At 64.5% G+C, this 55386-nt stretch carries 58 protein-coding genes and 1 pseudogene (1 of these 59 only partly in view); 24 read left to right on the top strand and 35 right to left on the bottom strand.

The genetic code is table 11. From position 1 onward, the window contains the following. The 5 genes from AC1D14_RS09485 to AC1D14_RS09465 form a co-directional block, all read right to left on the bottom strand. A protein-coding gene (locus AC1D14_RS09485) for a hypothetical protein (RefSeq protein ID WP_476968347.1) crosses the window boundary here: on the bottom strand, positions 1-173 show its 5' end (the start). The gene continues 301 nt to the left of window position 1, outside the view; only the first 173 of its 474 coding nucleotides appear in the window; the start codon lies at positions 171-173; the stop codon falls past the left edge of the window. After that, positions 145-789 carry a hypothetical protein gene (locus AC1D14_RS09480; protein WP_476968346.1) on the bottom strand — a complete coding sequence of 215 codons (645 nt, stop codon included), beginning with the start codon at positions 787-789 and terminating at the stop codon, positions 145-147. The genes AC1D14_RS09485 and AC1D14_RS09480 overlap by 29 nt, the downstream gene beginning before the upstream one ends. 679 nt (positions 790-1468) lie before the next feature. Further along, complete coding sequence (locus tag AC1D14_RS09475) at positions 1469-1948, bottom strand: tyrosine-type recombinase/integrase (protein ID WP_476968431.1); 480 nt, start codon at positions 1946-1948, stop codon at positions 1469-1471. Positions 1949-2061: 113 nt separating this feature from the next. After that, entirely contained in the window at positions 2062-2322 is a 261-nt protein-coding gene (locus tag AC1D14_RS09470; RefSeq protein ID WP_476968345.1) for an IclR family transcriptional regulator domain-containing protein, read from the bottom strand. Continuing rightward, positions 2243-3289, bottom strand: coding sequence for an NAD(P)-dependent alcohol dehydrogenase (locus AC1D14_RS09465; RefSeq protein ID WP_476968344.1), 1047 nt, complete (start codon positions 3287-3289; stop codon positions 2243-2245). Before AC1D14_RS09465 ends, AC1D14_RS09470 begins: the two co-directional genes overlap by 80 nt. Positions 3290-3385: 96 nt before the next feature. On the opposite strand from AC1D14_RS09465, the gene AC1D14_RS09460 reads away from it, so the two are divergent. After that, the gene (locus tag AC1D14_RS09460; protein WP_230118859.1) at positions 3386-4069 is read left to right on the top strand and encodes a TetR/AcrR family transcriptional regulator; all 684 of its coding nucleotides are present in this window, start codon (positions 3386-3388) and stop codon (positions 4067-4069) included. Positions 4070-4181: 112 nt separating this feature from the next. On the opposite strand, the gene AC1D14_RS09455 is transcribed toward AC1D14_RS09460, so the two are convergent. Next, positions 4182-5258, bottom strand: a complete 1077-nt coding sequence (locus AC1D14_RS09455) for a hypothetical protein (RefSeq protein WP_476968343.1) — start codon at positions 5256-5258, stop codon at positions 4182-4184. 209 nt (positions 5259-5467) lie between these two features. Between AC1D14_RS09455 and AC1D14_RS09450 the strand changes: the two genes are divergently transcribed. Further along, complete coding sequence (locus AC1D14_RS09450; RefSeq protein ID WP_476968342.1) at positions 5468-5911, top strand: YdeI/OmpD-associated family protein; 444 nt, start codon at positions 5468-5470, stop codon at positions 5909-5911. A 69-nt stretch (positions 5912-5980) separates the two neighbouring features. Here AC1D14_RS09450 and AC1D14_RS09445 read toward each other — a convergent pair whose 3' ends face one another. Together AC1D14_RS09445 and AC1D14_RS09440 are read right to left on the bottom strand one after the other, a co-directional pair. Continuing rightward, entirely contained in the window at positions 5981-6586 is a 606-nt protein-coding gene (locus AC1D14_RS09445; protein ID WP_476968341.1) for a dihydrofolate reductase family protein, read from the bottom strand. Positions 6587-6844: 258 nt separating this feature from the next. Beyond that, positions 6845-7198, bottom strand: coding sequence for a VOC family protein (locus AC1D14_RS09440; protein ID WP_230118862.1), 354 nt, complete (start codon positions 7196-7198; stop codon positions 6845-6847). Positions 7199-7447: 249 nt separating this feature from the next. On the opposite strand from AC1D14_RS09440, the gene AC1D14_RS09435 reads away from it, so the two are divergent. Both AC1D14_RS09435 and AC1D14_RS09430 read left to right on the top strand, forming a co-directional pair. After that, positions 7448-7867 (top strand): VOC family protein, encoded by a 420-nt coding sequence (locus tag AC1D14_RS09435; RefSeq protein WP_230118863.1) that lies wholly within the window; start codon positions 7448-7450, stop codon positions 7865-7867. A 310-nt stretch (positions 7868-8177) separates the two neighbouring features. Further along, positions 8178-8615, top strand: a complete 438-nt coding sequence (locus AC1D14_RS09430; protein WP_230118864.1) for a VOC family protein — start codon at positions 8178-8180, stop codon at positions 8613-8615. A gap of 154 nt (positions 8616-8769) precedes the next feature. Here AC1D14_RS09430 and AC1D14_RS09425 read toward each other — a convergent pair whose 3' ends face one another. Continuing rightward, positions 8770-9207 (bottom strand): hypothetical protein, encoded by a 438-nt coding sequence (locus AC1D14_RS09425; protein WP_476881235.1) that lies wholly within the window; start codon positions 9205-9207, stop codon positions 8770-8772. Positions 9208-9327: 120 nt separating this feature from the next. Between AC1D14_RS09425 and AC1D14_RS09420 the strand changes: the two genes are divergently transcribed. Further along, a complete protein-coding gene (locus AC1D14_RS09420) occupies positions 9328-9885 on the top strand; it encodes a putative immunity protein (protein WP_230118866.1) in 558 nt (185 codons plus the stop codon). 57 nt (positions 9886-9942) lie between these two features. Here AC1D14_RS09420 and AC1D14_RS09415 read toward each other — a convergent pair whose 3' ends face one another. From AC1D14_RS09415 to AC1D14_RS09365, 11 genes are all read right to left on the bottom strand, one after another. Further along, positions 9943-10176: a hypothetical protein gene (locus AC1D14_RS09415; protein WP_476968340.1), complete on the bottom strand. Its 234-nt coding sequence runs from the start codon at positions 10174-10176 to the stop codon at positions 9943-9945. Positions 10177-10231: 55 nt separating this feature from the next. Then, complete coding sequence (locus AC1D14_RS09410; RefSeq protein WP_476968339.1) at positions 10232-11374, bottom strand: EAL domain-containing protein; 1143 nt, start codon at positions 11372-11374, stop codon at positions 10232-10234. Positions 11375-11890: 516 nt separating this feature from the next. Further along, complete coding sequence (locus tag AC1D14_RS09405; RefSeq protein WP_230118869.1) at positions 11891-12355, bottom strand: DUF1579 family protein; 465 nt, start codon at positions 12353-12355, stop codon at positions 11891-11893. A 107-nt stretch (positions 12356-12462) separates the two neighbouring features. Further along, on the bottom strand, positions 12463-13161 hold the full coding sequence (locus AC1D14_RS09400; RefSeq protein ID WP_476968338.1) for a response regulator: 699 nt from the start codon (positions 13159-13161) through the stop codon (positions 12463-12465). Beyond that, positions 13149-14408 (bottom strand): sensor histidine kinase, encoded by a 1260-nt coding sequence (locus AC1D14_RS09395; RefSeq protein ID WP_476968337.1) that lies wholly within the window; start codon positions 14406-14408, stop codon positions 13149-13151. The genes AC1D14_RS09400 and AC1D14_RS09395 overlap by 13 nt, the downstream gene beginning before the upstream one ends. Positions 14409-14525: 117 nt before the next feature. Continuing rightward, positions 14526-14912 (bottom strand): hypothetical protein, encoded by a 387-nt coding sequence (locus tag AC1D14_RS09390; RefSeq protein WP_230118872.1) that lies wholly within the window; start codon positions 14910-14912, stop codon positions 14526-14528. A 211-nt stretch (positions 14913-15123) separates the two neighbouring features. Beyond that, positions 15124-16488, bottom strand: a complete 1365-nt coding sequence (locus AC1D14_RS09385; protein ID WP_476968336.1) for a DJ-1/PfpI family protein — start codon at positions 16486-16488, stop codon at positions 15124-15126. Between the two features lie 215 nt (positions 16489-16703). After that, on the bottom strand, positions 16704-17507 hold the full coding sequence (locus tag AC1D14_RS09380; protein WP_476968335.1) for an amino acid ABC transporter ATP-binding protein: 804 nt from the start codon (positions 17505-17507) through the stop codon (positions 16704-16706). After that, the gene (locus tag AC1D14_RS09375) at positions 17504-18430 is read right to left on the bottom strand and encodes an amino acid ABC transporter permease (RefSeq protein WP_230118874.1); all 927 of its coding nucleotides are present in this window, start codon (positions 18428-18430) and stop codon (positions 17504-17506) included. Before AC1D14_RS09375 ends, AC1D14_RS09380 begins: the two co-directional genes overlap by 4 nt. 8 nt (positions 18431-18438) lie before the next feature. Then, entirely contained in the window at positions 18439-19383 is a 945-nt protein-coding gene (locus AC1D14_RS09370; RefSeq protein ID WP_230118875.1) for an ABC transporter substrate-binding protein, read from the bottom strand. After that, entirely contained in the window at positions 19370-20416 is a 1047-nt protein-coding gene (locus AC1D14_RS09365; RefSeq protein ID WP_476881228.1) for a succinylglutamate desuccinylase, read from the bottom strand. Before AC1D14_RS09365 ends, AC1D14_RS09370 begins: the two co-directional genes overlap by 14 nt. 112 nt (positions 20417-20528) lie before the next feature. Here AC1D14_RS09365 and AC1D14_RS09360 point away from each other — a divergent pair, with 112 nt between their 5' ends. Further along, entirely contained in the window at positions 20529-21155 is a 627-nt protein-coding gene (locus AC1D14_RS09360; RefSeq protein ID WP_476881227.1) for a GntR family transcriptional regulator, read from the top strand. Positions 21156-21222: 67 nt separating this feature from the next. Here AC1D14_RS09360 and AC1D14_RS09355 read toward each other — a convergent pair whose 3' ends face one another. The 4 genes from AC1D14_RS09355 to AC1D14_RS09340 all read right to left on the bottom strand — a co-directional run bounded on the left by AC1D14_RS09355 (position 21223) and on the right by AC1D14_RS09340 (position 24654). Next, a complete protein-coding gene (locus AC1D14_RS09355; RefSeq protein ID WP_230118878.1) occupies positions 21223-21657 on the bottom strand; it encodes an arsenate-mycothiol transferase ArsC in 435 nt (144 codons plus the stop codon). A 55-nt stretch (positions 21658-21712) separates the two neighbouring features. Then, entirely contained in the window at positions 21713-23098 is a 1386-nt protein-coding gene (locus AC1D14_RS09350; protein WP_476968334.1) for an FAD-dependent oxidoreductase, read from the bottom strand. Between the two features lie 247 nt (positions 23099-23345). Then, complete coding sequence (locus tag AC1D14_RS09345; RefSeq protein ID WP_230118880.1) at positions 23346-23768, bottom strand: arsenate reductase ArsC; 423 nt, start codon at positions 23766-23768, stop codon at positions 23346-23348. A gap of 211 nt (positions 23769-23979) precedes the next feature. After that, on the bottom strand, positions 23980-24654 hold the full coding sequence (locus tag AC1D14_RS09340) for an arsenate reductase/protein-tyrosine-phosphatase family protein (RefSeq protein WP_230118881.1): 675 nt from the start codon (positions 24652-24654) through the stop codon (positions 23980-23982). A 46-nt stretch (positions 24655-24700) separates the two neighbouring features. On the opposite strand from AC1D14_RS09340, the gene AC1D14_RS09335 reads away from it, so the two are divergent. Beyond that, positions 24701-25441 carry an aquaporin gene (locus tag AC1D14_RS09335; RefSeq protein WP_230118882.1) on the top strand — a complete coding sequence of 247 codons (741 nt, stop codon included), beginning with the start codon at positions 24701-24703 and terminating at the stop codon, positions 25439-25441. A 78-nt stretch (positions 25442-25519) separates the two neighbouring features. Beyond that, positions 25520-25867 (top strand): ArsR/SmtB family transcription factor, encoded by a 348-nt coding sequence (locus tag AC1D14_RS09330; protein WP_476881224.1) that lies wholly within the window; start codon positions 25520-25522, stop codon positions 25865-25867. A gap of 123 nt (positions 25868-25990) precedes the next feature. Here AC1D14_RS09330 and AC1D14_RS09325 read toward each other — a convergent pair whose 3' ends face one another. From AC1D14_RS09325 to AC1D14_RS09315, 3 genes are all read right to left on the bottom strand, one after another. Continuing rightward, entirely contained in the window at positions 25991-26251 is a 261-nt protein-coding gene (locus AC1D14_RS09325) for a YciI family protein (RefSeq protein WP_230118884.1), read from the bottom strand. A 5-nt stretch (positions 26252-26256) separates the two neighbouring features. After that, positions 26257-27540 (bottom strand): RNA polymerase sigma factor, encoded by a 1284-nt coding sequence (locus tag AC1D14_RS09320; protein ID WP_476881223.1) that lies wholly within the window; start codon positions 27538-27540, stop codon positions 26257-26259. A 65-nt stretch (positions 27541-27605) separates the two neighbouring features. After that, positions 27606-27932: a YciI family protein gene (locus tag AC1D14_RS09315; RefSeq protein ID WP_354962143.1), complete on the bottom strand. Its 327-nt coding sequence runs from the start codon at positions 27930-27932 to the stop codon at positions 27606-27608. Positions 27933-27986: 54 nt separating this feature from the next. Here AC1D14_RS09315 and AC1D14_RS09310 point away from each other — a divergent pair, with 54 nt between their 5' ends. Further along, positions 27987-28232, top strand: a complete 246-nt coding sequence (locus AC1D14_RS09310) for a class I SAM-dependent methyltransferase (RefSeq protein WP_476881222.1) — start codon at positions 27987-27989, stop codon at positions 28230-28232. A gap of 403 nt (positions 28233-28635) precedes the next feature. On the opposite strand, the gene AC1D14_RS09305 is transcribed toward AC1D14_RS09310, so the two are convergent. Further along, positions 28636-29448: an alpha/beta fold hydrolase gene (locus tag AC1D14_RS09305; protein ID WP_230118887.1), complete on the bottom strand. Its 813-nt coding sequence runs from the start codon at positions 29446-29448 to the stop codon at positions 28636-28638. 130 nt (positions 29449-29578) lie between these two features. Between AC1D14_RS09305 and AC1D14_RS09300 the strand changes: the two genes are divergently transcribed. The 11 genes from AC1D14_RS09300 (at position 29579) to AC1D14_RS09250 (ending at position 41684) form a co-directional block, all read left to right on the top strand. After that, the gene (locus AC1D14_RS09300) at positions 29579-30499 is read left to right on the top strand and encodes an NmrA family NAD(P)-binding protein (RefSeq protein ID WP_476968333.1); all 921 of its coding nucleotides are present in this window, start codon (positions 29579-29581) and stop codon (positions 30497-30499) included. Positions 30500-30669: 170 nt separating this feature from the next. Continuing rightward, on the top strand, positions 30670-31089 hold the full coding sequence (locus AC1D14_RS09295) for a response regulator transcription factor (protein ID WP_476968332.1): 420 nt from the start codon (positions 30670-30672) through the stop codon (positions 31087-31089). Between the two features lie 21 nt (positions 31090-31110). After that, a complete protein-coding gene (locus tag AC1D14_RS09290) occupies positions 31111-31770 on the top strand; it encodes a cyclodeaminase/cyclohydrolase family protein (protein WP_230118890.1) in 660 nt (219 codons plus the stop codon). 567 nt (positions 31771-32337) lie between these two features. Then, complete coding sequence (locus AC1D14_RS09285) at positions 32338-33618, top strand: ABC transporter substrate-binding protein (protein WP_230118891.1); 1281 nt, start codon at positions 32338-32340, stop codon at positions 33616-33618. 64 nt (positions 33619-33682) lie between these two features. Then, positions 33683-34570: a carbohydrate ABC transporter permease gene (locus AC1D14_RS09280; protein WP_230118892.1), complete on the top strand. Its 888-nt coding sequence runs from the start codon at positions 33683-33685 to the stop codon at positions 34568-34570. A gap of 164 nt (positions 34571-34734) precedes the next feature. Then, positions 34735-35628, top strand: a complete 894-nt coding sequence (locus tag AC1D14_RS09275) for a carbohydrate ABC transporter permease (protein WP_230118911.1) — start codon at positions 34735-34737, stop codon at positions 35626-35628. Between the two features lie 166 nt (positions 35629-35794). Continuing rightward, the gene (locus tag AC1D14_RS09270) at positions 35795-36889 is read left to right on the top strand and encodes a LacI family DNA-binding transcriptional regulator (protein WP_230118893.1); all 1095 of its coding nucleotides are present in this window, start codon (positions 35795-35797) and stop codon (positions 36887-36889) included. A gap of 49 nt (positions 36890-36938) precedes the next feature. Next, the gene (locus AC1D14_RS09265) at positions 36939-37892 is read left to right on the top strand and encodes a carbohydrate kinase family protein (protein ID WP_476881221.1); all 954 of its coding nucleotides are present in this window, start codon (positions 36939-36941) and stop codon (positions 37890-37892) included. Then, the gene (locus tag AC1D14_RS09260) at positions 37885-39420 is read left to right on the top strand and encodes a glycoside hydrolase family 32 protein (protein ID WP_230118895.1); all 1536 of its coding nucleotides are present in this window, start codon (positions 37885-37887) and stop codon (positions 39418-39420) included. Before AC1D14_RS09265 ends, AC1D14_RS09260 begins: the two co-directional genes overlap by 8 nt. 28 nt (positions 39421-39448) lie before the next feature. Beyond that, positions 39449-40789 (top strand): NosD domain-containing protein, encoded by a 1341-nt coding sequence (locus tag AC1D14_RS09255; RefSeq protein WP_230118896.1) that lies wholly within the window; start codon positions 39449-39451, stop codon positions 40787-40789. A gap of 202 nt (positions 40790-40991) precedes the next feature. Then, positions 40992-41684: a hypothetical protein gene (locus AC1D14_RS09250; protein WP_230118897.1), complete on the top strand. Its 693-nt coding sequence runs from the start codon at positions 40992-40994 to the stop codon at positions 41682-41684. Between the two features lie 37 nt (positions 41685-41721). Here AC1D14_RS09250 and AC1D14_RS09245 read toward each other — a convergent pair whose 3' ends face one another. The 6 genes from AC1D14_RS09245 to AC1D14_RS09220 all read right to left on the bottom strand — a co-directional run bounded on the left by AC1D14_RS09245 (position 41722) and on the right by AC1D14_RS09220 (position 48839). Next, positions 41722-42627: an SGNH/GDSL hydrolase family protein gene (locus AC1D14_RS09245; RefSeq protein WP_230118898.1), complete on the bottom strand. Its 906-nt coding sequence runs from the start codon at positions 42625-42627 to the stop codon at positions 41722-41724. Positions 42628-42750: 123 nt separating this feature from the next. Next, the gene (locus tag AC1D14_RS09240; RefSeq protein ID WP_230118899.1) at positions 42751-43596 is read right to left on the bottom strand and encodes an alpha/beta fold hydrolase; all 846 of its coding nucleotides are present in this window, start codon (positions 43594-43596) and stop codon (positions 42751-42753) included. A gap of 46 nt (positions 43597-43642) precedes the next feature. Beyond that, on the bottom strand, positions 43643-44512 hold the full coding sequence (locus AC1D14_RS09235) for an SGNH/GDSL hydrolase family protein (protein ID WP_230118912.1): 870 nt from the start codon (positions 44510-44512) through the stop codon (positions 43643-43645). Between the two features lie 135 nt (positions 44513-44647). After that, entirely contained in the window at positions 44648-46375 is a 1728-nt protein-coding gene (locus tag AC1D14_RS09230) for a multicopper oxidase family protein (protein ID WP_230118900.1), read from the bottom strand. Between the two features lie 158 nt (positions 46376-46533). Then, the gene (locus AC1D14_RS09225; RefSeq protein ID WP_230118901.1) at positions 46534-46743 is read right to left on the bottom strand and encodes a hypothetical protein; all 210 of its coding nucleotides are present in this window, start codon (positions 46741-46743) and stop codon (positions 46534-46536) included. Positions 46744-47135: 392 nt separating this feature from the next. Beyond that, positions 47136-48839, bottom strand: coding sequence for a hypothetical protein (locus AC1D14_RS09220; protein WP_230118902.1), 1704 nt, complete (start codon positions 48837-48839; stop codon positions 47136-47138). A 351-nt stretch (positions 48840-49190) separates the two neighbouring features. Between AC1D14_RS09220 and AC1D14_RS09215 the strand changes: the two genes are divergently transcribed. Beyond that, positions 49191-50450: a multicopper oxidase domain-containing protein gene (locus AC1D14_RS09215; protein WP_230118903.1), complete on the top strand. Its 1260-nt coding sequence runs from the start codon at positions 49191-49193 to the stop codon at positions 50448-50450. 61 nt (positions 50451-50511) lie between these two features. On the opposite strand, the gene AC1D14_RS09210 is transcribed toward AC1D14_RS09215, so the two are convergent. Continuing rightward, a complete protein-coding gene (locus tag AC1D14_RS09210; protein WP_230118904.1) occupies positions 50512-51015 on the bottom strand; it encodes a winged helix-turn-helix transcriptional regulator in 504 nt (167 codons plus the stop codon). 169 nt (positions 51016-51184) lie between these two features. On the opposite strand from AC1D14_RS09210, the gene AC1D14_RS09205 reads away from it, so the two are divergent. From AC1D14_RS09205 to AC1D14_RS09195, 3 genes and pseudogenes are all read left to right on the top strand, one after another. Continuing rightward, on the top strand, positions 51185-52246 hold the full coding sequence (locus AC1D14_RS09205) for an SLAC1 family transporter (protein WP_230118905.1): 1062 nt from the start codon (positions 51185-51187) through the stop codon (positions 52244-52246). A 162-nt stretch (positions 52247-52408) separates the two neighbouring features. Beyond that, positions 52409-54985 carry a bifunctional lysylphosphatidylglycerol flippase/synthetase MprF gene (locus tag AC1D14_RS09200; RefSeq protein WP_476968331.1) on the top strand — a complete coding sequence of 859 codons (2577 nt, stop codon included), beginning with the start codon at positions 52409-52411 and terminating at the stop codon, positions 54983-54985. Between the two features lie 188 nt (positions 54986-55173). Then, a pseudogene (locus AC1D14_RS09195) lies at positions 55174-55386 on the top strand (hypothetical protein); the annotation flags it as partial.

The raw sequence follows: 55386 nt of genomic DNA, 5'->3' as shown, positions 1-55386 counted from the left end.
TCATCGAGCACCCGCACCCGAATGTTGGCATGGCCGGGACGCTGTGCATGCCGGGCGTCACCGACGGTGAACAGCCTTCGATAGTTCTTCGCTCCGATCGTCAGTGCCTGGTAGGGTTCGGCATCGGTCGCTGCGTTCAGGAGGTCATGCAGGTGGTCCCGGCGGGCGGTCACAGCGGCCACGAAAGCAGGAAGGAGCGGTTGAAGCAGGCGTATTCGGCCATCCATGCGTTCCTTGCCTCGGCGTTTCGTTTTCGCCTGTGACCTGGTTTCCCTCCTGCCAATGGGGCAGGGAAACCCATCGGGCCCAGCGTTCGGGTTCCTGGGCTGCCCAGCCCTGGATATCGACGTAGAAGGCCCGGATTGTCGTCAGAACTGCGTCCGCGCTCAGACGCGGCTGCCCGTCGCCGCGGATCTCCAGGACGGCCCTCCAGCTCTCATAATCTTCCGGCGCGAGGGCGAGATCCGCCTGTGCGGGGTTGACCTTCCGGACCCCGGTCCAGAACTTTCCGCACAGGTCCGCTGCGATATCCCGCAGAGTCGAATAGTCGATGTCATGGCTGCGGCGCGTCAGGTAAGCCACGAACAGTGCGTGAATGTCCGGGTCGGTGACGTTGTGCCGGTCAACAAGCTCTGCAGGCGTCATCGCCGGGGCACGCTTCGCTCCGCGCAACGTGGCAGGAACGTGCGCGGGGAAGTGACCGGACTCGGCCATCACCTGCCAGGCGAGGTGACCGACGTAGGACTCGTAGCCGGCGCCCCCAGCCGCCCTCGCGGGTGGCAATCGCATAATGAAGCAGCGCTTCCGCGCTCAGATCGGCGAAAGCGATGCCCTGGGTCGTCAGCGCGGCGGCAACATCGAAGCGGGCGAACCGCTTGAAATGCCCCGAGGCTTCGTGCCCGTCGACCAACGCCAGAAACCGCTCCAGATCCGGATCGTTCTGCGCAACCTCGAAAAGTTCGTGATAGCGCACGAAGCTGTTGACCCGGAACGCCGCCAAAGGCGGCCGGATCACTCGCAGGCCGCACGGCAGCACGGCAGCAGGAGCGAATGGCCCAGCTCCCCGTCCAGACGAAGATCCCCTGTAGTCAGTTCCCGGATCCGGCGGTCCCCGTCGTTCAGACCCGATGCCACCCATCGTTGCTGCCATGACCGGCCCGGGTGCCCCTCGAGGTAGCCAAGCAGCCACCTCAAACCCGCGCGGCGCAGCGAGCACCTCGGTTGGGACCGCGGCCAGATCTTATCGACCAGACCGCTGATCGTCTCGAGAGTCGCTGTATCCAGGTCTCCTTGCGGGCGCGGCCGGACCGCTGGCAGGGTTGCCGGGGCAGGGTTGCCGGGGCAGGCGTGATGACGCTGCGGATCTGCGTTCTCCGGCCGATGCCGGCTCGAGGCGCCGCTGTTCCGGATGCGTGAGTCCTTTAACCACCGGACACGACCGTGAAGTCGTCCGCGTCATAGCCGGGCGTCAGCGTCGGCTCCGGCCGCTGTGCGGCAAAGTGCTCCTGTACCTTTTGCAAGACCTCGTCAATCCGCGGCCGCAGATACGGTGCAATGTCAGATTCGGGTCGGTCACCACCCGGTCGATTGTTGTGTGCCGCAGATCATGCAGCGACCAGTCCGTTCCCAGCGCCGTGTTCGCGGGCTGAAGGACCCTGCGCGCCGCGTGGTCATTCAACGGTCGCGGCTTCCCATGCAGGGCCCGCCAGATCGGCTCGCCCGGTCCAGGGGTGCTGTGCTCATGGAAATATGCCGCCAAATGTTGCAAGGACTCCGGAGAGGCGGGCACCGGTTCCAGGGTCCGGGACCCTTTTGAAACCACCCAGACGCGCTGCCTGGCCCAGTCCACCTGGTCACGCCGGACACCGAGAAGCTCGCTCGCCCGGGCACCCGTGGACAGGTACAGGCTCACGAGCGCCCGGTCCCGGCTTGTCCGTAATGCACCGATCAGCTCGTCAACCAGATCATCCGGCGATCTGACCCCTCGAGCAGCTTCAGCCGCATTTCGTCCACGATGACCACCTCTCCGGAAAGCCTGGGTTCAGTCTCCCCGAAGTTCAGTCAACAGGCCCGAGCACATGTTCGGCGCCAATGCGTGTCGCTGATCTTCGACGCCGACGCGCGCAGTGACTCGATGCTTAGTTCGCGCTCTTCCGCATCGATTCTGTGCTCCAGCGTCACGATGCTCAGGCCGGCCACGACTTCGCCGCGCCGGTTGAAGACGGGTGCCGGGTTCGCGTGCTCATGATTTTCCTTCTTCGGTGAGAATGGTGATGGCGATTTTGCCGCGCACGTCTCCGGCTTCGAGATGGCGCATGGCATCCGGAACCTCATCGAGCGTGTACGTCCTGTCGATGCTCGGCGTCATCTGGCGGGTCTCGATGAGAGGGGTGAGCCGTTCGAGGTCGCTGGCGCGTTCCTTGGAAGCGAGCATGGTCAGGCGTTGATGTACGAACAGGGACACCAATGGTGCCCGCAGGCTCCGGCCGAAGCCGCCCGTCCACCTGCCGCCTTCCTCACCTCCGACGATGACGGCCGTTCCGGTGGGCGTGAGGGCGCGCCGCAGCCGTGAAAGCGGCGGGTTCCCTCCGATGTCCAGGATCAGGTCGTAATGACGCGTTCCGTCGGCGAAGTCATCCTGCGTGTAGTCCAAGACATGGTCGGCGCCGAGGGAACGCACCAGATCGGTCTTCGCGGTGCTGCTTACGCCGGTGACCTCCGCTCCGAGGGCCTTGGCCAGCTGCACGGCGTAGGAACCGACGCCGCCCGAGGCGCCCAGGATCAGCACCTTCTGCCCACGCTCCGCCCGCCCGGCGTCATGCAGGGCCTGGAGGGCGGTACCGGCCGAGATCGGAACCACCGCCGCCTGCTCGAATGACAGGTTCGCCGGCTTGTGGCCGAGCTTGTCCTCCCGCGCCGCGGCGTACTCGGCGAACGAGCCCCGGGCCATCCCGTACACCTCATCCCCCACGGCGAACCGGGACACCGCGGATCCGACGGCGGCGACCGTGCCGGCGACGTCGAACCCGGGCACCGGATTCTTCGGCGCACGGAATCCGAACCCCATGACGCGCATGAGGTAGGGGCGGCCCGTCATCATGTGCCACGTCCCGCGGTCCATGCCTGCAGCGTGCACGCGGACCAGCACTTCGTTCTCAGCGATCTCGGGCCGCGCGATCCTGCCGCGTCGGAGGACGTCGACGGGGCCGTATCCGTCCTGAACGATGGCCTGCATCGTGTCGGCGGTTGCCGTGTTGTCCGCGGACTTCGCGCTTCTGGGATTCGTCATGTCGGTACCTTCCAGTCAGTTTGCCGTACTAAGTACGTTTAATGTATCGTACTTAGTACGAACGGTCTATGGCCCGAACGAAACTCTGGAGTCTGGATGCCTGCACGAACGAACGAGAGCCGCCCCCGGCTCAGCCGGGCGCTGGTGCTGCGCGCCGCCGTCGCGATCGCCGATGCCGGCGGCATTGGATCCTTGACGATGCGCTCGCTGGCCAACGCGCTCGAGGCCAAGCCAATGTCGATCTACCACCACGTTGCCAACAAGGACGAGGTCCTCGACGGCATCGTGGACATCGTCTTCAGCGAGATCGAACTGCCCACAGTCGGCGGCGATTGGCAATCCGAGATGCGACGGCGGGCCGCCTCCGCCCGTGAAGCGATGCGGCGTCACCCCTGGGCGATCGGTCTCGTGGAGACGCGAACAAGCCCCGGCCCGGCGACGCTGAAGCACCACGACGCCGTCATCGGCACCCTGCGTGAGGCGGGCTTCTCGGTGGAGATGACCGCACACGCCTTTGCCTTGATGGACGCTTACGTGTATGGGTTCGCCCTCTCCGAAGCCACACTGCCCATCAACGGCCCCGAGACCGTCACCGAAGTCGCCGAGCAGATGATGGATCGGTATTCCGCCGAGGACTACCCGCACCTCGCCGAGTTCTCGATTGAGCACATCATGAAACCCGGCTACGACTACGGTGCGGAGTTTAACTTCGGGCTTGACCTGGTTCTCGAAGGCCTGGCGAGGTCGCTTCAGCACGCCGGTGGAGCCCGCCACACCTGACCGCTCGCGAACGTGATCCTCGACTACCGATCACCAAAACCATCATCGACCACGGCGGGGATACCTTCTCCAGTCCCTCGTGGCAGTGGCCGCTCAACCACTCACGGACCCGCTACGAAGCCGGGTGCGTGAACGGGATCCGGTCGAACGACATGACGCTCTCTGAACCCTCCGGATTGACGGTGACTTTGAGCCAGTCCTTTGCATTGTTGGAGCCATCCACAGTGACTCGCGTCAGGTTCTTCGCCGCTGTGGCCTGACCGTAGAAGGATAGCCACGCAGAGCCAGCCGCGAGGGGGTGGTCCTGGTTGTAAACGTGGCTGTCGCCGTTGATCAGATAGACGGGACCGCTGAACGAGTTCGATTCCTCGATCAAGGTCTGCACCAGGGTCCTGTAAGCACCGAAATCAGCCTGGGACGGAGCCGCGATTGTCGGGTCGAACATGTCGGCCTGAGTCATCACGACGACGGCCCGGTCACCGCGGTTCTGCGCCTTCCGGAACGTGGCCTTCAACTCCTCGATATCCGCTCGGGTCCGCTGCTGGACCTCATTCAGTTGGGCGGCAGTGGGCTGAGTTTGGCCGAGTCCGGTCCAAGGCAGCATCGAGTTGTTGCTGCCCGGAATGTTGACGGCCGTGAAGGCGACCTCATGCTTGCGGAAGCTGACGTTCTCCGGGAAGCCTTCCTTGGCCTGCGACTTCACCTTCATGGGTGCACCGAGTGTGAACCCGGCCTTGGGGAAGAAGAGTTCCCGAACCTTGGCTAGTCTTTCCAAGGGGTTGTAGGCTCCGTTGTTCGAGCGGTGGCAGTCTGCCCACTCGTTGTCGCCCGGGGTGTAGACGAGCGGTGCGGTGAAGCTGTCAAAGTTCTTCCTGATGGCTTCGAAGTACTGGTCAGAGCACTGGGAAGATCCATTCTTGATGTCGCCGGCGTGTGCGACAAAGCTCAGTTCCTTGTGCGCGTTGAGGTCCTCAATGTAGGACGGGAACGCCTGGATTTCAGCGTCACCGTAGGGCACGTCGCCGATCACTCCGAAGCTGAAGCCATTGGTGTTGCCCTGGTGCCCGTCGCCGCTAAACTGACCTGCGTCGTTGCCGTTGTTGGCCGCCAGCGCGGGCGGAGCCAGCAACGTGGTCGACAGCAGGACGGCCCCGGCCGTTGCGATCGCGAATCTTGTCATTGAACGCATGAAAACTCTCCTCGTCGTTGGTCTCTGAATCCCCGGACGAGGCTATTGGCACGAACTGAACTCCAAGAGTCGGCGACATGAATCTTCGCTGCCAGAATCCCGCCCGGCTTCGGTCGGTGCTGTCAGAATCACCCCTTCCCAGACGCGTCGTGCCCTCCACCGAGGCGGGCCACGGATGCATGGATTTTGAGGGAAGGCATACTGTGAACATGAAATTCACCACCACCATTCAAGGCAGCGGCAACAAAGCGGGCATTAAGATTCCTGAGGACATCGTCAACGCACTCAATGCCGGCAGGCGGCCGCCGGTAGTCGTGACCATCAACGGCCAAAGCTACCGCAGCAGCATCGCGGTGATGGGCGGCCACAACATGGTGGGGGTCAGCGCGGCCAACCGGGAACTGACCGGCACGTCGGCCGGAGACACTGTTGAGGTCGACGTCGAATTGGACACACAGCCGCGGGTCATCAATGTTCCCGAAGACCTCGCCGCCGCCCTGGATGCCGAACCCGAGGCGAAAGCGTTCTACGCGACGCTCAACTACAGCAGCCAGCGGCGATACGTGGAGCCGATCGCGGATGCAAAAACGGAAGACACGCGCTCACGCCGGATCACCAAGGTGGTGGCCGACCTCAAGACAGGCAAGAAGTAGGCCGGCCGAAGCGGCCGGAGTTCTGTCCTGCGCCAAGGGCTCCGATCCAACCGGCGCATGCCACTTCCCTCAGGCTGGGCGCGCAGGGTGGTAGTGCGGGCGCCCGGCCGGTCGGTAGACCTGAATCGTCACGCCCTTCGTGTCGGCTCGCGAATCAACCAGGTCGAGCGCGACGTCCAAGCCCGTTTCGGGGAACAGCCGTGTGCCCTGACCCAAGACCACCGGGACAATCAGCAGCGTGAGCTCGTCGACTAACTCGTGCTCGAGCAACCACCGGACCAGGGCTCCGCTGCCGTGCACCTGCAGCTCACCTCCTGGCTGGGCCTTCAATTCGCCGACGGCCGCCGCAAGGTCGCCCGAGAGGACGGTCGTGCCCGCCCAGTGCGGATCGGTTATCGTGTTCGATGCAACGTACTTGGGTGCCTTGTTCAACGCCACACCGATCGGGTGTGCGCGCATCTGCTCGTTCGAGCCCCACGTGTCCGCGAAGATCTCATAGGTTCGCCGGCCAAACAAGAAAGCATCGGCGCGCCGGAACGTCTGGGTGATAAACGCCCCGGTCTCGTCATCGAAGACCCCCATGGCCCACCCGTCGCGCTCGAACCCGTCTCTGCGCTCATCATCGGTCGCGTGGCCGTTTCCTTGCACCACTCCGTCAACGGTGATCTGCGTCATTGTCGTCAGTTTCATTGCCGCCGCTCTGTTCCCTCGGAGACGCTTCATCGGCGATCCCGGACCTTGCTCCGAAACTCTGCCCGAAACCGAGCCATACCGCTAGCCTTGGGCACCTCCCGCGGAGGTCGCGGTCAAGGGCGGGCTACCGAATAACGCACATGGACTGCTCCCTAGCCTTAGATGACCACCTCCGGGTCAAGCAGCATCAGTGGGCGGTTAAGCCTTCCCCAGCTCAAAGCGATTCGCACCAGACGCTCGTCACTGGCGCCGTCGGCCGAGGACACAGAACTCGTTCCCTTCGGGGTCGGCCAACACGACCCAAGATTGCTCACCCTGGCCGATATCGACACGCTTTGCGCCATGAGCCACGAGACGAGCCACCTCGGCGTCCTGGTCATCCGGCCTGAAGTCCAGATGCAGTCGGCTCTTGCCCTTCTTGGGCTCATCGAGCCGGACGAAGTCCAACCCCGGCAGGCGATCCGGCTCGGCGCGGATCTCGAATTCGTCATTGGAGGAGTGGACCACCATCCAGCCGAGCGCCTCGGCCCACCATTGCCCCAAGGTCATCGGATCGAGCGAGTGGACGATCACCTGTTCCCATTCCAAGGTCATCAGCCCAGCCTATTGGTCAGGAGCCGGGCCGGGGACAATGACACGAGCAGCACACCAACTGTCCCGGCCGAGGAATACGAGCTGGGAGCTAGGTGTGGGACACACGGAACACTCACCTGCATGTTGAGGACCCGCGCGGACCTATCGACGGAACCTCTTAGTTTCTTGTCTAATAGTTGCGAAACATCACTCGATAGAGTCCAGCCGCGGCCTCGCCAACCCAGCCTTATCTCATGGAGGATTCAACCGTTGAAAACGCTGTTTCCCGCCTACCGGGTCTCCGATCGGGAGGCTTCCCTGACCTTCTACTCCATCCTCGGCTACCAGGTCCTGAGCACCGTCGAACTCGATGGTGAGTCGACTCTCTCCCTGCTCAAGCTTCCCGAGGAGCCGGCTGTCTCTTTGGAACTGGTCCATCGCCCGGCTGCCGGACCGGTGGACCCCGGCGGCTTCGAGCACCTTGCGGTGCAGGTGGACAATCTAGGGGCAACCTTGGACCGGTTGACCATCGCGGGCCTGAAACCGGGGCCGGTGGTTCGACACGGTGACGCCGACGGGCCGCCGTTTACGGCGATTCTCACTGACCCCGACGGATACGAAATCGAGCTGGTCGAGTGGCCTCCCGGACACGCGGACGGCATCACGGAGGCAGACGTCGTCACTGGCTGACATGGAAGCGTCCCACTTCGTTGAACCCGCGACACTTCACTTAGGCACTTCCCAAGCACGGTTTCAGTCCGTTTGTGGTCGGTGATGAGTGCTGCTGCAAGGCTGCGCGCGGCCCACTTACCGCCCACCATGGGCTGATTTTGGTCAAACCGCCACGGTTCGACCGCCAAAAACAGGAATGACCGACAGCGGTCATGTGAATCGCAGCGACAAATGTCACCCCCGGCCGCCCGTTAGCCGATCGGCCAACGGACAGACAGTGGCGTCTCGCCACTGGAGCTAATAGCTCCGCTTTGGTAGCTTTCAACGCATGGCCATCAAATTTGAGAATGTGGGTATCGCTGTTCGCGACATCGAAGCAGCAATCGCCTTTTTCACCGATCTCGGTCTTACACTCGTCGGCCGTGACACGGTCAAGGGCGAGTGGACCGATACTGCCGTTGGACTTGATGGAAACCATGCCAACATCGCGATGCTCCAGACCCCAGATGGTCATGGTCGACTCGAGCTCTTCGAATACATCCATCCCGAGGCGATCGAGTCGAACCCGACTCGGCCCAACGACATTGGCATGCACCGCGTGGCCTTCTCGGTAGACGACATCGATAAGGCCCTCGAGGTAGCTGCAAAGCACGGATGCCATCCGCTACGCGGTGTGGCGACCTATAAGGACGTCTATAAACTCACGTACCTCCGCGGCCCCAGCGGAATCCTCGTGATGCTCGCCCAGGAACTGAAGAAAGACTGACACCCGAATCGGCCCAATTGGCCTGTATTGCCAGGCCTCAGGGTCCAGAGACTGTCCGGTGAAGGACGGGCTTGCGGACACTCACTCGGTCTCCTCGTTGCCGGGCAGGCACCCCACGTGAGACGGCCCCAACCCGGTATCAGGGCGATGTGAATCAGAGCTGGCCAGTGGCCTTCCGTACCAGCTCCGCGATGACCTTCTCGTCGGCCGATGAGAGCTCGGTGATGGCGTATGACGTGGGCCACATTGTGCCATCGTCGAGCTGTGCCGGCCCGAAGAACGTGAGGTTGCCGTAGCGAGCCTTGAACCTCGCGCGCTCCTGGTAGAACAGCACGGGCTTGCCGTCCGCGTTGGCATAGGCGGGGCTGCCGTAGAGCAGCTTCGGGGCCAGCGACGGGGCGACCCCCATGACGATCGAGTGAATGCGCTCAGCGTTTTTCTTGTCCGGCTCGTCAAGTGAGGCGATCTTGTCGAGAACCGACTGTAAGGCCTCGGCGGCGCTCTGCCGCTCCTTTAGCTCCTTGGCGCGCTGCTTCATTGCGGCCCGCTCCTCGGGGGTGAACTTGGACCCAGAACCTTTCGACTCAGCCATGCGCCCATTCTTGCAGGCGAGGGTGAGCCCAGCGCTCCGTAGCGTCGTTCCGCAGGGCTGCGTGTCACGCTTGGCGTCGCCTAGGGGGATGGGTCTGCGAGCGGTGTGTACGGTACTGATATGGCTTCTCCGCAGACGCTAAGCGAGGCCGAGCGCCGCGTCGTCGCGATTTGGGCCGCAGACTGCGCTGAGCGAGTCCTGGCTTTATTTGAGGCAGAGGCACCGGCAGATGGTCGCCCCCGCGACGCCATCGCCCGAGCCCGGGCCTTCGCTCGCGGTGAGCGCAGTGCCGCCGAAGAGATCCGCCGGCGGTTTGTTGCGGGCCGTGCCGCACGCGAGGTGAATAGCCCTGCTGCGGTGGCTGCCGCCCGGTCTGCCACGCAAGCCGCATCCGTCGCCCACATGGGCGCGCACGCCTTGGGGGCAGCAGCGTATGCCGCGAAAGCGGCCGGACTGGCAGCGCCCGATCGGCCCCAGACGGTCGACGACGAGGTCCACTGGCAACTCGAGCACATGACTGCCGAAGCCCGGTCCGCGCTTCGGCGCTTGCCACCGCTGGGTGGGAATTCCGCCGGCCCGCTGGGGTCAGGACTTCTCGCGTCCGGAATCCTCGCCTCGATTATCCGCGCGATCCAGGCCGATTTGGCTCGCCCTGACCAGTCTGCCTCCTCCAGCTGAATCCGCCGCCCGTAAGCCGGTCGATCACCGTACTGTTGGTGCCCGGTGGCCGAACCTTTAGCGGGCAGCGGCAGCGGCAGCGGCACCACCGTCACAGCAGAACCTGGCGATGACAAGGGCGGTGCCAGCAAGGCGTCCCAACCAGATGACGACAAGGGCGGTGCCAGCAAGGCGTCCCAACCAGATGACGACAAGGGCGGTGCCAGCAAGGCGTCCCAACCAGATGATGACAAGGGCGGTGCCAGCAAGGCGACGGAACCGGGAGATGACAGCGGCGGCCATGGCGGCCACGGTACGGACCTCCCCGCATATGAAACGCACCCCAGAGGGCTGGCTGCTAGAGCCGCTAGAGGCCGGGGCGCAGTGGGGACGAGCCGTCGGGGCGGCTATGCGTCAGGGCGACCCACGAGGTCCAGTCAGCGGGGTTCGCCGACGGCCGCCCCAGCAGGAAGCCCTGTCCGGCTGTCACGCCCGCTTCGATGACTGCGTCGAGTTCGGCCTGCGTTTCAATTCCTTCGGCGACCAGCACCGCTCCTGTTTCACGGGCCAGTCCGCGCACCGCGGCGGCGGCCTCCCCGGCCTGACCGTGAACCAACCCACTGATGAAATCCCGGTCAAGTTTGATGATGTCCGGACGGATTTCGCGGATGCGCAGGATGGAACGGTCCTCACTGGAGAAGTCCATGGACAAGCTCGCGCCGTTGCGGCGAAGCAGATCCAGGGCGACGCTAATGGCTTCCCAGTCTTCCCCTGCACGCTGCCCTTCGCTGTCATGCCCGGTGAAATCGATGACCATCCTCTCCGGCGGCAGGGCGGATGTGAGCAGCAGGTATTGGACCCTGGGATCGGTGATGGCGGCCGGGCTGAGGTTGGCGGCGATGAACAGCGGGGAAGGGATCTCCTGCCCGGCAGTGATCGCACTTTCAAGGGCTGCTATTTCCAGGTCCATGCCGAGGCCGAGGGCAGCTGCGTCCCGGAACCAGGTGGCAGCGCGGGAGCCGTCGGTGCTGACGAATCGTGCCAGTGCCTCGAACCCGAGGACGTTTCCGCTGGGCAGTCTTCGGATGGGCTGCAGGGCCGTCAGCACCATCCGATTCTCCAACACGTCTTCAATCCGGTGTATCCGGCCGGCATCCAAGGAGCCCTGGTCAAGGTCATGGGTGCCGAACGGGAACGCCGTCTCGGCGGAGCCCTCCCCCGGGCGGGGTGCGGTCGCGTCCTCGGCCGCACCCGTCAGGCTTCTGGTCAGGATCAGATGTTCCAGCAACGCCCGCTCAGGGTGTCCCGGGTAGGCGGCGAGGCGTTCACGCAGCTGGCTTCTGGCCCACTCGCCTTCAGGATCCGGATCCTCCAGCACATGGCGGATGACCTCCGCCACCTGCCTTTGCAGACCACTGCCAAGACCCCTTGGCCGTGATCCTGGCCCGCCCGGATCCGGTACGGGTGACGCGCCAGGAGTCGGCGGGAAGGTGAACTCGTCGTTCGACATCGGCTATTTTCCTTGCTCCGGTGTTCGTACCGCTGCTGACTGGTGTTCCGGATCCGTGGAGGCCACCGGGTGTGATGACAATACCGTCAACAGTAGGCAAGATGCGCCCTAGGCGGTGCACGGCTTCACTGGTCTCCTGCTCTGCCGCGGCCGGCTCAAGGTCGTCGGCAACGAGCAGGATCGCAGCAACCTGGCGACTTTGGGCTTGCGGGCTACAGTCGGCACCGCCGTCGAGGGGGTCGACCTCGTACCAGCGTTCATCGAGCAAGCGACAGCACGATTTCCTGGTATCCCGTTCCGTGTGGCATCACTAACCAGCCACACGCCATACCCCCGGATACTCATGGCCCATTAAAGAGGCCGTTCAGATGCTCGCTGCGGCAGGTTTCGAAGTCGTCTCATATGAAAACCGAACTGGCCATCGACCTCATGCCGGCATTGCCGCACGCCTGCATAAGCGCCTGACGGCAATGAGCACAGTGAAGCAACAAGCCGCTATAGATGGGAGAGACTAGCCTAGGCCTGCCGGCGGTACACGGCTTCGACCACTTGGTACGGATCACGTTCGGGCACCAGGTTGTTCATGGTGATCCGTCCGCTGTTGCCGTCGCCGGGCTCGATGTGGATCTCCCAGCCCCAGTCAGGCCCGGACGGGGCGGCGTACCAGCCGGTCAGCCTGACCACGCCGTCGTCGCCGATTTCCCCGGCAAAGTTCATCCATTCCGGCCCGGAGTGGAAGGAATCAACCCACACCGCTGCCGCACCAGGTCCGGAGGCAGGGCCGGAGCCCAGGAGCAGCAGTCCGCTCTGCGGCTTGTCCTCATGCGACCACGTGTACTCGATGGTCACGAACTCCCGGGCGGTCACGGTGACGGTCGCAGTCGCCACGGATTCCTGGAACTCATCCGTGGGCATGATGCGCAGCCGGTTGTGGCCCTGCCAGGTGCCCACGAACGGGGCCATGGTTTCGGTAATCGTCATACCGGCAGTCTGGCCGGGATGCGCCGGCGCCGCCAGTAAGCGCACGCCTTTAGTTACGCGTGTCCTGCGTTGACACAAAACGACGCTTCGCCCCAGTCGTCCGCCAGTCAGCCCGGCCGGCGGTCGCCGGTCAGGCCGTGTTCGTAGGCGAAGATGACGGCGTGCACGCGGTCGCGCAGCCCGAGCTTCATCAGGATGCGGCCCACGTGGGTTTTCACCGTTGATTCGGTCACGAACATTCGTGCCCCGATCTCCGTGTTGGTAAGTCCTCCGGCGATGGCCGAGAAAATTTCCAGTTCCCTCGGTGTCAGGGCCGCGACGGCTTCGTCATCCCCGGAGGAGGGACCGGAGGGAAGCCTTTGGCTGAAGAGGTCCAGCATGCGGCGGCTGACCCTGGAGGAAATGGCGGCGTCTCCTCCGGCGACGGCTCTGATGGACGCGAGCAGCTCAGCTGGTCCCACATCCTTGAGCAGAAAACCACTGGCACCGGCCCGGAGCGCCGCGAAGGCATACTCGTCGAGATCGAAGGTCGTGAGGACAATGACGCGAGACTGCGGGCAGTCCTGGGCGATTAGCTCGGTCGCGGCGATGCCGTCAGTGTCCGGCATCCGCACATCCATCAGCACCACGTCCGGTGACAGGGTCCGACACATGTCGATTCCAGTCCTGCCGTCAGCGGCTTCGCCAACGACTTCCACCCCGTCCTGGGCATCCAGCACCATGCGGAATCCCATTCGGACAAGGGTCTGGTCATCAACGAGCAGTACTCGGATCGGGCGCGCGGGCGGGGTGGTCACCGTTTCCATGGGGCTCTCTTCTGCGGCGGGAACCCTGCGGTCACGGACCATCCTCCGCCGGCCAGAGGACCTGCCTGCACCGTGCCGCCATACAGTGCGACGCGCTCACGCATGCCCACGATGCCATGCCCGGCACGTTCGGCAGGAACGCCCCCTGGTTGCCCGTCGTCCGTCACCGAGACCATAATCGCCTCGGCGCTGAACTGCATGCCAACCGTGATCTCTGTGGCGCCTCTCGCGTACTTAAGCGCATTGGTGAGCCCTTCCTGGATGACCCGGTAGATGACCAGCTGTATCCCGGGATCGGCCGGAGGAACACCGGCCGACTGCAGGACCACGGGAAGGCCCGTAGAACGAAAAAGCTCTACCAGCGCCTGGACGTCCCCCACCCCGGGCGCAGGCGCTACTGCGCCCGCGGACTCCCCCTTGTCGCCTTCGTTCAGAACTCCGAGCATCCGGCGCATGTCCGCCACTGCAACGCGGCCCGTCTCGGCGACCTGGCGCATGGCTTGCACGGCGCGGGCAGGATCGGTAGGGGCGATCTCTGCCGAACCATGGGCCAGGGAAATCATCACTGCCAGCCCGTGCGAGACGATGTCGTGCATCTCCCGGGCGATCGCGTTGCGCTCAGCGGCAGCGGCAATGCTGGCCAGGTGCTCCCGTTCACGCATCAGCCGGTCGGCGCGGTCCACGAGGGCGGCCACGTAGCCGCGGCGCGTGCGTACGTTCAGGCCGGCCAACGCCGCGATCACGAGTAAGACGATCGCCTGGCCGGCTTGGCCAAGGTCCACCGTCGACCCGGGGAGGAGGACCGCGGCGAGAAGGAGGATCCCGCCGGTCCCCAGCAGGCCAAGGACGGCGCCCCGCACTGACCGGTAGACGGCGACGGCGTACAGCGCCATGGCTGTCGCCATCGCCGCGAAACTTGCCGGAACCGCGAAGGTGGCGAGCATGATCCCTGCCGTGGCGGCCAACGAAAAGATGGGAGTTCGACGGCGGATCAGCAGCGCAGTGCCCGAACCCAGAACAGCGAGCACTGGGAGCAGAAACCCCTGGCCCCCGTCGGTCGCGCCGACGTGAAAGGCGACAGCTGCCACCAGGGCCGGCACTGTGTACGAGGCAGCGACCAGGACGTCTGTGGTTCGCGGGCGAGAACGCCATCCGCCTCGCAAAATCGGTTCGTTCGACGGAACCGGCTCCGTCAAAGCCACTTCCGGCACCGCTGCCCGACGCTCAGCGTCCCCCGTCCCGGTCATGCTCCGGACTCTACCCGGCGTGGAGTGCATAAGGGTCCTTCGGTCTTCACTTAAGTAGGTGCTGTGTACCGCTGTGGCTGAACACAGGTGGCCGGTGATGCAGCCCGCCGTCGAAAACTAGTGGAGTGCAAGGACCAGGTAGAGGGCTGCGAGCGCAGCTGTGGTGGGGGTCATGACGAGGCGTTCGGGTTTGCTGCGGGAGATCCCGTTCATGAGGACGCCGAGGGCGAAGTATGCCGTCATCACCCACATGGTGATGGAAGTAAAGGATTCGCTGACCAACGCCGGGACGAGGCCGGCCTTGGCCAGCGCGGCATAGGCGAAGAGAGCATACACGCCTAGGGATACCGCGCTCCCGATTCTGAGGTTGGTCGGGAGGACACGGTGTTGTCCGCCCCAGGCCATCCTCCCGAGCGGAGCCCCGGCGATAAGCGCGCCCTGGAAGATGGTCAGGCCGGCCAGAAGCACGCAGGCGAGTATTGCGGGTGCTGCGATGGTGATCATTATTTCCCCCTGAGTGCGCGGATGTGGTGGTTCCTCCACTTGCTGACCCCTCGGCGTCGCGCCCTGTGCTCGTGGCTGTGGCTGTGGCTGTGGCGGGCATATTCGCGAAAGCGGAGAATCATCGCAACCGCCATCAGCGGGATCATTGTTGCATGGCTGAGAGACATCATCGTCCCGGCTGTCCTAGTCCGAAGAAGGTAGGGACCCGGCGTCATGTCATCCGCCCCTGTGCCCGGCGGCGGACAAGGGTTCCTATGATCGCCGGCAGGGAACCGGCGAGAATGGCGAGGAGCAGGCCGAGCGCGAGCAAGACAGGAACCCGGGCAGGCGTTCCTCCGGCCGGAAGCTTCAGATGCGCCGTGGGATAGTCGATCATCTTCGCCGCGGACAGCGCCGTGGCACGGTCGGTATGCCGCGCCAAGTATTCGAGCGCGCCGTCGAATCCGAACATTCCGTCGGTGCCCCGGAGAGCATCGACGGGCACGTTGCGGGATGCAGCCCAGTCCCTCAACTGCGGGTCGATACCCCGGTCCCCCACCGCCCCGGGAGCAATGACCCTGTCCACCGGAGGTGCCTGCCGTTCCGGGACAGTCAGCAGAACCAACCCGTGTTTGGTGGTGACCGTGTTCGTGGCGCCGACGGCCACCGCCCGGGCGGCGAAGGACATGTTGTAGACCTCGAATGCGCTGGCGACGTCAATTTCGCCTACTCCATTGAAGAGCCCGACGCCGATCGTCGGCCGGAACCACGGAATGAGGGCGTTGAGTCCGACGGGAATGTCCCCGGCGTCGAAGGACTGGACGGGTATCTCAGCTGCCGCCCCGGTGGACCAGCCCGGGTAGTCCACCAGCCGGCCAACCCGGTCGGCCTCCTCAGCCCCCGCCAGATCCTCCATGACTTTCAGCGCGCCCGGGATACCGGACGTAACACCGGCAGTGGTGGTGATCATGCCGTCCTGAACGTACCGCAGACCTCCCGTCCATTGGACCTCCGGATGACTCTTCTTCAGAGCACCCAGACGTGACCAATGGCTTGTCGCCCTTCGGCCGCTCAAGAGGCCGGTCTCGGCCAGTACGCTCGATCCGTTGCAGACGCCCAGGATGCGGGTACCCCGACCTGATTGCTCCACGATCCACTCCCGCATTGCGGTTTCCTCTGGCCCCTCCGGGGCACCGACGGCCGGGACAACGACGACGTCGGGCTGCCGGGCCCTGCCCGATGTAATGTCCTCGAACGTGTACGTGGGCACTATCGCCGGACCTCCGTCAATTGGCGCAGGGGCAGACTGCGCTGCGACTGTGTAGACGGAGAAATTCGGGGAGCTGGCAAACACTTCGTAGGGAGCCAGAACGTCGCTGCCCACGGTGCCCGACGAGCCCAGGACAACGGCCACAACCATCGCGCCGGAGAATGAGGGACGATTCGCAGGGAGTTCGTTCAGGCCTTGAATGGGCGGCGCGACGTGGCTTTCTGCCTCCGCCACCCCTCCGCCGGCGACTGCCAGCACGACTACCGTGAGGAGGGACAACCCGACCGAGAGGGCGGCGTACATAACGCGTTTTGAACGGGAAACCATGGATGAGTCTCGATTCCGGGGAAGGTGTGGGGCCGCCAACCTGTGTGGCTGGTTGCTCTTTCACGCTACGGATCCCCGCCTTCACAGGCGTCAGCCGACGGGACATTCCCCAGCCGGTACAACCTGTACCCAGGTACTACGCGTGGCAGCCCGACGAACCCGCCGGCGGCGGAACCGCCCACCTCCGACGGCGGGTTCTGCCGGCAGCGCCATGACTAGAGCACGGCAGACAAGAACGCCCGGGTCCGCTCATGCTGCGGGTTGCCAATGACGGCCTCTGCGGGACCTTCCTCAATGATCCGGCCGCCGTGCATGAACACCACGCGATCGGCCACGTCCCGCGCGAATCCCATTTCGTGCGTCACGACGATCATGGTCATTCCCGTTCGGGCCAGGTCCTTCATGACCCTGAGCACCTCGCCCACCAGCTCAGGATCCAGCGCCGACGTCGGCTCATCGAACAGCATCAGTTTCGGTTGCATGCAGAGCGCCCGGGCGATCGCCACGCGCTGCTGCTGCCCGCCCGAGAGGTGCCGCGGGTAGGCATCCGCTTTCTCCGACAGGCCTACCTTTTCCACCAAATCCAGTGCTCGACGGCGGACATCCGCCTTGCGCTGCTTGAGCACCCTGAGCGGGGCTTCCATGAGGTTTTCCAGCACGGTCATGTGCGGGAAAAGGTTGAAGTGCTGGAAAACCATCCCGATATCGGTGCGGTCGGCGCAGATTTCGTTGTGGGACTGTTCGTGGAGCTTGTCGCCCTTGATCCGGTAGCCCACCGCCCTGTCCGCGACCCACAGCAGGCCGCCGTCGATCTTCTCCAGGTGGTTCACGCAGCGGAGGAAGGTGCTTTTCCCGGAGCCGGAGGCGCCGATGAGGCAGACCACTTCGCCGCTTTGGACGTGCAGGTCGATGCCCTTGAGGACCTCGTTGTCCCCGAAGCTTTTTCGTACGCCTTCCGCGCGTACCAGCGGGAGCCGCTCCGGTGACGATGGCAGGGGCATGGTTGTGTTGATGGTCATGATTGCCCGGCCTTTCCTGAGCCTTGAGCGGAGTGAACGGTGAAGAATTTGCGCAGCCGCGCAGCTGCGGTCGGCGGGGCGGACCGGGATGTGCCCCGCGCGAAATGCCGCTCCAAGTAACCTTGGCCCACCGAAAACACCGTGGTGACGATGATGTACCAGATGCTGGCTACCAGGAGCAGAGGGACCACCTGCAGATTCTTCGAATAGATGATCTGGGCTGAGTACAGGAGCTCGGGGACTGCCAGCACACTGACCAGCGAAGTCATCTTGAGCATGCCAATGAACTCGTTGCCCGTGGGCGGGATGATGACGCGCATGGCCTGCGGCAGGATCACCCGGGTGAGGGTCTGGATGCGGGACATGCCGAGGGCACCCGCCGCCTCGCCTTGGCCTTGGTCGATAGACTGGATTCCTGCCCGCACGATCTCCGACATGTAGGCGGCCTCGTTGAGGCCCAGGCCAAGGACCGCCGCGGCGAGGGGTGTGATGATCTGGTTGGCGTCCAGGCTCACGCCCGGGATGCCGAAGGTGATCTCCGGATACAGCGCCGACAAGTTGAACCAGAACAACAGCTGCACCAGGACAGGCGTGCCGCGGAAGATCGTCACGTAGGCGCTTGCCGAGGCCTTGACCACCGGGTTTGCCGAGAGCTGCATGACCGCAAGCACTACGCCCAACCCAACGCCGGCTGCCATGCAAACCACCGTCAGAAACAGCGTGATACCGATCCCGTTGATGATGGCGACGTCGCGGAAATACAGGGCCACTTTGTCCCAGCCGAAACGGGGATTGCTTACCGCTGAAACAAGCAGCAAGACGACGACGGCGGCGACCGCGGTACCAGCCACCCATCGCCACGGGTGCCTGGCTGACACCACGGTGAACTGTCCGCGGGTGGTCCCCACCTTGGGGAGACTCATCAGGCTGCTCATTTCACTCCGCTCGCGTCCACGGCGTCAGCGCTGATGGTCACGGAGTCCGGGATGCCGTACTTCGTGTTGATCGCCTTATAGGTTTCGCCTGCGATCAGCGCCCTGACGGCCGCAACTATTGCTTTGGTCAGAGCCGAACCCTTCGGCATGGCGATACCGACCGGGGTCGGTTCGAAGTCCTGATTGCTGGCGAGCTCGAAGGCACCGCCGGAAAGCTTGCTTGCGTAGCTCATGCCGACAAGACCTGACAGGACGCTGTCTACGCGCCCGGAGATGAGGGCCAGGTTGGCTTCGTTCTGGGAGGGAAAGAGCTGAATGTCGATCGGCGCCTTGCCAGCGTCGACGCACTGCTTGGAAAACGCCGGAAGGGTCTCGATCCCCTGTGTGGTTCCCTTTTCGCCGCCCACCTTGGTGCCGCACAGCTTCATAGCGTCGAGGGCCAATTTCTTGGGATTGCCCGTCTTGACCGCGAGGCCGGAGCCACTGCTTTGGTAGGAGGCGAAATCGGCGTTCAGCTTGCGCTCGGCCGTGACGTTGAAGCCCGAGATGCCGACGTCGTACTTGTTCGAGCTCACGCCCGGGAGGATGGTGTCAAAGGTCGCCGGAACCATTTTCGCTTCGAGTCCCAGCGTCTCGCCAACGGCTTTCGCAAAGTCTGCGTCCCAGCCGACAACCGTCTTGCTGTCAGCCGCGTAGAACTCATATGGGGAGAAGGTGGGGTCCGTGCCAACCACCAGTGTGCCTTTGGTCTTGACGTCCGCGGGCAAGAGATTCGCTGCGGCCTGGTTGAACGGCGCCGCTGGAATGGCTGCGTCTTTGCCGGGAATGGAATTGACCGCGGCTTCTTTGCCGGCGTCGAGTGAAGCAGTGGTGCAGCCGGTGAGCCCGACGGCGGCCGCCAGTAGGAGGGTGCCTATGGAGATGTATCTAGGACGGTTCATGATTGCCTTCCGGATAGGTTGTTCCGTGGTCAACGGCGATGTTGACCACTGTGGTGCCGACATTGACGAGAGCGGGATGCCGAACGATTGCAACTACCCCGTCAATGGGTGCAAAGAAGTCTTGTGAGGGCCGGTCGAGTTCTTCAACCGAGTGAACCCGGGCCACGAGGTCGCCAGCCCTGACCTTCTGGCCAAGGTCGACTACCGGTTCGAAGAGGCCGGCCATCGTGGAATGGACCGGGGATTGTGCGGTGAGTTCAACCCACCGGATCGGGGCTTCGGCGTCGGACGAACCGCCGGCGGAGGATGCGTCCTTGAGTACTCCCCAGTGGCCAAGCAGCGAGCGAAGTCCCGTCCTGGCCCTGTTGAGGATCGGCAAGGATACGGTTCCCCTGCCACCGAGTTCGGTCGAGATCATCGGTACGCCCGCCTGGTCGGCGGCGCCGCTGATGGAGCCTGCCTTCAGCATGGGCTTCACCACCACCGAATATGGGGGGTTGAACGCGGCGACGGCCGCTGTCTTCTCGGCCCATAGCTCCGGCGTCGGTCCCTGGTAGACGAACGCGGACGGAACATATTCGGAGGCGATGCCCCCTGAGTGGATGTCCATGACGAAGTCCGCCATGGGGATGAGTTCCCCGGCGATAAGCGAGGCGATCTGCTCCGCGGGTCCGCCGTCGGCGCGGCCCGGGAGGGCGCGGTTGAGATTGACCTTGTCCACGCTGGAAACGCGGCGTCCTTCGCGGACGGCTGCAATGTTGAGGGCGGGCAGAATGATCAATCTCCCGGTGACGTCGTCCGGGTGCAGGGAACGGATGAGCTCCTGGAGCAGGATCTGGCCTTCATATTCGTCACCGTGCGTGCCGGCGATCAGGAGGACCGTGGGGCCGTCTCCGCCGCTCAGGACGGCGATGGGCGAGGGGATGACTGCAGCGTCATTTTCGTTGTCCGAATGCTCAATCTCCAGGTAGCCCAACTGTTTGCCGGCGGCGGCAAAATCGATGCCGCGTATGCGGGGAATGTGCAGGCTCATTAGGCAACTTTCGTCGGGGTTGGTAGGATTGGATTCACTGTATACAGTGAATCCTGTGATGTAAAGCACGTAGGATTAAATGAGTTTTGATACCGGTGAGGGGATGAGGCGAATGGCTGCGCAAGCTGCCAAGGGGATGCGGCCGCTGAGCGAGCACGTCTACGACAGGATCAGCAATGAGATCGTCAATGGCGTGGTCGAACCTGGCGCTCCTCTGGTCCAGGAACAACTGGCTGAAGAATATGGTGTTTCCCGCACCCCGGTCCGCGATGCGCTGAACCGCTTGGTCCATGAAGGACTCGCCACCCTGGTCCCGGGGGCCGGCTTTTTCGCGACCACACTGACCCGCTCAGCCGTCGAGGAAGTTTACGAAGTCCGCAAGGCTCTTGAGGTTATGGCAATCAGGCAATGCGGTGCCAGGTACACGGACCTTCAGCTTGCGCGGCTTGAGTTGCTCATCGCGGAGGGCGCGGCAAGCGCCGATCCAGAGGAACTGTTTACCGCCACGCGGGCGTTCCACTTGGGCCTGGCGGCACCGGCGCCCAACGGGTTTCTGCTGAAAACACTCGAATCCGTGTGGGATAACCCGGTTCAGCGGCTCATCAGCCGCTCGTATCCTCTGGATGAGGCCAAGCTTGAGCGCGTGGCAGGCGCCCACCGGGAGATCCTGGCTGCGGCCCGCGCAAACGACCTCGAAACACTGATCCCCTTGTTGGATCTGTGTCACGAGAAAGACTGACCGGGAAGTACATTCCAGCCTCAGTTATAGCTGCTTCGATGGGGTGACCCTGCAGAGGTGGGCCTGGCTAGTTCCCGGCGATCTCCGCGTAGAGCTTCTGGACCCGGGCCTTGATGTCGTCCCGGACAAGGCGCATCCGTTCCATTCCTTCAATGCCGCGTTCGGAGGGTTCGTCTGTTTCCCAGACCTCAAAGCGGGTACCGTCGCGGGGTTCGAGCTTCGCCTCGGTTCCCAGCACCACCACCACGTCGACGGCGTCCAGCATCTCGTCCGCGACCGGCTTGGGGTGTTCGCCGGTGATGTCGACGCCGAGTTCGGTTAGGGACTCCACGGCCTGCGGGTTAAGGGACTTGCCGGGCTTGGTGCCTGCCGAGTAGACGCTGACGGCCCCGTTGGCGAGCTGGTTCATCAGGCCGGCGGCGAGCTGGGATTTGCCGCCGTTCTTGCTGCAGACGAAGAGGACGGCAGGGGTCTTGTGTGTACCGGGTGTTTCAGGGGTCATGAGTGCGTTGTTTCCTTTGTGTGTGAGTCGACCAAGTGGGTGGAACGGGTTTGCGTCAGTTGATGCCGGAGCGGCCGTGGGTCAGGCCGGTGGGGAAACCGACCAGCACCGGTTCGGGTGTGCCGCAGCAGCCGCTCTCCACGGAGGCCGCTCCTAACATTGTCCCAGTGGCGGGGACGTCACAGCTGGCGCCGGCATCGGTGGAGCAGACGCCGGTCTCGGGGAGTTCGAGGTGGACGGTGTCCGCGGCTTCGCGGTCCCCGGCGAGGGCGGCCACGACGGAGCGGACCTGTTCATAGCCGGTGGCCAGCAGGAAGGTCGGTGCCCGTCCGTAGGACTTCATGCCCACCATGTAGAAGTCCTTCTCCGGGTGGGCCAGGACCTTGGCGCCGTGCGGAGGGACTGTGCCGCAGGAGTGGAATTCGGGGTCGATCAGGGGGCCCAACTCCACCGGAGCCTCGACGGCAGGGTCCAGGTTGAGCCGGAGTTCGCGCAGGATGTCCAGGTCCGGGCGGAAGCCGGTGCAGGGCACCACGATGTCGGCGTCGAGGGTGCGGCCGTCAACGGCTTCGACGGTCACGCCGGAATCCAGTGTTTTGAGGGAAGCGATGCCGAAGCCGGTGTGCAGTTCGATTGTTCCGGCCTCCACGAGCCGCCGGACCCGGCCGCCGAGCTGGCCGCGTGCGGGAAGCCCGTCGGCGTCACCGCCGCCGTAGACCTTCGACGCGGACTGGCCCCGGAGCGCCCACAGGATCGTGGTGTCCGGCTCCTCCTTCGCGAGGTCGGCCAGGCTGATGAGGGTGTTCGCGGCGGAGTGCCCGGCGCCAACCACCAGGACTCGGCGCCCCGTGAAGGCGGCGCGGTCGCGGCCGGTGACGTCGGGAAGCGGCGCGGAGATCCGGCCCGCTGCGGCGTTCTCGCCGATGGCAGGCAGGCCGGACGTGCCCAGCGGATTGCGGCGGGACCAGGTTCCGGAGGCATCGATGACAGCAGCCACGGCGTGGTCGCGCGTTTCGCCGTCGGCGTGGTCGACCCGGACGGTGAAGGGTGTGGTGTCACGGTTGCGGGCGTGGGTCTTGTCCAGGCCCTGCCGTGTCACAGCGACGACGCGCGCGCCGGTTTGCAGCCGGGAGGCGATCTCCGGCAGCGCGGCGACGGGCTCGAGGTAGTTGTCGATGAGTTCGCCGCCGTACGGCAGGGCGGTGGGCCGGGGTGATTCCCAGCCGGACGCTTCCAGCAGGCGGAGGGCGGCGGCGTCGAGGTTGTACCGCCATGGTGAAAACAGCCTGATGTGGCGCCACTGCTCGATGGCCGCGCCCGCCGTCGGTCCCGCCTCGAAGACCAGCGGCTCCAGGCCGCGCTCCAGCAGGTGGGCCGCAGCGGCCAGGCCCACCGGGCCGGCGCCGATCACTGCAACGGGAAGGCTGTTTGTCGAATCCATGCTGTCCTCTTTCGTTCAGCGGGTGTGGCGGTTCAAGTACGGGCGGGGCCCGCCGGTCCCATCGCTTGAAGGGACCGGCAGGCAGCGGGGCGTCAGCAGCAGTCCTGATCGTCGTCGCAGCAACCCGAGTCGCCGCCGCAGCATCCGGTGGTCATTCAGCTCACCTCCTCCCCTTGTCCGGGTTTCAGGCGTGGGTGGGTTCCTCCACCAAGGCCGCGGCGATACTGTCCGCGTCGTCCCGGGCCGGTTACTTGGCAGCTGGGATGAGGGACTCGATCAGGCCCTCGATGCGGGTCTTGATCTCGTCACGGATCGGACGGACGGCGTCGACGCCCTGGCCGGCCGGGTCTTCCAGCACCCAGTCCTCGTAGCGTTTGCCCGGGAAGTACGGGCATTCATCCCCGCAGCCCATGGTGATCACGACGTCCGATTCCTTCACGGCCTCGGTGGTGAGGACCTTCGGGACCTCGGCGGACATGTCGATGCCCGCCTCGGCCATAGCCTCGACGGCGGCGGGGTTGATCTTGTCTGCAGGCTGGGATCCGGCGGAACGGACCTCGATGGCCCCCTTGGAGAGGCTGGTCAGGAAGGCGGCGGCCATCTGGGAACGGCCGGCATTGTGCACGCACACGAAGAGGACGGAGGGCTTCTTGGCGGATTCGGTGCTCACTGTTTCTCCTGGAATCAGTTAGGGATGGGCGAGAGGGTCTGCTTGAGGTCGTCACGCCCGAAGCCTTTGCGTCGCTCATAAGATATTGATGTTGATCGATATATGGAGTATCGGACAATAGATTGATGATTGTCAATATTCACGGCGAAGCGGGTTTATTGCCGGTCCTGCCCGCCAGAGTTCGCCGTTCTGTGCCGGAGACCGCCCGGGGCTAGGCGGCGTGCATCCGGGGTGCCAGGTCGCTAATGCGGTGGGAGAGGTCGGCGAAGGCGTTCTCGAAGGCTTCCTCAGTGTTGAGCCGCAGCGGATCCGGCACCGACCAGTGGACGCCGCCGAGGCCGGTAAGTTCCTCGTGGGCGTTGTCGCACACGGTCACGACGAAGTCCCCGTCACCGGCCACCTGGTCCAGCCTCCGCGGGGAACGCTTTGCGATGGTGAGCCCATGCCGGCCTGCGACGTCGATGGCTCCCTGAGCGATGCTGTCCGCGGGGTGCGTTCCCGCCGAGGCCGATGGGATTCCACTGACCTGCGGCCAGAGGGCGGCGGCCAACTGGGACCGGGCGCTGTTCCGGGTGCAGACGAACAGCACACGCCTGGCGCCGTGTTCAACACCGGGCGCGAGGCCTTCCAGTGCACCGGCGGCAAGCCGGATATAGCTGCGGCGCCTGTCGGCCTCCGAGCGGTGGCGGGTTGCCAGGCCCGCTCCTTCCAGGGTGCGCAAATGGTGGGAAAGCAGGTTCGAGGGCATCCCCAGCTCAGCCTGCAGTTCCGTCGGAGAGACGTCCCCCAGGGTCAGCAGGTCGACGATGCGCAGCCGCGCAGGATCCGCGAGGGCCGCATGCTTGGCCACCCGCGCCTGAAAAGCATCCACTGACTCAGTCTTCATTGACTCAATTTTGACTGAGTTAATTTCATCGGTCAAGCTTGGTGCCATGACTTCAAACCAGCCGCCGTTGTGGCGCCGCGCCGTCGCCGAACTGCTTGGCACGAGCTTGCTCGTGATGATCGTCGTGGGCTCGGGGATCGCGGCGCAGCAGCTCTCCCCCAATGACGTGGGCCTGCAGCTGCTGCAGAACAGCACCGCCACCGTGCTCGGTTTGACCGTGCTGATCCTGATGTTCGGGCCCGTGAGTGGGGCGCACTTCAATCCAGTGGTCTCACTCGTGGACTGGATCCTGGGCCGGCGCAGCGGCTCGGGACTGACTCTGCCGGAGTTCGGCACCTATGTGGTTGCACAGACGCTGGGTGCGATCAGCGGCAGCGTCCTCGCGAATGCCATGTTTGAGGTGGGGACCTCCATCTCCTTCAAGGACCGCGCCACCGGCGGGCATCTGCTCGGGGAAGTTGTGGCGACCGCCGGGCTCATTTTGCTGATCTTCACACTTGCCGCCACGAAGCGGGGCGTTCTTGCCGCGCCGGCGGTGGGCGCCTACATCGGGGCCGCATATTGGTTCACATCCTCGACGTCGTTCGCGAACCCCGCGGTGACAGTCGGCCGCATCTTCAGCGACACCTTCGCCGGCATCGCACCGGCCTCCGTGCCAGGCTTCGTCGTCGCGCAGCTCATTGGCGCGGCAGCAGGCCTGGGCCTCCTGCTCCTCCTGTTCCCCTCGGCAGCCCGCACCGCCGACGACGTCGTACTTCCGCACGAAGCAGAAAAGACCAGCCCCTAGCCCTGGCCGCGGCAGGCATGCGGCCTGCTCCAGGATCTCTACATTGATGAACGTCTATATTGGCGCATAATGGGGTACATGAACTTGCTGCCCATTCTCGAGCCGGCCACGGATGAATGCTGCGCGCCGGCATCGGCGCCGGCCCTGGGCCCTGAAGACGCCAAGCAACAGGCCGTGGTCTTCAAGGCGCTGGCCGACCCGAACCGGCTCCGGCTGCTCTCCATCATCAAGGCCTCATCCTCCGGGGCGACCTGCGTGTGTGACCTGACCGATCCGCTGGACCTGAGCCAGCCCACCGTGTCCCACCACCTGAAGGTCCTGGTCGAAGCCGGACTGCTGCACCGCGAAAAGCGCGGCACCTGGGCCTACTTCTCCCTTGCCCCCGGCGCCCTGGACGACGTCGCCGGCATCCTCGCAAAGCTATGACCTTGCCCGTGGCGATCCGGGCCATGGAACCAGCCGACTCGCCGGACGTACGCCGCTCCCCGGCCCTCTGAACGAGGCACGGGGCCGGTTCCCTCCCACCTACCGCTGATTTCTTGCCTGGTGTCAGGTCACCGGGTCGATGCGGCGTACCTCGATCGGCCACAGTTTGGCCTCTCCGAATTTGCCGGCAATTTCCACGGCGCGGTCCATGTCCACGCAGTCGACGATGTAGTAGCCGGCCACGATTTCCTTCGATTCGATGAACGGACCGTCGGTCACAGAGCGCCTGCCGCCGTCCATTCTTACGAACTTCGCCTCTTCATCGAGTTCATGGGCTTCCACGAACTCTCCGGAGGCTCTGAGTTCCTTTTGCAAAGCGGGCACTTGTTCTAGCTGTATTCAGATGACGACGGGGACCCGGCAGTAGTCTCCGCCAGGCGTTTGGTAAGGTAGCGCCGCTCGACCTCGGACGGTGCGAGTTCCCGGGCCCGCTGATATTCGCGGCCGGCCTCTGTCTTTCGGCCAAGGCGCCGCAGGAGATCGGCTTTCGCGGCGGGCAGAAGGTAGTAGCCCTCCAGCGACCGTGTCAGGTCAAGCTGGTCGATAAGGGCAAGCCCTGCCTCCGGTCCTTGGGACATCGCGACGGCGACGGCACGGTTGAGCTCGATGACCGGTGACGGTGCAATCTGCGCCAGGTGGTCATAGAGCAAGGCCACCTGGCCGAAGTCTGTTGTGCCGGAACTGCTGGCTGTCATGTGGCAGGCAGCAATGGCCGCCTGGATGCGGTAACTTCCGGGCTGGGAACGGCGTGAAATGGCCATTTGATCGGCGGCCGCCAGCAGCGCCACAGCCTCTGCAACCGCGGCCCTATCCCATGATTGGCGGTCCTGCTCCTCCAGCGTCACCAAGTCCCCTGCGGCGTCTGTTCGCGTCCTTCGCCTGGCATGGTGGAACAGCATGAGCGCCAGGAGACCCAGAGCTTCTGGTTCTTGTGGGGACCCGTCGAGCAACGCAGCCAGCAACCGGGTCAGGCGAATCGCTTCCCGGACAAGCGGCTCGCGGATTAAGGAGTTGCTGCCGGTGGCCGAATAGCCTTCGTTGAACATCAGATACAGCACGGCCAGGATCCCGGCCGTGCGTTCGGATATCAGCTCCGGCGGCGGCACGCGATACGGGATGCCTGCATCCCGTATCTTGGCACGGGCCCTGACGAGCCTTTTCGACATCGTGGCTTCGGAGACAAGGAACGCGCGCGCGATCTCACCGGTCGTCAGTCCCGCGACGGTGCGCAAGGTCAACGCCACCCGGGCATCGAGCGGGAGGGCAGGGTGGCAACAGGTGTAAATCAGCCGCAACCGGTCGTCGTCGGCCGCCGGATCGCTCTCGGCCTCGCCTTCCAGCCCTTCGAGCGCAGTGAGAATAGCGAGCTCACGCACCGCCCTCTTTTCGCTGGCCGCACTCCGCATCCGGTCGATCGCCCTGTTCCTGGCAACGGTTGTCAGCCACGCCGCGGGGTTCCTCGGAATGCCGCGCATCGGCCAGTCAACCAGGGCGCGCGCGAACGCATCCTGGACACAATCCTCGGCCAGGCTCCAGTCGCCCGTCACGCGAATGAGGGTTGCGGTGATTCGCGCGGTCTCCAGCGCGGAGGCGGTTTCGATGGCGGTCTGCACGTCGGAGGGCTCTGGCACCACTTCATCCCTCCCTCGATCATCAGTACAGGCCACCAGGCGGATGGCTACTCCCCGAGCGGCCACACCGGCCTGATCTCGATCTTGCCAAATCTTGCCATGGGGTGTTTGGACGCCACCTCGATAGCCTCATCGAGATCGGTACAGGCGATGATGTCATAGCCCGCGATCCATTCCTTCGTCTCGGCGAACGGCCCGTCCGAGACGACCACTTCGCCCGCGCGCACCGTGACGGTGGTTGCGTCCTCGACAGGGCGCAGCCTGTCACCGTGACGGCTGACGCCCCTGGCCTCCATTTCGGCCCCCCATTCGACGATGTTGTCCTCCGCTGCCACATATTTCGGCGCTGTGGGATCGCTACAGATAAACAGCATGTACTCCACGATGACTCCTTCTTTAGAGGTTGATACACCAGTACGACGACCGGGATGTCGCCAAAAGGACAGTGGGTGAGAAATTCTTTTGAGGTCGGCACGGGTCGTGTCGCCATCCCCCTCTCAGAGGCGGGGGTCCAGGTCAGCGGCGTAGAACTGTCTCACGCGATGATCGCCCGTCTACGTGAGAAGGTCGGAGAGGACCAGATTCCCGTTGTTCAGGGCGACATGACCGAGGCAGCGGCGGGCGAAAACTTCTCGCTTGCCTACTGGTGTTCAACACCATCGCCAACCTCTTGACACAGGACGAACAGATCCGGTGTTTCCAGAACGCTGCCCGTCATCTTGCACCTGGCGGGCGCTTCGTCATTGAGCTCTGGGTGCCACAACTGCGTTCGCTGCCACCCGGACACGGCGGGACAGTCGAGGTGAGTCAGCCCGGGTATCTCCTGGTCGATACCTATGACGTGCTGCACCAGCACGTCATCTCGCACGTGCGGTTCGGCCCAGAACTATCGGATGGGCGGGATGCACGGATCGGACGGACACCACACCGGTACATCTGGCCCAGCGAGCTCGATCTCATGGCGCGGCTACCGGGTTTGAACTGGAATCCAGGTGGGCGGGCTGGGACCGCAGCGACTTCACCGCGGAGTCTTCCAGTCACGTGTCTGTATACCGGCTCTCCGCACGCTGAGGGTCCCTACCGGGAGTGGTGTTCGCGTACGCGGTCGAGCCACTCCGTGGTCAGCGCCTTGATGAGGCCGGGCTGTTCGTGCGGCAACGCATGGCCGGCGCGGTCGAGCACGGCGAATGTGGCCCGCGGATAGTGCTCGAGCAGATCCCATTGGCTGGCGTATCCCACCGTGGAGTCCTGGCGCCCGGCGACTATAAGGACGGGGCAGGGGTACGGTGGGCCCTCCTCAGGACTGGTGCTGAGCCGCCAATGTTGGCCGATCCGCTCGAGGCCGGCTTCGTCGACCAAACCAAGGGCGGGGACCACGTACTCCTTGTATCGCTCCAGCGTGGCCTGCGTCTGCACGACGAAGTAGTCGCGGAACACACTCTCCTCGGCCGGGCCGAGCGTCCGGCCCGGATCCACCGAGGCGTTCAAGACCTGGTGCGCAGGCAAATCCCTCACGTTCTCGCCCAGCGGACAGATCAGCGCGAGCCCTGCCACCTGCTCCGGGCGCCTGCCGGCGATGGCTCGGGCATAGTACGCGCCTGCGGAATGGCCCATGAGCCGGAACTGCCCGGCACCGACCACACCATCGACGAACGCGAGCAAGAGGTCCAGAACGTCCTCGGCGCTATTGAGCGTGACCGACGCCGGCGTCTGCCCCATGCCCGGCAGGTCCGGGTAAATGCGCCGAAAATTGGATAGCCCGCCAAATATCGGCTCCATGGCACCGACCATCTCCCGGTGATCCACGCCCGCACCATGCAGCATCAGGACCGGAACCCCGTCACCGTGCTCGACATAATGGACTGGTATTTCACGTGCTTTGTACTCCACAAAGTCAGCTTAATCCGGGCCCTTCGCTAAAGGGCGTCGTTGGGTCAGACCGGGAAACCGCTTCCGCCCCGCCGTTGGTAGTCTTTAGCCGACTATCGCCTTTCACCAGACATCACTTGAGGTGCGAACCATGACCGCGACGACACGCCCTCCGGGCACCGTCCTTCTTGCCGGTGCCACCGGCGATCTCGGCGGGCGGATCCTGCGGAATCTGGTCGACCTTGGCGCCACCGTTCGCGTCCTGACACGACAAGAGACCAGCACGGCGCGGATTGCAGAGCTACGCGCCGTGGGCGCCGAGGTGATTCAGGCGGATTACGACGATCCGGACGGGCTCCGAAGGGCCTGCACGGATGTTGACTGCGTGGTCTCTGCGATCAACGGTCTCGACAGCGCAATCCTTGGTTCCCAGTCGCGCTTGCTGGAGGCGGCGGCCGCGGTGGGTTCGCGTCGCTTCATCCCTTCCGACTTCTCCATCGATTACCGTGGTATCCGGCCTCGAAGCAACCGGAACTTACAGCTCCGCAGAGACTTCGCACGGGAACTGGACGCGACCGAAATCCGGGCCACATCCATCCTTAGCGGCGCCTTCACCGACATGCTCTCCGGGCAGGCACCAATGATCCTGCTCTCCCTGCACCGTGTGCTCTTTTGGTCCGACCCCGACCAGGTGCTCGATTTCACTACCAAGGACGACACGGCCACCTACACTGCCGCCGCCGCCCTCGACGAGCGGGCGCCCCGTGTCCTCCAGATCGCCGGGGACCAGGTCACGGCAAGGACCTTGGCATCGACGATGACCGACCTGACCGGCACACAATTCCGGCTCCTCTACGCGGGCAGTTTTGGTTCCCTGACTACTATGAGCCGGGCAGTCAGAGCCCTCATGCCGGCCTCTACCGAGCCGTTCCCGCCGTGGCAGGGCATGCAGTACTTCGCCAGCATGTTCAGCGGTGACGCGAATCTGCGTCACATCAACAACGACCGGTACGGCAGCCGGAGATGGACGACCGCCCGGGACGTCCTGGAGCAGCACCGTCAGCAGGGTTGACCGGACCCGAGGCGCGCTGGGCCAAGGGTCCTGGTAGTCCTGGTTCAAGCAGTCACGCCGATCCTGAACCGGACTGCACCTTCACCCGCTGGTCCCCGGCGCGCGTAAGTCCACCGGGACTCCCTGGCGTAGGCCGATAGAGTAGGTTCAGAATTGGTCGGGGGGACCACATGAATTCACGCCATTGCCTTGTTATCGAAGACGACCAGGACATCCGTGACCTGCTCTGCATGATCCTTACCGGAATGGGGTTCGTCGTTCACGCCGAAACCACCGGCACGGGAGGACTCCGGGCAGCCGGAACACTGGACCTAGCCCTCATCACGCTGGATCTGGGCCTTCCGGACCTCAGCGGCCTGGACGCGGCGCGTGGCCTGCGGACACTCTCGAAGGCACCGATCCTCATGATCACCGCGTGGGCAGAACCTGGTGATGAGATCGACGGCATGGCTGCCGGCGCAGACGCGTACCTCGCCAAACCCTTCCGCCCTCACATGCTCAGAGAACTGGTACAGCGGCTCTGCCCACCAGAGCACCACGATGCCCCGCCGTCGCGAGCCGAAGACACCGCCACGGGATCACCGGCCTAGGTTAGGGGCACACTTGGTGTCATGGCTGATTCTGAAGCAGTGACAACTCAGCGTTCGACGGTTGAGGATTGGACGCGCGCATTGGCGGAATCCGCCGGTTCGCCGGGCGGCGGGGCCGGGGCGGGATTGATGCTTGCCATCGCCGCGTCACTGACATCGATGGTGGCCGGATATACGGAAGCTGAGGAGCACCAGCGCGGGGAACTCGCCAATGTTCACGCGCGGGCGCGCTCACTCCGGGAAGTCGCCCTTCGACTGGCCGATGACGACGCGTCAGCCTCTAAAGCTTTCGGCGCCGCGTTTCGGCTGGAACTGGGGCCGGAACGCGAGGACGCCATACACCGGGCATCCGTCGTCGCCGCCAAGGCATCTGCCGTGCTCGGCAAGCGAGCCATCGATGCCATCGGAGATCTGGGGTGGCTTGCTTCCAACGGTAACCCGGCGCTTATCGCCGATATCGTCGTCGCGTTCGGTGCCCTGAGGGCAGCGGTGACAGGGGCGCGCACAAACGTGAGTTTCGATCTCGCGGCGCTCACCTCCGCGGGCTCCACCCTCGAGGAGGTTCGGGAACAGCACCCGGCCCTGTGGGAGACCGTCGAGCACCTCAACGCCGCGCTCGATCGGATAGACGGGCTGACCGCCGAGATAGACCACAGGGCCGCTCCCACCGACGCCGTCTGACGCGGCGCACGCCCGGGCGTCTGGCCCGACGGCGTGACAGAGCCGGACGACGTCGTAGCTGAAGTGGTTTCCGATCACGCAGTTGTTGGCCCCGGCGACACGCCGCAGGAAGTGGTTGGAACCCATCAGGTTCTCCGTGACAAGGCGGTGCCTGCCACTGCTGCGGACACCGTGAAGGCGCGTAGGACACTCCGGCGGCTTATCTCCGGGGTGGGTTTCATGTGTCTCTTGGAATTGGTGACGAGAGGACCCGAGGTTCCCCGACTGAGCGTGCGAGAGCTTGGGAGAGGCACGAACGCCAAGGATGGTCTGCGGGGCGCACAACATGCGGCGTTTTGCCAAAATGTGCCAAAACGATTTGTCGTCAGTTGTGGCTTACTGTATGGCGGCTTCCATAGCCTCGTCAAGGGTCCACAAGATTTCAAATGTGATGCTTGACACGCATCCACCGCGGGCCCTAATCTGATGCCAAGTCGATTTGGCAAAACGGTTTTTCACTGAGACTTGAAGTTTCCAAGCCACCACCCCAACCGTAGATTCCGTTCAAAAGAAAGGGAGTCGACAGCGATGTCCTCTCGAACCACGATTTCCCGGATCACCGCCATTGGCGGCCTGTCCACCGCGGTGCTTCTGGCAGCAACCGCCTGCGGCGCGGGGGGCCCGGCAGCGACGTCGGGTAGCGCCACGAGCACCGTCAACGTCCTCGTCGAGGCCGGCGGCCACGCCGAACTGACAGGCGTCGCCGAACAGTGCAAGAAAGATACAGGCGTTAGCGCCAACTTCGTCGAACTGCCTTATGACGGCATGTTCAACAGGCTCTCAAGCGAGTTCTCCTCCGGCAACGTCTCCTTCGACGTCGCCGCGCTCGACTCCGTCTGGCTTCCCAGCTTCAAGGACGCGGTCCAGCCCATTGACGAGCTCTTCACCGACGAGGCGAAAAAGGACATCTTCCCCGCGCTCGTGAAGGAAGCGAACGTGGACGGGCACTTTATCGGCATGCCGGCCTGGACCAACGCGGAAATCATCCTGTACCGCAAGGACCTGTTCGACGATGCCAAGAACAAGGCCGACTTCAAGGCCAAGTACGGTTACGACCTCGCCGCTCCGACCACGTGGAAGCAATACCAGGACATCTCCGAATTCTTCACGAAGGACGGCATGTACGGCACTGACGTGAAGGGCGGTGTCGAAACCGAATGGCTGGCCCACGTCCTCCAGGCCGGTTCCCCGATGGTCCTCGATGAGAACAACAACGTCGTGATCGACAACGCCGCGCACAAGGACGCGCTCGACTTCTATACCAGCCTGGTCAAGTCCGCCCCTCCCGGCGCCGCTCAGGTCGACTGGGCAGCAGCGCAGAACCTGTTCAACCAGGGCAAGACCGCGATGACCCGGTTCTGGGCCCACGCCTACCGCCAGATCCCCAAGGATTCCCCGGTCGCGGGCAAGGTCGGCGCCGCTCCCATGATCGGCGGCTCCGCCGGCGTTGCCGGTGTTCCAGGCCCTTGGTACCTCTCCGTGCCCAAGGCAACCAAGAACAGCGACGCTGCCAAGAAATTCATCAAGTGCGCCTATGACCACAACGACCTGGGCATCGAATCCAGCCTCGGCCTGGCCTCCCGCATCTCGGCCTTCGAGAAGTACCAGGACAAGGCCGGCTACGAGAGCTTCAAGCCGCTCATCGAGACCCTCAAGGGCCAGGCAACGGCCACGCGCCCTGCCACGGCCAAATGGCAGCAGATCGTGGACACCGCCTTGGTTCCCATGCTGCAGAAAGCCGTAGCCGGAGGCGACTCCGCCACTCTCCTGGCCGCAGCGAAAAAGCAGATCCAGGACCTCCTCAAGTAAGATTCCGCGGCCGGCGCTCGAACACAAGTGCCGGCCGCGGCCCCAACCATCGGAAGAGAAAACCGTGCGTATCTCCGATCGCCGCTTCGCCCTGTACCTTATGGCGCCGGCGGCCCTGTTCCTGGCAGTATTTGTGGCCTACCCGCTGTTCCGCCTAGTGGCAGACAGCCTCTTCAAGATCTCCCCGATCGCCGGGGGCCCCCGCGACTTCGTCGGCTTGGACAACTATGTCCGTGCCTTCGCCTCCGAAGCATTCGTGGGCGCCGGCTGGCGCACCCTGGCCTACACCTTCGTGGTCGTCGCCCTCGAGTTCGCCCTTGGGCTTGGAATGGCCCTTCTGTTCACGGCCCTTGGCCGCAAATCCGAGGTTTGGCGGACGGTATTCCTCTACCCGCTGATGATCGCGCCCATCGTCGCCGGCCTGTTGTGGAAATTTCTGATGATCGACAACTTCGGGCTCATCGGCACACTCCTGCACCAGGCGGGAATCCTGCAGAACCCCAACCAGATCGGCTGGCTGTCAGACCCAGGAATCGTCCTCTTCTCGGTAGCCGTCCCGGACATCTGGCTTACCACCTCCTTCATGTGCCTCGTCCTCTTCGCCGGCCTCCAGAACATCCCCGGCGACCTTATCGAGGCGGCCCGGCTCGACGGCGCCAAGGCCCCCACCCTCCTGTTCAGCATCATCCTGCCGCTCCTGCGCCCCGTCATCGCAGTGGCATTGGTTGTGCGCGGCATCGACGCAGCCAGGGCCTTTGACACCATCCTTATCCAGACCAACGGCGGCCCGCAGTCCGCATCCGAAACCATGAGCCTGCTGATCTACCGCACCATGATCCGCTTCGGCGATCCGGGACTGGCCAGCGCCATGGGCACCATCTACCTGCTGGCCATGCTGGGCGTCGCGTTCTTCGCCGTCGCTACCATCTGGCGCCCAGGGAAGGACAACTGATGAGCACCGCCGAAACCCCCATCAACGACCGCTTTGCCGCTGAGGCGGCAGCCTCCCGCCCCCGGCACTCAGGCGTCGTCTCTGCCATCCTGGCCACCGGCACCAAGTCGTCCGGTGCCACTGCCGGCGCTGCCCCCACCAGAGCCCTCCCGGCCGAGCCGGTGTTGCTTACTCCGGCAGCCTCGGGCACGGGCCGTCCCCGACGCAGGAATCACCACGCCGAAGGCCTGGAAGCCGGCAAACGCAGTACCCGCATCCTGCTGTGGATCGTCCTTGCAGCCGCGATGGTCCTCTACGGGTTCCCATTCCTCTACCTGCTGTTCACTTCCTTCAAGACGCCGATCGACACCATCGCGGTGCCGCCCACGATCCTTCCCAAGGAATGGACGCTGGAGAACTACGCCAACGCCCTGGGCCGCAACGGAGTTCTGGCCTCGTTCATCAACAGCGTGCAGACGGCCGTCATCAGCACGGTCCTGTCCCTCGCCCTGGCCATTCCGGCCGCGTACGGCATCACCCGCTACAAAACACCGAGCGGGCGGGTGTTCATCATGGCAGCACTTGTAACCCGCATGGTGCCGCCGGTGGCCATCGGCATCCCCTTGGCTTCCATGATGGCCTCCGCGGGGCTGGCCGATACCCCTATCGCTCTCTCCATCGCCCACACGACGATCTCGCTGCCACTGTCCATCTGGCTCATGTCCAGCTTCTTCGAAGCCGTTCCCAATGACCTTGAAGAGGCCGCGACGGTGGATGGGTGCAGCAGGCTCGGGGCCCTGTGGCGGGTCGTGATCCCGGTGGTGTCAGGTGGCATCGCGGTCACCGCGATCTTCGCCTTCCTCGCCTCCTGGAACGAGTTCCTCTTCGCCCTCCTCATGACCGCCATCCGGTCCCAGACCACCCCGGTGGTCATCGCAAACTTCCAGACCCAGTTCGGCCTGGACTGGGGATCCATGACGGCGCTGGCCGCCGTGTACTCCATCCCGGTCATCCTCCTCACGCTTCTCTTGCAGCGCAAGATCGTCGCAGGCATGACGCTCGGCGCCGTCAAGGGCTGAAAAACCCAACTGGAAAGGCACTAGTACCAGACCGGAAAGCACGCGGACCATGCCGAACTGCCACGCGTTGAGGACAGGCTTCCGCGCCGCTGGCCGGAGCACGGGCTCAGGGACGAAGAAGCCGCACGTAGAATCAGCACCAACACCATGAGGACGTGGGAGAGCAATGACCAATAGATCAGTCGGCATCAAGGACGTGGCGGCCGCAGCCGGGGTCTCTGTCACGACCGTCTCCCACGTCCTCAATGACGTTGCCTACGCCCGGGTGGGCGCGGGAACGAGGGAACGCGTCCACGAAGCGGCCCAACGGCTGGGTTACGGGCCCAACCGGCTCGCCCAGGCCCTGCGCACCCAACGCTCCGGGATGATCGGGTTCATCAGCGAGGAAATCGCCACCACCCCCCACGCAGGCAGGATCATCCTCGGAGCCGAGGAAACGGCGCGGGCCCGCGGCTACAACATCATGATCATCAACTCCACCAGCACCAGCTCCCAAGACTCCAGGGAAAGCGATGTCGCCGATCTGCTGGACAGGCAGGTGGACGGCATCCTGTACGCCACGATGTATCACCGGAAGCTGGAAGTCCCCAAGAACCTGGCCGCACTGCCAGCAGTCCTGGTGGACTCCGAAGACATCAGCCAAACTGTTTCCTCCGTCATCCCCGACGAACTGGGCGGTGCAAGGTCGGCCGTGCGAACCCTGATCGACGCCGGGCACACCCGGATCGGCATGCTCAACAACACCGACGACGTGCCGGCAACCCACTCCCGGCTCAAGGCCTTCAAGGACACGCTGGCAGATGCCGGGCTGCCGTTCCACCAAGAACTGGTCCAGTCCGAGCATTCCGAGGTGCCCGGGGGCTACCAGGCGGCTCTGCGCCTCCTGAAACCCCAAAGCCGGCCCACGGCGGTCTTCTGCTACAACGACCGGATGGCCATGGGCGCCTACCGGGCGGCGGCGGAACTGGGCCTGAAGATCCCGGAGGATGTTTCCTTCGTCGGTTTTGATAACCAGCAACTCATCGCCGAAAACCTCTACCCTGCGCTGACAACAGTCGCGCTCCCCCACTACGAAATGGGCGCGTGGGCAACCGAAAACCTGATCGACGCCATCGAGGGAAAAGCTGACCTGCAGCTGTTTGCGGCTCACCCGACCGTTTTGCCATGTCCCTTGGTCCTTCGCGATTCCGTCGCCGCCCCAAAACATGAGGACCCTTCCAGTAGAGCGACACGGGACTCGCCTACACACGCCAACACCTGACCTCGAGCGCGTCCAGTAAAGGACGCGCCCAACCCTCCAAGGACCTCAAATGAACAGCACCCCAGTTCCCCCACGCCCTGAAACGGATGTCGTCGTCGTCGGCGAGGCCATAATCGACATCATTGACACCGCCGCAGGGCCCGTCGAGTTTCCAGGCGGATCGGGGATGAACGTCGCGTTCGGACTCGGCCGGCTAGGCGTCAGCACCGCATTTCTCACCGCACTGGGCAGGGATGAACGCGGCAGGAACATCCGCCGCCACCTGGACACCGCGGGAGTGCGCCTGCTTCCGGGAGCCGAACACCTCAACCGCACATCGACCGCCAGGGCGCTTCTGGACAGCACCGGTTCCGCGGAGTACGAATTCGACTTCGAATGGAACCTCCCCCAAATCAGCCCTGCTTTCCTCCCCAAGGTGCTGCATACGGGGTCACTGGCCTCCTTCATGGAACCCGGAGCAACCCAAGTCCGGTCCTTGCTGGAACTGTTCTCCGGCCGCTGTTTGATCACATACGACCCCAACATCCGCCCGACACTGCTCCACAGCCACACTGAAGCACTCAGGACCTTCGAACACACAGTTGCCCTGGCCACCATGGTGAAGCTCAGTACGGACGATACCCGGTGGCTCTACCCCGGCACGTCCCCTCACGATGTCGCGCGGCGGCTGCTTGATCTCGGGACAGAACTGGCAATCATCACTGATGGCGCCTCCGGCTCCTATCTGCGTTCGAATGCCGCCGAGATCGAAGTGCCGGCACCGCCAGTGGTCGTCAAAGATACTGTCGGCGCAGGCGACTCCTACATGTCCTCGCTTATCGCGGGCCTCATAGAGGACCCCGAGGACTGTTTCGACTACGGCAAGCTCACCCGCCTGGGAACAGCCGCCTCGCTGGCTGCGGCAGTAACTGTCGGACGGCACGGGGCGAACCCGCCGACGCGGGCAGAACTGATCGACTCTCTGGAACTGGCCCAAACGTCCCGAAAGAACTCCGATGACTGAAACAACAACGCACCCTGCCGGCCCCGCCGAAGACACCGCCCTTAATATCCGGCCGATACTTCACTACACAGCCAAGAACACTTGGCTGAACGACCCCAACGGACTCGTGTGGCACCGGGGCGTCTACCATCTGTTCTACCAAAACAACCCCTTCGACAACGTCTGGGGCAACATGTCCTGGGGGCACGCCACCTCAACCGACCTTCTGCACTGGACAGAACATCCGGTTGCCATCGCCTGCGACGAGGAAGAAGACGTCTTTTCCGGCAGCATCGTGGTGGACCACGACAATACGTCGGGATTCGGCACAGTGGAAGATCCGGCCTTGGTGGCCATCTACACGAGCGCCTTCAAGGAAGGCTCAGTGCACCAAGGGACGCAAGCCCAGTCTCTCGCGTTCTCCACGGACGCCGGCATGACGTGGAGCAAATACGCAGGCAACCCGGTGCTTGGCCGCGGTTCGGCCCATTTCCGGGACCCCAAGGTGTTCAGCTACGAGGGACCGGCCGGTTCCTGCTGGGTCATGGTGGCGGTGGAGGCCCAGCACCAGCAGGTTGTGCTGTACCGCTCGGCCAACCTCAAGGACTGGGAATACCTGAGCACCTTCGGCCCTGCAAACGCCACAGGAGGCGAATGGGAATGCCCCGACCTGTTCCCGCTCCCCGTCGACGGAGACCCGGACAGCGTCAAGTGGGTCCTGGTGGTCAATATCAACCCGGGTGCCGTGGCCGGCGGCTCGGGAGGGCAGTACTTCGTCGGCGACTTCGATGGGGTGCAGTTCACCGCCGACTTTGATTCGCTCGTTCCAGCGGATGCCGACGGGACCACGGATCTCAGACACTGCCTGTGGCTCGACTGGGGACGTGACTACTACGCCGCCGTCTCCTTCAGCAATGCCCCGGAGAACCGCCGCATCATGATCGGCTGGATGAACAACTGGGACTATGCAAACTCCTTGCCCACGTCTCCGTGGCGCTCCGAGATGTCGCTCGCCCGCGAGGTCGAGCTCGCGACGGTGGACGGTTTGCCGCGCCTGGTGCAGCGCCCGGTGCTGCCGTTGGACTGTGGGGAGCCGGCCCGCACCATCCAGGACGTGGAACTTCACGACTCCCTGTTGCAACTGCCCGACGCGACGCCCGGATCAGCCCAGCTGATCGAGGCCGAGATCCTGCCCGGCACGGCACGGACCGTTGCTTTCAGGCTTCTCGGCGCATCGGGCGGGACCGCCGCAACGGTTCTCAGCTTCGATGCCGTTACGAGCCGGCTAACCCTGGATCGCCGCAACTCCGGAAACACCGCCTTCCACGGAAAGTTCGCGTCGGCTGAGTCGGCGCCGGTGAAGCTCGACGGCGGCGTGCTAAGGCTCCGTGTAATCGTCGACCACTGCTCGGTGGAGGTTTTCGCCCAAGGCGGCAGGGTTGTCTTAAGCGATCTGGTGTTCCCCGTGTCCGGGAACCTGGGCACCGAAGTGTGCGTGGAGGGCGGCACGGCCATTGTGCGGAAACTGGCCGTTACGGCCTTGTCCTAGAGAAACCACAACACAAAGGGAAGAACCTATGTCAAGCAACAACTACTACGACGTGACTACGTGGCCCGTCGGCAATCCGTCCGAGGACGTCGGTGAAGTGATCAACAGCATCATCGCTGACATCAAGGACCGGCAGACCGTCAGCGATGCGAACAACGGAGGAAAGCCAGGCGCGGTGATCTACATTCCGCCCGGGGACTACCACCTTCGTACGCAGGTGGTCATCGACGTCAGCTTCCTCAGGATCCATGGCTCGGGACACGGCTTTACGTCGTCGAGCATCCGGTTCAACGTTCCCGAAGACGAATGGCCCGACTTGCATGAGCTGTGGCCCGGAGGGAGCCGCATTATCGTCGACATTCCCCTCGGCGGAGACGGGGAGGAATCCAAGGGAGCCGCCTTCTACGTTGAGCGAAGCGGGAGCCCGCGGATCAGCTCGGTCGAGTTCTCCAACTTCTGCATCGACGGGTTGCACTTCAACTCGGATGGCTCGGGGATGCATCCGGAGAACACGTACGTCAACGGCAAGACCGGTATCTATGTCGCGAACGCCAATGACTCATTCCGCGTAAACGGCATGGGGTTCGTCTACCTCGAGAACGCACTCACTATCTACAACGCGGACGCGCTTTCCATTCACGACAACTTTATCGCTGAATGCGGAAGCTGCATCGAGCTGCGCGGGTGGGGACAGGCATCAAAGATCACCGACAACTTGGTCGGAGCAGGCTTCAAGGGTCACTCGATCTACGCCGAGAACCATGGCGGGCTCCTGATAACCGCGAACAACGTCTTCCCCCGTGGTGCGAGCAGCGTCCATCTCGACGGCGTCACGCGTTCAAGCGTCACCAACAACCGTTTGCATTCGTTCTACCCCGGGATGCTGATTCTCGCAGCGAATAGTTCGGAAAACCTCGTGGCCACGAATCACTTCTTGCGTGACCATGAGCCCTGGACGCCCTTCCTGGGAGTCGACAACGGACTGAACGACCTCAACGGACTTCTTTGTGTCAGCGGCAGCAACAACTCTGTTGTCGGCAATCACTTCTCCCAGATCATCGACTCACAGAGCATCCGGCCGGCAGGTGCGACGCCTGTCATCATCCGGCTGATGGCGGGGGTTGGCAACTTCGTCTCCAACAACCACGTCGTGGCGATGGACGTTCACTCCAAGTCAAGTGACTCCTGCTTCTCGGCTCAGGTGGATGCTCTGTTGACGACCGAGGCTTCGGAAGTCCTCGCCGTTACGGCCGTCATGGTCGATTCCGAATCAGCTCGCAATACGATCCTTGATTCCGGAAGTGACGCCCAAGTTATCGCAGACAGGGCTGTCAACGCCTTTAGGGCCACTCCCACGGTCGGTTTCTAAGGGCGGCACATGCACTTGTGGCCCAGTAACCCGCTCAGGCCCGCGGGAGTCTGTGGCCACGGCCTCCCAGGGTAGCGGCGAGGAAATATGAGGAGAGAATGTCTTCGGCCTGCGGGTACCGTCCACGACCTCGCGCTTGTTCGAGGTGGACACGACTGCGCCGCAACCGCGGGCCGACACTCCGGGTCCCTAGACTCATCAGATGTCTTTCGACAAGAAACCTGACGCCAGGGCCGAACACCGCTGGCCCGCCGTCATCGCACTGCTCCTGGCACTGGGTCTCTACGCCACACTGCCCAGCAGCTTCCTTCCGGCGCTCCGGTACGCGGTGGTGGCCGTCGGGCTGCTGATGCTCATTCCCTTGATCGCGCTCAACCCGGCCCGGCTTCGGCGGCAAACCCGCTGGTCCAAGTACCTCGCCACCGGCCAGGCCCTGTTGCTGGTGGCCGCCAACGAGGTGGCGCTGGTCCAGCTGATCATCCTGCTGACCTCCTCCGGGAAACAGGACGGACCCACCCTCCTGCTCGCGGCGCTTCAGGTCTGGGTCACCAACATCATTGGGTTCGCCCTGGTCTACTGGGAGCTGGACCGCGGCGGGCCCGTCTCCCGCCGGCACGCCGACCGCAAAGACCTCCCGCCCGCCGACTTCCGCTTTCCGCAGGACGAAGACCACGACGCCGTCGAGGAGGTGGCTACCAGGTCGTCCGTGAAGACGGGCTGGGTGGCCTCCTTCGTGGACTACCTGTACTTCTCGGCGTCCAACTCCATGGCCTTCAGCCCCACGGATACCATGCCGCTGTCCCCGCGGGCCAAAATATTCATGGTCCTCGAGGCAGCCGGCGGCTTTGTGCTGCTGGCCCTCGTGATCGCGCACGCGGTGGCCCTGATCAACTAGCAGCGCCCTACAAACGACGATGCTCCCGCCCAGAGACTTACGCCTGCTTCAGCCGGGCCTGGTAGCCGGGCTCCGTGCCGGTGGCGAGGCTTGCCGGCGGTATCCGGTGCAGCTGCGACTGGATTCCGGCACGGAACACCGGCGCAGCCTGCGGCCGCTTCGCCCGCAGCTCTTCCGCCGTCTGGTGCCGGATTTGCCGCACGACCCACGGCAGGAAGTAGGTCCTGGCCCAGACCAGGTCGCCGGCTCCTGCCTCCCGCCAGCTCCTTTCCGGCAGCTCCCGGGGCTCCAGGGGCTGAAGCGAATGGGCTACGTTCAGGGAATTCAACACCATGATGGCAATGGTGTGGTACCCCAGCGGCGAGAAGTGCAGCCGGTCGGGATCCCACATCAGGGGATCCCGGAGCTCCCGCAGAGCCCACAGATCAGCCACCACGCAGTCGTGCCGGGCGGCGATCGCGTGGATATTCTCGTTGAAGATCGCTACCTTGGCCCTGTTCCGGCTCAGCACGGGAGTGTGCCACCAGTCCGGCCCGGTGAAGAGCACAATGGTGGCTCCGGTGGTCTTCAGCAGCTCGACGCCCGCGTCCAGCCTGGCAGCGAGCTTGTCCGGATTGCTCCTGTGGAACACCATGTCATTTCCGCCGGCCGACAGGGTGATCAGATCCGGCTTCAGCCTCAGCGCCTGCGCCAGCTGCCGGTCCAGGATTTCCTGCAGCAGCAAACCGCGCACGGCCAAGTTCGCGTAGGCAAAATCCTCATGGTCAACGCTCAGTTCCTCCGCCACACGGTCAGCCCAGCCGCGCCAACCGCCCGGGCTGCGCTCTTCGGGATCACCGATCCCCTCCGTGAACGAGTCCCCCAAAGCCACATACCGGCTCCACGGGTGCGGGGCTGCTCCATTGCGGCCCGAGCTGAGTTCAAAGCGGCCGACGGCGTCCATCGCCTTATCCTCTCCCTCGCCGCCCGCAGGCTCCCCAGCACGTCGGGGCGTTACTGAAGTAACGCTTTCGTTTCCTGATGCATTCCAAAAGACCGGGGAAATTTGCAGAAGGCGGGCTGGAGTCTAACTGAAGAAGTTGATCAGCACAGGGGCAACAGCCTCGTTCGCGACGGCGTGGTTCTGGCCATCCAGCTTTTCCTGCTTCATTCCGGGAACGGCTGCGGCGACGGCGTTGATGGCGGCCCCCGCCCAGGACGGGCTCGCACCCCCGTAGATCCCCAGCGTAGGGATCTGAATGGCCGACAGCTTGTCGGCAGGGACGCTGCCGTCCCTCGTGAGCGTGAGGTCATAGGGCAAGGTGTGCGCAACGCCGAGGAGGGCAGGCCACCACGGCATGCTCGTCATTCCTTCGTCGAAGTCAGAACCGGTGTGGCGGATAAACAGTTCGACGGCGGCTCCGCGGTCTCCCGCATCCACCGCCGCCTGGACCCGGTCCCGGAAGGCTTCCCAAGGTTCGTGAGGGGCCTGCGTGGTCAGATACGGCGGCTCATAGGCAGCCAGTTTGGAAATGGGTGCCCCGGTGGCCGCAGCTTCAAGCGCCAGGATGGCACCCGAAGAGTGGCCATAGGTGTAGGCCGATCCGCCCGCGGCATCGATGAGAGCCGTCAGGTCCTCTATTTCTCGGTCCGAACTGTAGGGCGGCGTGTCCGTGCTGTCGCCCCGTCCCCGCCGGTCATACGCGTAGACGGTGAAGTGCGGTGCCAGCAGGGGCACGAGCATGTCGGCCGAACGTCGGCTGTTCAATGCGCCACCGATGATGATCAGGGCTGGTCCTTCACCTGTCCGCTCGAAGGCGATCTTCGTGCCGTCGGCCGAGGTCTGGTGTTCGATCATTTGCAGTTCCTGTTCTTCGGTGCCGGACGTCTGCAGCCGACTGTGGGGGTCGATGAGGATTCTGACAAATTTCACACTGGCATTGAAGGGCGGTAGAGGCAAGGAATTGGACGCCTCCGTATCAGTGGTCCTGTGGGTTCGTCCCGATGAACGTTCCCGGCGGCATCCCCGCACCAAAAACCGGGCCCGCCAGAGGCCGCTTCGCCCGCAGCTGTTCCTCCGTCTCGTGCATGATGCGCCGCAGCACCCAGGGGAACAGGTATTTCCGTGCCCAGACGAGGTCCTCGGCCCGGGCGTGGCGCCAGCTGCTGTCCGGCAGGATCTTGGGCCGCAGGGGATGCAGCGTGTGCGCGACGTTCAGCGTGTCCAGCACCATCATGGCGATGGTGTGGTAGCCCAGCGGGGAGAAATGCAGCCGGTCCGGGTCCCACATCCGGGCGTCGGTCAGCTCCCGCAATGCCCACAGGTCAGCGATCACAGCATCGTGCCGGTGGGCGATGGTCCGGATGTTCTCGTTGAGGATGGCCACCTTGGCCCGGTTGTGTCCTATTACCGGGGTCCCACCCCAGTCCGGCCCCGTGAACAGCACGATCGTGGCTCCCGTGGTACTCAGCAGCTCCACGCCGGCATCCAGTTTGGCGGCCAGCTTGTCAGGATCGCTGCCGTGGAAGACGAGGTCGTTCCCGCCGCCTGACACGGCGATCAAGTCCGGTTTCAGGGCCAGGGCGGGCTCCGTCTGCTGGTCCAGGATCTGCTCCAGCAGCAGGCCACGAACCGCCAGATTGGCGTACGCGAAATCGTCGTGACCCACGCTCAGCTCTTCCGCCACGCGGTCCGCCCAGCCCCGCAGTCCGCCCGGGCTGCGCGGCTCCGGATCCCCCACCCCTTCGGTGAACGAATCCCCCATGGCCACGAACCTGCTCCACGGGTGCTGGGCCGTGATCCCCTCAACGGAACCGCGCGTCTCAAGGCCGAAGCCGGCGGCGTTCATCCCCGCAGGTCCCGCCCCGACGCCCGCTTCCGTCAGGGAAGGACGGACGACGCCGGCCCCGTCACCTTGGGAGGTGACCGAACCGGCGTCGTACTTCTTGAAAGGACGGTGCATGGCTGTGTCCTGTGTCTAGTGTCAGGTGCCCGCCGGGTAGGCGGCCTTGTAGTTCGACGCGTAGTGCCCCTCGACCTCTGTCTCTCCGACGGGCATGTCGGCATTGATGGGATCGTTGTTCTTGAGATCGCCCACGGCGAACTGGACCATCATGTCGTGGTCCTCGTGCACCAGGTTGTGGCAATGGACCATGTAGCGGCCGCCCTCGTGCTTGCCCGTGTCGAACTGCATCAGGACCGTGACGGACTCGTTCTCCCCCGCGTAGAACACGTCCTTCGGACCGCCCTCCCAGGCGAACGGCTTGCCGCCGTTCGTGTTCCGGCCGATGATCTTGCCGTCGATCAGGTGGATGTGGACCGGGTGGAACCAACCGCCTGATTCATTGACGATGGTCCACTGCTCCACCTGCATGCGCTGCGGGTTGGCGAAGCAGCGGGTGAAGTTGGACCTCTCCACGTCATCCCAGGTCTCGCCGTTGATGGTCCACTCCCCGCCCTGGCGCTGAACCCGCAGGATCCTCTTGGCCACGGCCATATCGGGGGTCAGCGACATCGGGTCCAGGCCTCCGCTGTCCTTGGTGGGATGCTCGCCCGGGTCCAGGCTGGAAGGGATCGAACCGATGGAATGGGACCCGGGCATCAGCGACGGCGAATCCTCCACCACCTGGAACTTCATGACCTTGCCGGTGTTGGCGAAGTTCACGTTGTTCTTGTTGCTCAGGTTCTTGAGCTCCACGGTCTGCCCGGCCTTGTACTTCCGGAAGTCGATCAGCACCTCGACCCGTTCGGCAGTGCCCTGCCGCCAGGATGAGACCGCCTGGACCTTCGGCGTCATCCCGGCGTCGGTGCCCACCACGTAGAAAGGAGCATTATTGGACAGGGCGAACCGGTAGGACCGGGTAATCGAGCCCACCAGGAACCGGAACCGGTAAATCTGGGGCTTGACCTTCATGGTGGGCCACGGCACGCCGTTGACCATCACGATGTCGCCCCACAGCCCGGCATGGCCGTTGTCGTTGTAGCCGAGGGAACCGTCCGCGTTCAGCATCACGTCAGAGACCAGGATCGGCACGTCGAACTCGCCCTGCGGCAGCTGCTCCCGCTCCTGCTCGTTGGTGATGGAGTAGTACGCGGCCAGTCCGGAGTACACGCCCTGGGCGGTGAGCATGTGGTTGTGGTCGTGGTACCAGAGCGTCCGGGCTGCCTGCCAGTTGGGGTAGTGGTAGTTCTTTACCTTGCCGGGGGCGGTGCGGTCATTGGCGTAGCCGTCGTACTGCGGCAGCGAAGCCGAGCCGTGCAGGTGCGTGACCGTGTTGGACGGATCGGGATACAGGAGGCCCTTCGTGGAAAGCCGGTTGCTGATCCGCAGTTCGGTGCGGGTGCCCTGCTCGACCCGGATGGACGGGCCCGGGAAGACTCCGTTGTAGCCGGCAAGGGTGGTGTTCAGGCCCCGGGCGATCTGGGCTGTCCCCGTCTTCTGGGTGAGGCAGTACTTTTCGAACGGCTGGCCGTCCGGATCCCAGCCCTGCTCATAGGGGATCAGCTCCGGCGGCCGGCGGAACGCCTGGGCGAAGGGAATCGGCATGTTCTTCGCCGCGAGCCGGCTCGGCGTGCTGATGGGCGTGGTTGCGGCGTCTGTGCCGCCCTTTGCCGGCACACCGGCGAGGGCGGCGCCCCCGTTGGTCCCGGTGAGGGCAACAGCGCCGCCCATGATGCTCAGCTTCAGCACGTCCCGTCGTGTTGTTGCCATGAGGTCCTCCAAAGATTTGGGATGCGAGTGTCGTTTCGCGAACCAGCATGCGACACGCGGGTGTGGAAAAACTTGGAAGGTTCACCGTTGCCGGCAGCAACATTCCCCCAGATTGGGTCACCCCGCTGCAAGGTCGAGGTGGGGCACTCTTCGTGCATTCACCCCAGGTTGAGGGCGATCGTGACGTTGGTGTCCGTGGCAGAGTGGTCGCGGTTCATGGCCACCATGACGATCCGGTAGGTTCCGCGGTGCAGCTGGGCGACGCCTTCGCTCTTGAACCCGTTGGCCTCGTAGAACCCGACGGCACCGGCGAGAGCCGCGTCAGCGCCGCCAGGGACCAGCAGCATGACGCTCCAGTGGGGTGACACGCCCGTTGATCCCTGGAGCTGACCGGGTGGCAAGTGAACTGCCGCCGGCCAGTCGGCGGGCAGTGAGGGCGCGGAACGGTCTGGACCGGCCGCGCCGTCGGCTCCCCCGCCGCCGTGGCGGCCGCGGGCGTTCGCCCCCGACGGAGGCAGGCTAGGCCCTACAGCAGCTGTCCCGGCCGAAGCGCTCGGTGACCCGGCCGCCGTCGTACTTCCTGCCGCAGTACTTCCTGCCGGTGTACTTCCAGCTGAAGGGGCCGGCAGGCCCGTCGGCACCAAAGGTGCCTGGGTGCAGCCGGCGAGCACGCCCGTGGCGAGGACCGCCGAAGCGAGTCCCCGCCACAGGCTGGGGTGCGCGTTCACTCAGACCGCACTGCCGCCGTCTGCCTAGCCCCCTACCACGGGGAGGGCTCCAGAGCGCCGGCATTGTTGGCGCCTTCACCGCTGACCAGGAACGGCAGGTGGTACAGGTCGTTCGGCACGATCACGTCTCCCGGCTTCACGTTCTCCGGGAAGATGTACTCGAAGACCGGGGCGATGTACTGCCCGGGCTGAAGCCCGTTGGCCTTAGTGGGGGCGTTCTTGAAGCAGCTATCCAGGGAAGCCTGGTTGATGGTGGTTGTGGTGGTGTTGACGGGTGTGGGCATGCACAAGGTGCGCACGCCGACGCGGACAGTCCGGTCCGGCTGGCTAAGGAGGCCGGTGGGCGCCTTGGTGGCACGGAGCCGGGCCCGCTGCGGCTGGGGGCCGGTGTTTTGCGTCGTGATGCCGCCGGTCGGTCCGGTGAGCGGGACTCCATTCTCTCCGGTCATTTCAAACGGCGTGATCCACCGGTTGAAGACCGAACCGTCGGATTTGCGGTCCTCGTAGTAGATGTCCACCGGAGTCTTGACGTCGGTGGTTTCGGATTCCAGGAAGATCCTGTCCTGGGTCTCCTGTGCCACACCGTTGGGTGCGGTGGCCAGGGGGTCTGCGGTACCCACGCCGAATTCGCCGATCGCCAGGTAGCTGGGCTGGGTGCCGGGCTGGGTGTAGATCCCGAGATTCGCCTCGACCGTGTGCGCGGAGATGTAGTCCGGCGTCCCGTGGATGAGGGTTCCGGAGTAGTCCACCATGTCACCGATTTCGAAGGGAGCCTGCTGGTTGGCATCCGGGGCGGTGGTGCTGACGCCCGGCACCGGCATCACATACTGCGAGCAGTACTTCTGGCCGGCGGCCGCAGGGCTGAGCTCTCCGCTGGCTGGCGGGACAACACCGGCAACGCTGAAGTTTCGGCAGGCAGGGATAAGGATGTTGGACGGCGTGGGTGCCAGGGGCCGGTTCCGCTGCGGGCACAGGGGGTCATCCTTGACGGCGGGATCCGTCCGCGGGATGCACATGGGGTAGCCCGTGGCGGCGTGGATGGTGGGGTTGTCCTGATCAACGCTGAAGCGGAAGTCAGGCGACTGGCCGTTGCTGAACCGGCCGGTCCCCGCCGCGGTGCCGTTCAGGTTAGGAATTTTGGGGTCGTTCAGCTGCACAGTCACGGTGCCGCCCGCGGCGTCAGCCACTTTCAGCGCACCGTTGGCGTAGTCGATGCCGGTGATTTCACCCCGGCCGCTGTTTGCCGACTGCTGGGAGACGAAAGCCAGGCCTGCTATGTGGCGTGATCCCACAATATTGCCAACCGCCCGCAGCTCCAGGCCGTCAACGCCGAGCGGGGCAGTGCCGCCCGTACCATGGACGAAGTCTGCCCAGGTCAGCGTGTTGGCCGGCATCTGGACCACCAGGTTGCACGGAATGGTGATGAGAATGCCGTTGATGGTCACGGTGCCGCCGTAATAGGCCGGATCCGTCACAGTGGGACACGAAGTGTTGTCTGGGTTGACAGTGGCTTTGCTGGCAAAGCCGGTGTCGTCGAAGCCGCGGGCCTGGGCGGCCGATCCTGGCGTGGCCAGGGTCGGCACCACCCAGGGGGAAACGATGCCCTTCGGCGGCTTGGCAGTGCCGCCGCCCTTTGCCAGGGCAGCACCCGCTCCACCTGTCGCAACCAGGGCGGCCGCGGCGGCAAGGATGGTGACTTTACGAAGCGTTGGGGGACTTACTGGAAGGGTCCTCATGGCTGGTCCTCTCGGAGATGCCGGTATCCATATTCAGGACTGTGGGAAGCAGAGGGAGTTCACTCCTGGATCTCTGCGCTCATGAGGGTGGGTGACTTGCGTGTAAGCGTGCGAGGCTTATGACTTTTTGCCGGGGAGCAAAGGCTTCCAAGTGGTTGCTGCTGCCAACTATCGGGACCTCCCCTTGTAAAAACCCTGCGGATTTCCGGCAGACGCCCCACACGGGTGGTGACCGCCCCACCCGCCTTGGCTCCCCCAAGGTATTCACAACTGGGCGGACCTAGCGTGCTCCTATTCGGGCTGGGCCGCATCCGGCCAGCCAAAAATCCAACGTTCACGGGGAGGAACGACATGGGCAACCATGGATTTGTTGTGAGGGGGCGCGGCTTCTTGTCCGTCTCGCCCTGGTGGGGTCTTGTAATCATCCTGCTGGCGATTCTGGCTGTGGTGGCGCCGGGGCTCTATGCCACCGGGCCGGCAGCGGTGAAAGCCAACGCCGCCAGCAATTACGTGCCGCAGACCCGCACGTACTATATCGGAGCCGACGAGGTGCAATGGAACTATGCGCCCACCGGCAAGAACCAGATCACCGGTGAGCCGTTCGACGAGGCCGCGCAGGTGTTCACCAAGCAGGGGCCGCAGCGGATCGGCAGCACCTACATCAAGTCGCTGTACCAGGAGTACACCGACTCATCGTTCAAGACCCTCAAGCAGCGCACGCCGGCAGAACAGCACCTGGGCTTCCAGGGCCCGGTGATCCGCGGCGTCGTGGGGGACACCATCAAGGTGGTCTTCAAAAACAACCTGGACCGGCCGGCGTCGGTCCACGTCCACGGTGTGTTCTACGACAAGAGCAGCGAAGGCGCGCCGTACAACGACGGCACCGGCGCGGCCGCCAAAGTTGACGACGGCGTGGCCCCCGGCAGCACCTACAGCTACAGCTACGAGGTGCCCGAGCGCGCCGGCCCCGGGCCCATGGACGGCAGCTCCGTGATGTGGATGTACCACTCCCACACCGACGAGGTGGCGGACGACTACTCCGGCCTGGTGGGCCCCATGGTCATCACCAAGGCCAGCGCCGCCCGCGCCGACGGAACCCCGAACGACGTGGACCGCGAGTTCTTCCTCCAGTTCAAGGTCAGCGACGAGAACTCCAGCCCCTACCTGCAGCGGAACATCGACAAGTACGCCGGCAAGCCCGCCACGGTCAAAACCGACGACGAGGACTTCGGCGAGAGCAACCTGATGCATTCGATCAACGGCTACGTCTACGGCAACCAGCCGCTGGAGTCGATGACTATGCGCAAGGGCGAACACGTCCGCTGGTACCTCATGGGCATGGGCACCGAAGTTGACCTGCACACGCCGCACTGGCACGGCAACACGGTGACGGCGCTGGGCATGCGCACCGACGTCGTCAACCTCCTGCCGGCCAGCATGGTGGTGGCTGACATGGTCCCGGACGACGTGGGAACCTGGCTCTTCCACTGCCACGTCAACGACCACATCAGCGCCGGCATGCTCACCCGCTACCGCGTTCTCAACGAGGACGGCTCAGTCGGCGGAACCACCCAGACGGCGCCCGACGCCGCCGCCCACGCGGGGCACTAGCCTCCTCTTCAGAAGGCCCTCGTTCAGATACTTCTGAACGAGGGCCTTCTTTTGCCCAGCGTCAGTTGTTGTGCTGGCTGCGAGCGCCAGCACTAGCCAGCTCGATGAAGTTGCCGGGGGATTTCGGGTGGTCCCATGCGGTGTTGGCGACCGTGATTGCGGCACCGCATGTCTGGCACCAGGCACCGGAGACGGAGTCGGTCCCGCAGGTTGTGCAGATAATGCGCAGCGATTTTCCACTCGGCGACTGAGTGTGCCTCTGGGCCCACACGGTGAGCGCATGCAGGACGGGCAGCGCGTCCGTCCCGGCCGCCGTGAGGCGGTACTCCTTCCGGGGGCGGGTTCCCGCGCTGTAGGGCTCGGCCGTCAGAACGGCCGCATCGATCAGGCGCCGGAGCCGTTCGCTGAGGACGTTATCAGCGACTCTCAGCTCCTTCTTGATGCCGTCGAAGCGGTTGTTGCCCATGAACACCTCCCGCAGCACCAGCAGAGACCACGGATCCCCCAGCACGTCCGCGGCCCGGGCGATGGGGCAGTTGTCGTCTGACCAGCTCGTGCGAGGCATCAGGAGTCCTTCCAAAGTCCAATTTACTTTCCTAAAGCAAGTTCATTTACTTTCTTAAAGAAAGCTTGTACGGTGAGCTTACGCCTTGCAACGGAACAAACCAACCCTCTGCCGTTCACCGCACAGCGCTCTTTCCATCCACCAAGAAACCAGCTTCGAGGAGTACGCCATGACGGTGACCGACATCAGGACTGAGCCGGTACCGGCAGAATCGGCTGCCCCTTCGGCTGCCGCTCCTGCAGCTGCCGTGCCTTCCCCCGCCGCCCCTTCGGGCATGCTGCCATTGAGCCTGTTCGGCATACCGCTGGGCCTTGCCGGCCTCGGCGCCGCATGGTCGGCAGCCCGGACCAGCCTCGGATCGCCGTCCTGGCCGGAGGATATTCTCTACGGAGCAGCCAGCACCATCTGGCTCATCCTGACCGCGATCTACGTACTGCGCGGGCTCAGGCGCAAAGGAGCCTTCCGGACCGATCTGAAGCACCAGGTAGCCGGCCCGTTTGCGTCATTCATTCCACTGCTGGGGATCCTGCTATCAGCCCACTACAGCGAGTATTTTCCCGGGCTGGGCAGGTGGGTTTGTGTTGCCTTCATAGCCGCCCTCGCGGTCGTCGCAGCCCAACTCTTCGCCCACTGGGTCACTGGCGGAGTGTCCATGCAATCCATCCATCCGGGCTACTTCCTGCCGGTAGTGGCCGGATCCTTCGTGGCAAGCATCGGGTTTTCGAGCGTGCACGCCCACGACGCCGCCCTGGCCGCGTTCGGCATCGGCGCGTTCTTCTGGCTGGTCGTGGGGACCGTTGTCACGGTCCGGCTGATGACCGCAGAGGCGCTTCCGCCATCGGCCAAGACCGGCCTGTCGGCATACCTTGCGGCGCCAGCCACAGCCAGCGTTGCCTGGATGGTTTCACACCCAGGACCCATGGGAGCCGTGCAGCTGGGCCTCACCGGAGTGCTCGTCATGATGCTTCTTATGCAGGTAATGCTCATAGGCGACTACCGCAAGCTGCCCTTCAGTCCCCTGTTTTGGGTCTTCACTTTCCCCGTCGCCACCACGGCAAACTACGCCGTCCGCTGGTTCGCGGCATCAAGCCTTCCTGGCCGGGAAATCTATGCCTGGACCATCCTGGCCCTCGCAACAGCATTCGTCATGGCCATCGCGGTCCGCAGCACCGCGGCAGCCATAGCCGGAAAGTCGGCAAAACGCGGGAACCAGGCTGCGACCCTCGTCTAGACCGACCATCCGCGACGTACCCGGAAACACCAATCCGAGCTCCGCGGCCCTGATCGGAATGCGTTACGACGGCGGGCAGCGGCGGACGCCTCCCCGGCACCGTGCGCTGTGACGGCATGTGGAAGAATCGAAGGGCCGTCACTAAAAGGAGTCCCGCCACCCATGCCGCAGCCGGAAAAGGGCCCTTGGCTGCCATTCGACCTCCGGACGCCGCGCGGATGGGTCGCCTTACTGCGCGGCGCCCCTACCACGCTCGGGTTCGTGGTGGTCTTCTGGGCCCTGGGCGCTTTCTCCTCCAGTCTTCTCTCCGGACCCTCTGCTGCCCTGCAGCCCCATGTGGCGGCCAGCGTCCACTCCTTGGCTGGTCCGTGGTGGGCGGTGCTGGCGTCCGCGTTCTGGGAGCGCGAACTCACCGGGTACGTGCTGGGCACACTCCTGGTGCTGCTCGTGGGCCTGCCCCTGGAGCGCCGGCTTGGCAGCCTGAAGTTGGCGGCGGCGGCACTCGCCGCCCAGGTTTTGGGAGTCGGCGCCGCGCTGGGATTCCTGGCCGCGGCCCAAGGCCTGATGGGGAACTGGACCCGGGACATGGGCGGGCATTTCTTCATGGGGCCGAGTGCCATGGCCTGCGGCGCTGCCATGGCCGCAACCGCCGCCATTCCCACGCTGTGGCGGCGCCGCGTCCGGGTGGTCATCATTGCCACCCTGATGCTGTTCGCCCTCTTCGCCGGCGGCCTCGAGGACCTGGTCCGGCTCGGGGCTGCCTTTGCCGGTGCGCTTTTGGGTCCCTTGCTGCTGGGGCGGCGGCCGCGGCTCGGCCGCCCTGCCGTGTCCCGGCACGAAGCCCGCGTCCTCGTGGCACTGCTGGTTGCGGTGGCAGCCATCGGCCCCGTGGTGGCCGGCCTGGCCCCGCACGCCGTGGGTCCGCTCTCGGTGCTGCGCTTCCTGTTCACGAACATCCAGCCGGTGGACCCGCAGACCCTTGCCGTGTTGTGTTTCGGGCCCGCGCAGGTCAAGGAATGCGCCGCCGCCCAGCTGCAGCTGCGGGCCGGCGCGGGCGGAATCTTCATGTCCATCCTTCCGTCCTTCCTCCTGCTGCTGCTCGCGGACGGGCTCCGGCGCGGACGGCGCTTCGCCTGGGCCGCGGTGCTGCTCATCCAGGCAACCCTGTCCGTCCTGGCCGGGTTTACCGTTGCACGGGTCCTGCTGCCGGACGTACCGGAAACCGCGGCCGGCGAAGGGATCCGCGCGGCTGGGACCTCCGGTGGCCTGCACCCGCTCAGCCTCGTCTTGCCCATGCTGGTCCCCGTGCTCCTCGCCGTCCTCCTGCTGGCGGGCCGGAAGCTTTTCTTAGTGTCCGCCCCGCCCGGAACGTACCGCCGGCTGGGCCGCCGCCTATTTGTCACCGCGGCCCTCCTTGGCGCGGTCTACGTCGGCGCTGGCCTGGCTTTGGCGTCCGGCTTTACGCCCGCCCCCGGGCTGGCCGAACTGGTCAAGGACGTCCCGGACCGGTTCCTGCCGCTGGGCTTCCTGGTGGACCTGTCCCCCGCGATCTTTCCCCAGAGCACCGCGGCCGTGCTGCTCTACGAAGGCGTGGGCGTGGTGTTCTGGGCGGTGGCCGGGGTCCTGCTGCTGCGGACTTTCCTCCGCCCGGCGCACGGTCAGCACAGTGCGGACGAGGACCGCGCCCGGGCCATTCTCAAGGCGCACGGTGGCGGCTCGCTGTCCTGGCAGACCACCTGGGCCGGCAACAGCTACTGGTTCTCCTCCTCCGGCGACAGCTTCGTCGCCTACCGGGTGATTGCCGGGGTGGCCTTGGCGCTCGGTGCCCCGGTGGGTCCCCAGCCTGACCGGGAGTCCTCCTTCGCCGAGTTCACCCGCCACTGCCGGCTCAGCGGGTGGACGCCGTGCTTCTACTTCGTGGCTCAGGAAATGCGCAGCCACGCCTCCGCCCTGGGATGGGGATCCGTGCAGGTTGCTCAGGAGACCGTGCTGCACCTCCATGCCGTGTCCTTCCGGGGCAAGAAGTTCCAGGACATCCGCACGGCCATGAACAACGCGGCCAAGGCAGGCATCCGCGCCGAGTGGACCACCTACTCTGCCGCACCGATCTCGGTCCAGGGCCAGATCCAGGCCATCTCCGAGGAATGGGTGGCCGACAAGAAAGTCCCGGAAATGGGCTTCACCCTCGGCAGCCTGGACGAGCTGGACGACCCCGAAGTCCGTTGCCTGATCGCCGTCGACGCCCATCACACGGTCCATGCCGTCGCGTCTTGGCTGCCCGTCTACCGGAACGGCCACGTGATCGGCTGGACCCTGGATTTCATGCGCCGGCGCAGCGACGGCTTCCGTGCAAGCATCGACTTCCTCATCGCCTCGGCGGCGCTGGGCTTCCAGGACGAAGGCTACGACTTCATGAGCCTCTCCGGAGCGCCTCTGGCCCGGCCACCCCATGACCCGCGTTTTCCGCACCTGGCGCCGGAAACCGCCGGGGCGTTGGACCGCCTTCTCGACTGGCTGGGCGCATCCCTGGAGCCCGTCTATGGATTCAGGTCCCTGCTGGCGTTCAAGTCGAAGTTCAAGCCGAGCTACATCCCGATGTACATGCTCTTCCCCGACGCGGCCGCACTGCCTGCCATCGCCAATGCGGTCACCCGGGCCTACCTCCCCTCGATCAACGTGGGCCAAGGCCTCACCCTGGCGAGAGGGCTCCTCCGCCGCCGAGCCCGAACGAACACTTAAGCCCCACGGAGAAAGCTTGGGTTCTAGCGGTCGTTGCAACACCCCGACTTTTGGGAGTTGCAACGACCGTGGTTCGTTTAAGCGGTGATTCATCAGGATCCGGGTGGTACTCGCAGGATCAGAAGGATGCATTTTTCGCGGTGTTTGACCGCTTGGGGAGTACGGCAGCGGCCGCGAGAGAGTTGGGGTTGAACCGGTTCACCTGTGCAGGCTGGGTCCGGAAGGCGGGACTGAAGGGCCGCGGGAAACGCGGGTCCGGTCCCCATCCTGGCCGGGATGAATTCTTTGAGCTGCGCGAGGCCGGGGTCAGCCGCCGRGAGGCAGCCAGGGCCGTGGGTGTGCATGCCCGCACTGCCAAGGACTGGGACGTTGGCATCCGAAAATCGGGCAGCCGCCGCTTT

Source organism: Arthrobacter sp. P1_B11 (genome assembly GCF_056406715.1).
Note: the sequence above shows the minus strand (reverse complement) of the source record. Positions and strands in the feature narration are given on the sequence as shown.

Excerpts from the sequence above, each read along its gene's own strand:
- AC1D14_RS09355 (WP_230118878.1), bottom strand. The coding sequence starts at position 21,657 with ATGACCCCTGAAACACCCGGTACACACAAGACCCCTGCCGTCCTCTTC.
- AC1D14_RS09235 (WP_230118912.1), bottom strand. The coding sequence starts at position 44,512 with ATGAACGCCGCCGGCTTCGGCCTTGAGACGCGCGGTTCCGTTGAGGGG.
- AC1D14_RS09370 (WP_230118875.1), bottom strand. The coding sequence starts at position 19,383 with ATGAACCGTCCTAGATACATCTCCATAGGCACCCTCCTACTGGCGGCC.
- AC1D14_RS09430 (WP_230118864.1), top strand. The coding sequence starts at position 8,178 with ATGGCCATCAAATTTGAGAATGTGGGTATCGCTGTTCGCGACATCGAA.
- AC1D14_RS09315 (WP_354962143.1), bottom strand. The coding sequence starts at position 27,932 with ATGCTGTTTATCTGTAGCGATCCCACAGCGCCGAAATATGTGGCAGCG.
- AC1D14_RS09270 (WP_230118893.1), top strand. The coding sequence starts at position 35,795 with ATGACCAATAGATCAGTCGGCATCAAGGACGTGGCGGCCGCAGCCGGG.
- AC1D14_RS09385 (WP_476968336.1), bottom strand. The coding sequence starts at position 16,488 with ATGGTTTCCCGTTCAAAACGCGTTATGTACGCCGCCCTCTCGGTCGGG.
- AC1D14_RS09285 (WP_230118891.1), top strand. The coding sequence starts at position 32,338 with ATGTCCTCTCGAACCACGATTTCCCGGATCACCGCCATTGGCGGCCTG.
- AC1D14_RS09290 (WP_230118890.1), top strand. The coding sequence starts at position 31,111 with ATGGCTGATTCTGAAGCAGTGACAACTCAGCGTTCGACGGTTGAGGAT.
- AC1D14_RS09400 (WP_476968338.1), bottom strand. The coding sequence starts at position 13,161 with ATGGAAACGGTGACCACCCCGCCCGCGCGCCCGATCCGAGTACTGCTC.
- AC1D14_RS09440 (WP_230118862.1), bottom strand. The coding sequence starts at position 7,198 with ATGACCTTGGAATGGGAACAGGTGATCGTCCACTCGCTCGATCCGATG.
- AC1D14_RS09210 (WP_230118904.1), bottom strand. The coding sequence starts at position 51,015 with ATGCCTCGCACGAGCTGGTCAGACGACAACTGCCCCATCGCCCGGGCC.
- AC1D14_RS09295 (WP_476968332.1), top strand. The coding sequence starts at position 30,670 with ATGAATTCACGCCATTGCCTTGTTATCGAAGACGACCAGGACATCCGT.
- AC1D14_RS09250 (WP_230118897.1), top strand. The coding sequence starts at position 40,992 with ATGTCTTTCGACAAGAAACCTGACGCCAGGGCCGAACACCGCTGGCCC.
- AC1D14_RS09265 (WP_476881221.1), top strand. The coding sequence starts at position 36,939 with ATGAACAGCACCCCAGTTCCCCCACGCCCTGAAACGGATGTCGTCGTC.
- AC1D14_RS09230 (WP_230118900.1), bottom strand. The coding sequence starts at position 46,375 with ATGGCAACAACACGACGGGACGTGCTGAAGCTGAGCATCATGGGCGGC.
- AC1D14_RS09455 (WP_476968343.1), bottom strand. The coding sequence starts at position 5,258 with ATGCGTTCAATGACAAGATTCGCGATCGCAACGGCCGGGGCCGTCCTG.
- AC1D14_RS09405 (WP_230118869.1), bottom strand. The coding sequence starts at position 12,355 with ATGACGATTACCGAAACCATGGCCCCGTTCGTGGGCACCTGGCAGGGC.
- AC1D14_RS09390 (WP_230118872.1), bottom strand. The coding sequence starts at position 14,912 with ATGATCACCATCGCAGCACCCGCAATACTCGCCTGCGTGCTTCTGGCC.
- AC1D14_RS09460 (WP_230118859.1), top strand. The coding sequence starts at position 3,386 with ATGCCTGCACGAACGAACGAGAGCCGCCCCCGGCTCAGCCGGGCGCTG.
- AC1D14_RS09335 (WP_230118882.1), top strand. The coding sequence starts at position 24,701 with ATGACTTCAAACCAGCCGCCGTTGTGGCGCCGCGCCGTCGCCGAACTG.
- AC1D14_RS09425 (WP_476881235.1), bottom strand. The coding sequence starts at position 9,207 with ATGGCTGAGTCGAAAGGTTCTGGGTCCAAGTTCACCCCCGAGGAGCGG.
- AC1D14_RS09245 (WP_230118898.1), bottom strand. The coding sequence starts at position 42,627 with ATGGACGCCGTCGGCCGCTTTGAACTCAGCTCGGGCCGCAATGGAGCA.
- AC1D14_RS09410 (WP_476968339.1), bottom strand. The coding sequence starts at position 11,374 with ATGTCGAACGACGAGTTCACCTTCCCGCCGACTCCTGGCGCGTCACCC.
- AC1D14_RS09470 (WP_476968345.1), bottom strand. The coding sequence starts at position 2,322 with ATGCCATGCGCCATCTCGAAGCCGGAGACGTGCGCGGCAAAATCGCCA.
- AC1D14_RS09365 (WP_476881228.1), bottom strand. The coding sequence starts at position 20,416 with ATGAGCCTGCACATTCCCCGCATACGCGGCATCGATTTTGCCGCCGCC.
- AC1D14_RS09420 (WP_230118866.1), top strand. The coding sequence starts at position 9,328 with ATGGCTTCTCCGCAGACGCTAAGCGAGGCCGAGCGCCGCGTCGTCGCG.
- AC1D14_RS09340 (WP_230118881.1), bottom strand. The coding sequence starts at position 24,654 with ATGAAGACTGAGTCAGTGGATGCTTTTCAGGCGCGGGTGGCCAAGCAT.
- AC1D14_RS09300 (WP_476968333.1), top strand. The coding sequence starts at position 29,579 with ATGACCGCGACGACACGCCCTCCGGGCACCGTCCTTCTTGCCGGTGCC.
- AC1D14_RS09395 (WP_476968337.1), bottom strand. The coding sequence starts at position 14,408 with ATGACCGGGACGGGGGACGCTGAGCGTCGGGCAGCGGTGCCGGAAGTG.
- AC1D14_RS09260 (WP_230118895.1), top strand. The coding sequence starts at position 37,885 with ATGACTGAAACAACAACGCACCCTGCCGGCCCCGCCGAAGACACCGCC.
- AC1D14_RS09255 (WP_230118896.1), top strand. The coding sequence starts at position 39,449 with ATGTCAAGCAACAACTACTACGACGTGACTACGTGGCCCGTCGGCAAT.
- AC1D14_RS09200 (WP_476968331.1), top strand. The coding sequence starts at position 52,409 with ATGCCGCAGCCGGAAAAGGGCCCTTGGCTGCCATTCGACCTCCGGACG.
- AC1D14_RS09480 (WP_476968346.1), bottom strand. The coding sequence starts at position 789 with ATGCGATTGCCACCCGCGAGGGCGGCTGGGGGCGCCGGCTACGAGTCC.
- AC1D14_RS09380 (WP_476968335.1), bottom strand. The coding sequence starts at position 17,507 with ATGACCATCAACACAACCATGCCCCTGCCATCGTCACCGGAGCGGCTC.
- AC1D14_RS09375 (WP_230118874.1), bottom strand. The coding sequence starts at position 18,430 with ATGAGTCTCCCCAAGGTGGGGACCACCCGCGGACAGTTCACCGTGGTG.
- AC1D14_RS09220 (WP_230118902.1), bottom strand. The coding sequence starts at position 48,839 with ATGAGGACCCTTCCAGTAAGTCCCCCAACGCTTCGTAAAGTCACCATC.
- AC1D14_RS09350 (WP_476968334.1), bottom strand. The coding sequence starts at position 23,098 with ATGGATTCGACAAACAGCCTTCCCGTTGCAGTGATCGGCGCCGGCCCG.
- AC1D14_RS09450 (WP_476968342.1), top strand. The coding sequence starts at position 5,468 with ATGAAATTCACCACCACCATTCAAGGCAGCGGCAACAAAGCGGGCATT.
- AC1D14_RS09310 (WP_476881222.1), top strand. The coding sequence starts at position 27,987 with ATGTCGCCAAAAGGACAGTGGGTGAGAAATTCTTTTGAGGTCGGCACG.
- AC1D14_RS09360 (WP_476881227.1), top strand. The coding sequence starts at position 20,529 with ATGGCTGCGCAAGCTGCCAAGGGGATGCGGCCGCTGAGCGAGCACGTC.
- AC1D14_RS09205 (WP_230118905.1), top strand. The coding sequence starts at position 51,185 with ATGACGGTGACCGACATCAGGACTGAGCCGGTACCGGCAGAATCGGCT.
- AC1D14_RS09445 (WP_476968341.1), bottom strand. The coding sequence starts at position 6,586 with ATGACGCAGATCACCGTTGACGGAGTGGTGCAAGGAAACGGCCACGCG.
- AC1D14_RS09465 (WP_476968344.1), bottom strand. The coding sequence starts at position 3,289 with ATGACGAATCCCAGAAGCGCGAAGTCCGCGGACAACACGGCAACCGCC.
- AC1D14_RS09330 (WP_476881224.1), top strand. The coding sequence starts at position 25,520 with ATGAACTTGCTGCCCATTCTCGAGCCGGCCACGGATGAATGCTGCGCG.
- AC1D14_RS09215 (WP_230118903.1), top strand. The coding sequence starts at position 49,191 with ATGGGCAACCATGGATTTGTTGTGAGGGGGCGCGGCTTCTTGTCCGTC.